Source organism: Leucobacter sp. NPDC077196, from assembly GCF_040687075.1.
GTDB lineage: Bacteria > Actinomycetota > Actinomycetes > Actinomycetales > Microbacteriaceae > Leucobacter.
In genome coordinates, this window is the sequence record NZ_JBFBML010000001.1 from 677,574 (window position 1) to 735,244 (window position 57,671).

The 57,671-nt window shown below is 67.7% G+C and carries 41 protein-coding genes and 1 tRNA gene (2 of these 42 cut by a window edge); 25 read left to right on the top strand and 17 right to left on the bottom strand.

The annotated features are described in order from the left end of the window. A protein-coding gene (locus AB0O71_RS03275; protein WP_363741897.1) for an amino acid ABC transporter ATP-binding protein crosses the window boundary here: on the top strand, positions 1-326 show its end. It extends 442 nt beyond the left edge of the window; the window shows 326 of its 768 coding nt (coding positions 443-768); its start codon lies off the left edge, out of view; the stop codon is at positions 324-326. Positions 327-472: 146 nt separating this feature from the next. Then, positions 473-1,948, top strand: a complete 1,476-nt coding sequence (locus AB0O71_RS03280; protein ID WP_363741900.1) for an MDR family MFS transporter — start codon at positions 473-475, stop codon at positions 1,946-1,948. A 6-nt stretch (positions 1,949-1,954) separates the two neighbouring features. On the opposite strand, the gene AB0O71_RS03285 is transcribed toward AB0O71_RS03280, so the two are convergent. Then, entirely contained in the window at positions 1,955-2,869 is a 915-nt protein-coding gene (locus AB0O71_RS03285; RefSeq protein ID WP_363741903.1) for a LysR family transcriptional regulator, read from the bottom strand. Positions 2,870-2,992: 123 nt separating this feature from the next. On the opposite strand from AB0O71_RS03285, the gene AB0O71_RS03290 reads away from it, so the two are divergent. Beyond that, positions 2,993-4,600 (top strand): aminotransferase class I/II-fold pyridoxal phosphate-dependent enzyme, encoded by a 1,608-nt coding sequence (locus AB0O71_RS03290; protein ID WP_363741906.1) that lies wholly within the window; start codon positions 2,993-2,995, stop codon positions 4,598-4,600. A 75-nt stretch (positions 4,601-4,675) separates the two neighbouring features. Here AB0O71_RS03290 and AB0O71_RS03295 read toward each other — a convergent pair whose 3' ends face one another. After that, positions 4,676-4,903 (bottom strand): hypothetical protein, encoded by a 228-nt coding sequence (locus AB0O71_RS03295; protein WP_363741909.1) that lies wholly within the window; start codon positions 4,901-4,903, stop codon positions 4,676-4,678. Between the two features lie 132 nt (positions 4,904-5,035). Here AB0O71_RS03295 and AB0O71_RS03300 point away from each other — a divergent pair, with 132 nt between their 5' ends. Both AB0O71_RS03300 and AB0O71_RS03305 read left to right on the top strand, forming a co-directional pair. Further along, positions 5,036-6,724: a DUF885 domain-containing protein gene (locus AB0O71_RS03300; protein WP_363741911.1), complete on the top strand. Its 1,689-nt coding sequence runs from the start codon at positions 5,036-5,038 to the stop codon at positions 6,722-6,724. Then, on the top strand, positions 6,721-7,107 hold the full coding sequence (locus AB0O71_RS03305; protein ID WP_363741914.1) for a YchJ family metal-binding protein: 387 nt from the start codon (positions 6,721-6,723) through the stop codon (positions 7,105-7,107). Before AB0O71_RS03300 ends, AB0O71_RS03305 begins: the two co-directional genes overlap by 4 nt. A gap of 15 nt (positions 7,108-7,122) precedes the next feature. Here the strand turns inward: AB0O71_RS03305 and AB0O71_RS03310 are convergent, their stop codons facing one another. Together AB0O71_RS03310 and AB0O71_RS03315 are read right to left on the bottom strand one after the other, a co-directional pair. Next, on the bottom strand, positions 7,123-7,698 hold the full coding sequence (locus tag AB0O71_RS03310; RefSeq protein WP_363741917.1) for a hypothetical protein: 576 nt from the start codon (positions 7,696-7,698) through the stop codon (positions 7,123-7,125). 3 nt (positions 7,699-7,701) lie between these two features. After that, positions 7,702-9,090: an aminopeptidase P family protein gene (locus tag AB0O71_RS03315; protein ID WP_363741919.1), complete on the bottom strand. Its 1,389-nt coding sequence runs from the start codon at positions 9,088-9,090 to the stop codon at positions 7,702-7,704. Between the two features lie 43 nt (positions 9,091-9,133). On the opposite strand from AB0O71_RS03315, the gene AB0O71_RS03320 reads away from it, so the two are divergent. Next, positions 9,134-9,988 (top strand): PHP domain-containing protein, encoded by an 855-nt coding sequence (locus AB0O71_RS03320; protein WP_363741922.1) that lies wholly within the window; start codon positions 9,134-9,136, stop codon positions 9,986-9,988. Positions 9,989-10,014: 26 nt separating this feature from the next. On the opposite strand, the gene AB0O71_RS03325 is transcribed toward AB0O71_RS03320, so the two are convergent. Next, positions 10,015-11,631: a DEAD/DEAH box helicase gene (locus AB0O71_RS03325; RefSeq protein WP_363741924.1), complete on the bottom strand. Its 1,617-nt coding sequence runs from the start codon at positions 11,629-11,631 to the stop codon at positions 10,015-10,017. 141 nt (positions 11,632-11,772) lie between these two features. On the opposite strand from AB0O71_RS03325, the gene AB0O71_RS03330 reads away from it, so the two are divergent. From AB0O71_RS03330 to AB0O71_RS03340, 3 genes are read left to right on the top strand one after another with little or no spacing between them, the layout of a single operon-like run. Beyond that, complete coding sequence (locus tag AB0O71_RS03330) at positions 11,773-12,492, top strand: ferritin-like fold-containing protein (protein WP_363741926.1); 720 nt, start codon at positions 11,773-11,775, stop codon at positions 12,490-12,492. Positions 12,493-12,500: 8 nt separating this feature from the next. Next, positions 12,501-13,649: a methyltransferase domain-containing protein gene (locus tag AB0O71_RS03335; protein ID WP_363741928.1), complete on the top strand. Its 1,149-nt coding sequence runs from the start codon at positions 12,501-12,503 to the stop codon at positions 13,647-13,649. A 57-nt stretch (positions 13,650-13,706) separates the two neighbouring features. Then, positions 13,707-15,101, top strand: coding sequence for a bifunctional phosphopantothenoylcysteine decarboxylase/phosphopantothenate synthase (locus AB0O71_RS03340; protein ID WP_363741931.1), 1,395 nt, complete (start codon positions 13,707-13,709; stop codon positions 15,099-15,101). 117 nt (positions 15,102-15,218) lie between these two features. Here AB0O71_RS03340 and AB0O71_RS03345 read toward each other — a convergent pair whose 3' ends face one another. Beyond that, positions 15,219-15,443, bottom strand: coding sequence for a DUF3107 domain-containing protein (locus AB0O71_RS03345; RefSeq protein ID WP_363741934.1), 225 nt, complete (start codon positions 15,441-15,443; stop codon positions 15,219-15,221). A 171-nt stretch (positions 15,444-15,614) separates the two neighbouring features. Here AB0O71_RS03345 and AB0O71_RS03350 point away from each other — a divergent pair, with 171 nt between their 5' ends. Together AB0O71_RS03350 and AB0O71_RS03355 are read left to right on the top strand one after the other, a co-directional pair. Beyond that, positions 15,615-18,890: a PD-(D/E)XK nuclease family protein gene (locus AB0O71_RS03350; protein WP_363741937.1), complete on the top strand. Its 3,276-nt coding sequence runs from the start codon at positions 15,615-15,617 to the stop codon at positions 18,888-18,890. Next, positions 18,887-22,390, top strand: coding sequence for an ATP-dependent DNA helicase (locus tag AB0O71_RS03355; protein WP_363741940.1), 3,504 nt, complete (start codon positions 18,887-18,889; stop codon positions 22,388-22,390). The genes AB0O71_RS03350 and AB0O71_RS03355 overlap by 4 nt, the downstream gene beginning before the upstream one ends. Here AB0O71_RS03355 and AB0O71_RS03360 read toward each other — a convergent pair. Next, positions 22,380-23,555, bottom strand: a complete 1,176-nt coding sequence (locus tag AB0O71_RS03360) for a phosphotransferase (protein WP_363741943.1) — start codon at positions 23,553-23,555, stop codon at positions 22,380-22,382. The genes AB0O71_RS03355 and AB0O71_RS03360 overlap by 11 nt on opposite strands. A gap of 127 nt (positions 23,556-23,682) precedes the next feature. Between AB0O71_RS03360 and nudC the strand changes: the two genes are divergently transcribed. Together nudC and AB0O71_RS03370 are read left to right on the top strand one after the other, a co-directional pair. Then, entirely contained in the window at positions 23,683-24,723 is a 1,041-nt protein-coding gene (gene nudC, locus AB0O71_RS03365) for an NAD(+) diphosphatase (protein WP_363741946.1), read from the top strand. Next, complete coding sequence (locus tag AB0O71_RS03370) at positions 24,720-26,420, top strand: ATP-dependent helicase (RefSeq protein WP_363741948.1); 1,701 nt, start codon at positions 24,720-24,722, stop codon at positions 26,418-26,420. Before nudC ends, AB0O71_RS03370 begins: the two co-directional genes overlap by 4 nt. Here the strand turns inward: AB0O71_RS03370 and AB0O71_RS03375 are convergent. Both AB0O71_RS03375 and AB0O71_RS03380 read right to left on the bottom strand, forming a co-directional pair. After that, positions 26,376-27,254, bottom strand: a complete 879-nt coding sequence (locus AB0O71_RS03375) for a hypothetical protein (protein ID WP_363741951.1) — start codon at positions 27,252-27,254, stop codon at positions 26,376-26,378. The genes AB0O71_RS03370 and AB0O71_RS03375 overlap by 45 nt on opposite strands. 119 nt (positions 27,255-27,373) lie before the next feature. Then, positions 27,374-28,774 (bottom strand): zinc-dependent metalloprotease, encoded by a 1,401-nt coding sequence (locus tag AB0O71_RS03380; protein ID WP_363741954.1) that lies wholly within the window; start codon positions 28,772-28,774, stop codon positions 27,374-27,376. Between the two features lie 130 nt (positions 28,775-28,904). On the opposite strand from AB0O71_RS03380, the gene AB0O71_RS03385 reads away from it, so the two are divergent. Next, positions 28,905-30,050, top strand: coding sequence for a S16 family serine protease (locus AB0O71_RS03385; RefSeq protein ID WP_363741956.1), 1,146 nt, complete (start codon positions 28,905-28,907; stop codon positions 30,048-30,050). Positions 30,051-30,153: 103 nt separating this feature from the next. Beyond that, positions 30,154-33,189, top strand: a complete 3,036-nt coding sequence (locus AB0O71_RS03390) for a UPF0182 family protein (RefSeq protein WP_363741958.1) — start codon at positions 30,154-30,156, stop codon at positions 33,187-33,189. Between the two features lie 277 nt (positions 33,190-33,466). Here AB0O71_RS03390 and AB0O71_RS03395 read toward each other — a convergent pair. Next, a tRNA-Met gene (locus tag AB0O71_RS03395) sits at positions 33,467-33,540 on the bottom strand. Positions 33,541-33,786: 246 nt separating this feature from the next. Between AB0O71_RS03395 and AB0O71_RS03400 the strand changes: the two genes are divergently transcribed. The 3 genes from AB0O71_RS03400 (at position 33,787) to AB0O71_RS03410 (ending at position 41,480) form a co-directional block, all read left to right on the top strand. Continuing rightward, complete coding sequence (locus tag AB0O71_RS03400) at positions 33,787-37,122, top strand: hypothetical protein (protein WP_363741960.1); 3,336 nt, start codon at positions 33,787-33,789, stop codon at positions 37,120-37,122. Between the two features lie 187 nt (positions 37,123-37,309). Further along, a complete protein-coding gene (locus AB0O71_RS03405) occupies positions 37,310-38,992 on the top strand; it encodes a trypsin-like peptidase domain-containing protein (RefSeq protein ID WP_363741962.1) in 1,683 nt (560 codons plus the stop codon). A gap of 124 nt (positions 38,993-39,116) precedes the next feature. Beyond that, positions 39,117-41,480 (top strand): CDP-glycerol glycerophosphotransferase family protein, encoded by a 2,364-nt coding sequence (locus AB0O71_RS03410; RefSeq protein WP_363741964.1) that lies wholly within the window; start codon positions 39,117-39,119, stop codon positions 41,478-41,480. Here AB0O71_RS03410 and AB0O71_RS03415 read toward each other — a convergent pair. Then, positions 41,477-42,535 (bottom strand): glycosyltransferase family 2 protein, encoded by a 1,059-nt coding sequence (locus tag AB0O71_RS03415; RefSeq protein ID WP_363741966.1) that lies wholly within the window; start codon positions 42,533-42,535, stop codon positions 41,477-41,479. The two genes, AB0O71_RS03410 and AB0O71_RS03415, sit on opposite strands and share 4 nt — an antisense overlap. 76 nt (positions 42,536-42,611) lie before the next feature. Between AB0O71_RS03415 and AB0O71_RS03420 the strand changes: the two genes are divergently transcribed. Continuing rightward, positions 42,612-43,844 carry a hypothetical protein gene (locus AB0O71_RS03420; protein ID WP_363741968.1) on the top strand — a complete coding sequence of 411 codons (1,233 nt, stop codon included), beginning with the start codon at positions 42,612-42,614 and terminating at the stop codon, positions 43,842-43,844. A 39-nt stretch (positions 43,845-43,883) separates the two neighbouring features. Here AB0O71_RS03420 and AB0O71_RS03425 read toward each other — a convergent pair whose 3' ends face one another. Then, complete coding sequence (locus AB0O71_RS03425) at positions 43,884-44,660, bottom strand: ABC transporter ATP-binding protein (RefSeq protein ID WP_363741970.1); 777 nt, start codon at positions 44,658-44,660, stop codon at positions 43,884-43,886. Between the two features lies 1 nt (position 44,661). Further along, a complete protein-coding gene (locus AB0O71_RS03430) occupies positions 44,662-45,450 on the bottom strand; it encodes an ABC transporter permease (protein ID WP_363741973.1) in 789 nt (262 codons plus the stop codon). 75 nt (positions 45,451-45,525) lie between these two features. Between AB0O71_RS03430 and AB0O71_RS03435 the strand changes: the two genes are divergently transcribed. Genes AB0O71_RS03435 through AB0O71_RS03445 form a run of 3 tightly spaced genes read left to right on the top strand, consistent with a single transcriptional unit; the run spans position 45,526 to position 48,511 of the window. Beyond that, the gene (locus AB0O71_RS03435) at positions 45,526-46,644 is read left to right on the top strand and encodes an ABC transporter ATP-binding protein (RefSeq protein WP_363741976.1); all 1,119 of its coding nucleotides are present in this window, start codon (positions 45,526-45,528) and stop codon (positions 46,642-46,644) included. Further along, entirely contained in the window at positions 46,614-48,185 is a 1,572-nt protein-coding gene (locus AB0O71_RS03440) for a hypothetical protein (RefSeq protein WP_363741979.1), read from the top strand. The genes AB0O71_RS03435 and AB0O71_RS03440 overlap by 31 nt, the downstream gene beginning before the upstream one ends. 53 nt (positions 48,186-48,238) lie before the next feature. Next, the gene (locus AB0O71_RS03445) at positions 48,239-48,511 is read left to right on the top strand and encodes a DUF3039 domain-containing protein (protein WP_363741982.1); all 273 of its coding nucleotides are present in this window, start codon (positions 48,239-48,241) and stop codon (positions 48,509-48,511) included. Between the two features lie 54 nt (positions 48,512-48,565). Here the strand turns inward: AB0O71_RS03445 and AB0O71_RS03450 are convergent, their stop codons facing one another. From AB0O71_RS03450 to AB0O71_RS03465, 4 genes are read right to left on the bottom strand one after another with little or no spacing between them, the layout of a single operon-like run. Then, positions 48,566-49,882 (bottom strand): nicotinate phosphoribosyltransferase, encoded by a 1,317-nt coding sequence (locus tag AB0O71_RS03450; protein ID WP_363741985.1) that lies wholly within the window; start codon positions 49,880-49,882, stop codon positions 48,566-48,568. 47 nt (positions 49,883-49,929) lie between these two features. After that, complete coding sequence (locus AB0O71_RS03455; RefSeq protein WP_363741989.1) at positions 49,930-53,376, bottom strand: error-prone DNA polymerase; 3,447 nt, start codon at positions 53,374-53,376, stop codon at positions 49,930-49,932. Positions 53,377-53,435: 59 nt separating this feature from the next. Then, positions 53,436-55,028, bottom strand: coding sequence for a DNA polymerase Y family protein (locus AB0O71_RS03460; RefSeq protein ID WP_363741992.1), 1,593 nt, complete (start codon positions 55,026-55,028; stop codon positions 53,436-53,438). Further along, positions 55,025-55,675 carry a hypothetical protein gene (locus tag AB0O71_RS03465; protein ID WP_363741995.1) on the bottom strand — a complete coding sequence of 217 codons (651 nt, stop codon included), beginning with the start codon at positions 55,673-55,675 and terminating at the stop codon, positions 55,025-55,027. The genes AB0O71_RS03460 and AB0O71_RS03465 overlap by 4 nt, the downstream gene beginning before the upstream one ends. A gap of 109 nt (positions 55,676-55,784) precedes the next feature. On the opposite strand from AB0O71_RS03465, the gene AB0O71_RS03470 reads away from it, so the two are divergent. The 3 genes from AB0O71_RS03470 to AB0O71_RS03480 all read left to right on the top strand — a co-directional run. Beyond that, entirely contained in the window at positions 55,785-56,108 is a 324-nt protein-coding gene (locus tag AB0O71_RS03470; RefSeq protein ID WP_090148195.1) for a DUF2469 domain-containing protein, read from the top strand. Between the two features lie 129 nt (positions 56,109-56,237). Then, positions 56,238-56,654 (top strand): YraN family protein, encoded by a 417-nt coding sequence (locus AB0O71_RS03475; protein ID WP_363741999.1) that lies wholly within the window; start codon positions 56,238-56,240, stop codon positions 56,652-56,654. Next, positions 56,651-57,671, top strand: partial view of a YifB family Mg chelatase-like AAA ATPase gene (locus AB0O71_RS03480; protein WP_363742002.1) — the 5' portion only. It continues 536 nt past the right edge of the window; 1,021 of the gene's 1,557 nt are visible here — the first part of the coding sequence; the start codon lies at positions 56,651-56,653; its stop codon lies beyond the right edge, outside the window. The genes AB0O71_RS03475 and AB0O71_RS03480 overlap by 4 nt, the downstream gene beginning before the upstream one ends.

A 57,671-nucleotide genomic window follows, 5' to 3' on the forward strand; every position in this document is an offset into this window, starting at 1 on the left:
CCGGTGGTCAGCAGCAGCGCGTGGCCATCGTGCGGGCGATTGCGACGAACCCCGAGCTGCTGCTGCTCGACGAGATCACGAGCGCGCTCGATCCCCAGTTGGTGGGCGAAGTGCTCGATCTCGTGAGCGAACTCAAGATGGCCGGCTCGACCATCGTCATGGCGACGCACGAGATGTCGTTTGCACGACGCGTCGCCGACCGGGTCGTGTACCTCAAGGACGGTGTGATCATCGAGTCGGGCACGCCCGAGCAGATCTTCGAGGATCCGCAGCGACCCGAGACGCGCGAGTTCCTCGCACGGCTGAGCGATCCGTTCAGCGCGTGAGCGCCCGGGCTGCGTGATCGGGAAGCGGACTTCTCGAACTTGGGAATGGATGCGGAATCCGCTCGGTTAAACTGGTACGTCTGCCTACGAGGAGCTTCGCGCGCTCCTGGCCCGGGGCAGCTCCGTCTTCCGAGGAGTCTTCACTCTTGACATCCGATACCGCATCCATTCGGCTGCCGAAATCCCCCAACGACACGATCGATCCCGCCGGCATGCGCGTGATCTGGTTGTTGCTCGTCGCTGCGTTCGTCGCCATTCTCAATGAAACGACGATGGCGATCGCCATCCCGCAACTCAATCAGACCCTGGGAATCCCGCCAGAGCTGGGACAGTGGCTGACGAGCGCCTTCATGCTGACGATGGCCGTCGTGATTCCCACGACGGGCTTCCTGCTGCAGCGCTTCACCACACGCCAGGTCTTTCTCGCTGCCATCATCACATTCGTGCTCGGCACTGCAATCTGCCTGGTAGCTCCGGGGTTCCCCGCCCTTCTCGCCGGCCGAGTCGTGCAGGCCGCCGGCACCGGCATCATGATGCCGCTTCTGATGACAACGGTCATGAACGTCGTTCCCGCCCGCTCGCGCGGCCGGATGATGGGGCGCGTCGGTCTCGTCATCAGTCTCGCGCCCGCGCTCGGCCCGACCCTGTCGGGCGTCGTGCTCGACACCCTCGGTTGGAGGTGGCTCTTCGGCATCATCCTGCCGATCGCGGTTGTTGCGCTGCTGCTCGGTGCGAAGTGGATGACGAACCTCGGCGAGACCACGCACGCTCCGATCGACGTGCTCTCCATCGTGCTCTCGGCACTCGCCTTCGGCGGTATCGTGTTCGGTCTGAGCCAGCTCGGCGGTCACGGCGCCTCCGCTGGAGGGGCGATGTCGCCAGCGCTCGTCATCGGGCTGGGCGTGCTCTTCTTAGCGATCTTCGTGTGGCGTCAGCTGATGCTGCAGAAGAAGAACGACGCATTGCTCGATCTGCGCGTGTTCGCCTCCCGCAACTATGTCGTGGCCGTGGTCATCATGGCGATTATCTCGCTCGCGATGTTCGGCACCTTCTCACTGCTGCCGCTGTACCTGCAGAACGTCGCCGGACTCGATCCGACCGCGGCGGGCCTGGTACTGCTCCCCGGGTCGGTGCTCATGGGCGTGCTCGGGCCGGTCATGGGACGCGTCTACGACGCCCGCGGCCCGCGCACCCTGCTCATCCCGGGCACCATCCTGATCGCGGGAGCGATGTTCGTGTATTCGACCGTCGGCACCCACACGCCGATGTGGTTCCTCATGCTCGTGCAGATCGCCATGTCGCTCGGCCTCGCCGGGTCGTTCACGCCGCTGTTCTCCGCATCGCTCGGATCCCTGGATCGTTCGCTGTACTCCCACGGATCCGCTGTGCTGAACACCCTCCAGCAGGTCGGCGGGGCCGCAGGCACCGCTGTGCTGATCTCGATCTACTCGAGCGCGCTGCACGTGGGCGAGGGCGAGGGGCTCTCGGTCGCCGACGCGGGGGCTCCGGGAGCGAACATGGCGTTCTTCACTGCTGCGTGCATTGCGCTCGTTCCGGTCGTGCTGTCGTTCTTCATCACGAAGCCCGTTGAAGACGACGCGCCGGCGCACGTCGGGCACTGATGCGGCTCACCCGAGCGCGCTGATCGAACGGCGTACCGCCTCCGCGAGTTGGCGTACGGCCGCCGATGGGCCGCTCGGGCCGGCCGGCGCGGCGAGCAGCAGCTCGCGCGCGAACCTGGGATCGTCGATCGGCCGCAGCACGACGCCCTCCGGTGGATTGAAACTCACGAGGCTCGGCACGAGCGCCACCGCCATGCCCGCCGCGATGAGTCCGAGCACCACCGAGTAATCGTCAGTGCGGATGGCGACGTTCACCTGCAGGCCCTCTGCCTCGAACACCTCACGCACGAGATCGTCGAGCGTATCGCCCGGAGTGGATCCCATGACCCAGCTGTCGCCCGAGAGGGCGAGCAGACTGCGGCGGTCGAACGAGGACTGCGCCGCGGCGGGGTGTGAGGCGGGGAGTGCGAGCAGCATCGGGTCGGTGAACAGATGAGTCGTGTGCACCTCGGCTCTGAAGGGGAGGCGGTAGCCGCCCGCGGCGTAGACGAGCGCCGCATCGAGGGTGTGCTGGTTGACCCGCGTGATGAGCGGAGCGAGCTCTTCGAGCGTCGCATCGAGCTCGATCCCGAGTTCGGAGACGCGCGACGCGATGCCGGGGAGGAGCCGAGATGCGGCGGTCGGAAAGGTGCCGAAGCGCAGGCGAATCTTGCCGAGCTGCGCCAAGTCGCGAACATCGGTCAGGGCTCGGTCAGCGAGGCTGAGCATTTCGTCGCCGCGTTCGAGCATGAGATGACCGGCCGTGGTGAGCTTGCTTCCCCGGGTGCTGCGCGTCGTGAGGTCGGCGCCGACGAGCCGGTCGAGATTGCGCAGGTGGTAGTCGACCGTGGGCTGACTCCATCCGAGCCGCTTCGCCGCTCGGGCGACCGATCCTTCCGAAGCCACCGCACTGAGCGCTTGGAGCTGGCGGAAGTCGAGCACTGGGTACCTCAGATCTACTGGATCGAATGGGGCACAATGCCCCGATGTGATCCATACACTATATGACTCCCGGGAGCCGATTGCGGGTTTCCGCACGCAGTACTGGGCGGCCATTCTGGAGGAATGCTGGATCACGAATCGCGAGTCGACCCCCGTCAGTCCCCGATGGGAAACGAGTCGCTGAGCGCGATCGTTTCGGGCGGTGCGGCGGCTGAGCTCGGGCCGAGACGGAACGAGTCGGACATCGTCGATGCGCAGCGGAGCGCGCCCTACGCGGAAGCGCTGCGCCGGTTCGCGGATACGCGACCGATGTCGCTGATGGTTCCCGGTCACGGTACCGGCGCGCGGCACGGAGCAGAGCACCTGGCCGAACTCCTGGGCGAGCGAGCCGCAGCGGTCGACATTCCGCTCATGCTTGATGGCATCGATCTGGGCGAGAATTCGCCGCTCACGCAAGCGCAGCAGCTCGCAGCGGAGGCCTGGGGAGCCCGCCGCACCTGGTTTCTCACGAATGGGGCGTCGCAGGCGAATCGCACCGCCGCGATCGCAGTGCGCGGGCTCGGTGACCGAGTGCTCGTGCAGCGCAGCATGCATTCGAGCTTCACCGACGGTGTGCTTCTTTCCGGCCTGACACCCTCCTTCGTGCAACCGGCGATCGACGCCCACCACGGCATTGCGCACGGGTTGACGCCCGCCGCCCTCGCTGCAGCGCTCGATCGGGAGGCGGCTGCCGGGCACCCGGTATCGAGCGTTTACGTCGTATCTCCGAGCTACTTCGGGTCTACGGCCGATGTCGCAGGCCTCGCGGAGGTTGCGCACGCCCATGACGCGGCGCTCATCGTCGATGGCGCCTGGGGTGCCCACTTCGGGTTCCACCCGGGGCTTCCCGACTCGCCGGCTCGACTCGGCGCCGATCTCGTGGTTTCGAGCACCCACAAGCTCGCGGGGTCCCTCACGCAGTCGGCGATGCTGCACCTGGGCAACAGTCCGTTCGCGGACCGGCTCGAATCGCTCGTCGAACGCGCGTACGCGATGACCGCCTCCACATCGATGAGCAGCATCTTGATGGGCTCCCTCGATGAGGCGAGGCGGGCACTCGTGCTCGGTGAAGCCCGCATCGGTGAGGCGCTCGGCGCCGCAGACGCGATACGCGACCGGTTGCGCAGTGACGACCGCTTCGCGATCATCAGCGACGGCTTCGGCGCCTTCCCCGACATCGTGGAGATCGACCGCCTCCGCGTGCCGATCGACGTCTCAGCGCTGGGGCGCAGTGGTCACTGGGTGCGCGGTCGCCTGAGCGAACAGCACGGCATCTACGTCGAGATGTCGACGGCGACGAGCATCGTCGCCGTGATCGGCGCGTTGACGGTGCCCGATGCCGAGCGCGTGATCGCGGCGCTCGACGAGGTGGCGCGTGCGGCGCTCGCTGATCCTGACGCGTCGACAGCGGCTCAGCCGTTCCCAGAGCTTCCCGCCCCCGGGGCCCTGCGCATGCTGCCCAGAGACGCCTACTTCGGCGGCAGCGAGGTGATTCCCGCGGCAGCTGCGGTTGGCCGCGTATCGGCGGATACCCTCGCGGCCTACCCTCCGGGAATTCCGAACCTGCTCCCGGGGGAGGAGATCACGGCTGAGACGGTGGCGTTCCTGCAGGCGGTCGCCGCGTCGCCCACCGGCTATGTGCGGGGCGCCGTCGACGCTGCCGTGTCGGGCATTCGCGTCACGAAATCATGACCGAGACGTGACGCAACGTCAAAGGGCGGCGAATCCATTGAGGATCGCCGCCCTTCGACAGTACCGCGGGAGTTGCTACTGCTTCTTCTCGAAGAGGTCGCCCGCGAGCTTCGAACCGATGAGCACGATGAGCAGCAGCACGATGCCGACCGCTGCGATGCCGGGGATGTTCAGCGGATCGCCGGCGCTCGACAGCGCGGCGTCCGTCGCATCGCCGCCGCCGCTTGCGAAGGCGGGAACAGCGACGAAGACCGAGGCGAGCGCGACAGTCACGGCGGTGGCGATGCGGGTGCGGATCTTCACGGAAACTCCTCAAGCGTGCGGGTGCGCGGATGCGCGGTGAATGGCTCCAGTCTAACCTGTGCGTCGGCCGGGTTCGCGCCCGGCCGACGCGTCGCACGGAAGAAGCCGAGCGTGACGCCGTAGCGTGGAGGCATGACTGAACAGCGCGAGCAGACCGCGATCGACCGCATTGCGGAGACGTGGGTGGACACCCTCGTCGAGCACGACCCGACCGTTGGCACCTACATCGGCCGCACGAGCGCGGGCCTACCCGATCTCTCGCCAGCAGGGCACGAAGCACTCGCGGCAGACCAGCGGCGCACGCTGGCGCACCTCGTCGCGACCGCACCCGTCGACGAGGTCGACGCAGTGACGCGCGCAGACCTCGAGTCCGAACTGCGGTTGTCGTTGGCGCAGCACGATGCCGGTGAGCACCTGCGAGATCTCAACGTCATCGCATCCCCGTCGCAGAACATCCGCGACATCTTCGATCTCATGCCCACCGAGACCGAAGCGGATTGGGCGCTCGTCGCGAGTCGCTTGCGATCGGTGCCTGCAGCAATCGCCGGGTATCGGGAGACGCTCGCGGACGGCGTGCGCCAGGGGCTGGTGCCGGCGATCCGCCAGGTGGAAGAGGTTGCCGCCCAGGCCCGCCGCACCGCGGGCACTCCCGAGGACCTCGGGTTCTTCGGCCGCCTCGCCGGTTCGTCCGGTACGCCGGCGGAGTCGGCGATCGAACTCGCCGCCGCTGCAGCCGGAGCGTCGAGTGCGTACGCGGAGCTCGCCGATTTCTTGCAGCGCGAGGTCGCTCCCCACGCGCCCGCAGCAGACGCGTTCGGCCGAGACCGGTATGCACTTGCCTCAGAAACGTTCCTCGGGTCGAAGATCGATCTCGACGAGACGTACGAGTGGGGCCTCGACGAACTCGCTCGTATGGTCTCGGAGCAGGAGCGCACGGCCGCCGAAGTCGTCGGCGGTTCGCCGCGGCCGGGCATCATCGCCGAGGCGATTGCCCAGCTGGACCAGGACGCGTCGCGCAAGCTTCGCGGCACGGACGCGCTGCAACGCTGGATGCAGGAGACGAGCGACCGCGCCATCGCCGAGCTCGCGGGCACGCAGTTCGAGATTCCCGATGAGATCCGCGCCCTCGAATGCCGGATCGCGCCGACACAGGAGGGCGGCATCTACTACACCGGGCCGAGCGACGATTTCTCGCGGCCCGGGCGCATGTGGTGGTCCGTTCCAGAGGGCGTCACCGAGTTCGACACCTGGCGGGAGTTGACGACGGTGTATCACGAGGGTGTTCCCGGGCACCATCTGCAGATCGGGCAGGCGGTCGTCAACCGCGGATCGCTCAACGAGTGGCGGCGTCAGCTTGCCGGCACCTCGGGCCACGCCGAGGGCTGGGCGCTGTACGCCGAACGTCTCATGGAGCAGCTCGGCTACCTCGATGATCCGGCGGATCGCCTGGGCATGCTCGACGGTCAGCGCATGCGGGCAGCTCGAGTCGTGCTCGACATCGGCGTGCATCTCGGCAAACGACGACCCGATGGCGGCGTGTGGGACGGGGAGTACGCCTTCGACTTTCTCGCAGAGAACGTGAACATGAACGATGGGTTCGTGCGGTTCGAGGTGCTGCGATACCTCGGCTGGGCAGGCCAGGCCCCGTCGTACAAAGTGGGGCAGCGTATCTGGGAGGGTCTCCGCGACGAGGCCGCCGAGCGCGCAGCTGCGGCGGGGCACGCGTTCGATATCCGTTCGTTCCATCGCGAGGCACTCGCGCTCGGCGGTGTGCGCCTCGATACGCTTGAGCGCGCCCTGCGCGGCGGGCTCGGAGGATGAGCAACGGGCTCTGCCCCTGCGGCCGCGGCATCGCTTTCTCAGACTGCTGCGGGCCGCTGCACGCGGGGGAGCCTGCGCCGACCGCTGAACGGCTGATGCGCTCTCGATACAGTGCGTTCGCAGTCGGCGACCCCGGTTACCTGTTGCGAACCTGGGACGCTACGACGCGGCCGATGGGGCTTGAGCTCGACGGCGACCTGACTTGGCAGCGGCTGTTCGTCGAGCGCGCGGAGGCCGGCGGGCCATTCGACGACGAGGGCTTCGTGACGTTCACCGCGATCGCGCGCGGCCCGGAGGGGCGCATCGAGCAGCGGGAGCGCAGTCGGTTTCGACGCGCTGGCCCTGACCGGCGGTGGGTCTACGTCGACGGAAGCGTGTCTTAGACGGCGCGTATGCCGTTATTGAATGTAGACGTCGAGGTGGTTGCCGAAGGTGCCGCGGTCGTAGACCTTGCCCTGGTAGCCGAAGGGCGTCTCGAACACGGTGCCCTTCGGCGCGTCCCCGGCGAGCACGATGTATCCGTCGGTGTCGCTCACGTACCCGGCCTCGTTCACGTGGCGGCCCGGAATCGCGAGACCTGAGCCCGGGAGTACCTTCTGGCTGTAGAAGGTGAAGCGGTATCCGCCCCAGTTGATCACGCCGCTGAAGAGAAACTGCTCCAGGCTGTACAGCGCGGTCCGCGGTGCCTCGCCGGCCTGCTTCGGCTTCGCCTGCCCGTCCCGAGCAGTCTCCGATCCCTCAATCTCGACGCCCGCCATTGACGCTCGGTTCGCCTCCGCGGCCGAGGTGAGCGACTGCCCGCGTGCAGCGTTCAGCGGCGCCGGCCCGCCCGCGTCGGCGAATGCCGATGCCATCGAGAGCGGCGCGAGGGCGGTCGTGCCGAGCAGCAGCGCCGCAGTCGCCGTCGCCCCCGCATAGCGCGTTCGGGATCGCCAGGAGACGCCCGAGCGCGCAGAACCGGCAGCCACGGTCATCCGCTACGCCTGCGAACCGCTCAGGCGCTGCACCCACGCCTCGACCTCGTCCGCCGTGCGGGGGATGCCCGACGAGAGGTTGTCGCTTCCGTCCTCGGTGACGACGATGTCGTCCTCGATGCGCACGCCGATTCCGCGATACTCCTCGGGCACGGTGAGATCGTCTGGCTGGAAGTAGAGCCCGGGTTCGATGGTGAAGACCATTCCGGGTTCGACGATACCGTCCATGTACATGTCGCGCCGAGCCTGTGCGCAGTCGTGCACATCCAGGCCGAGGTGATGACTCGTGCCATGCACCATGTATCGGCGGTAGTAGGCGGTGCCGTCGTCCTCGGGAAGCAGCCCCCACTCACGGGTGCGGCGTTCGATGACCTCCATCGCGGCGGCATGCACGTCGCGGAACCGGATGCCTGGCCGTACGACCGCGTGTGCGGCGTCGGCTGCCTCGAGCACCGCGTCGTACACGCGGCGCTGCACCTCGGTGAACGTGCCGGAGATCGGCACGGTGCGAGTGATATCGGCTGTATAGAGGCTGTCCAGTTCAACACCTGCGTCGAGCAGCAGGAGGTCGCCCTCGCGAACGGCGCCGTCGTTCTGAATCCAGTGGAGTGTGCAGGCGTGGGGGCCCGAGGCCGCGATGGTCTCGTACCCGACGGTGTTGCCGTCGAGCCGGGCTCGCTGATTGAAGACGCCCTCGACGATCCGCTCCCCGCGCGGGTGTGCGCTCGCGCGCGGCAGCGCCGCCAGCACATCGTCGAATCCCTGCGCGGTGGCCTCAACGGCCGATCGCATTTCCGCCAGCTCGTAAGCGTCTTTCACCAGTCGCAGTTCCGAGGCGACGCGCGCCACGTCCGGGTCATCGAGCGCGCGGTCGTCGGCTCCGGCGGTGAACGCATCGAGCGGCGCGGTCGCGACGCCGAGCGCCGCAGCTACCTGCTCCAGCGACGGTCTGGGGCCGATCCAGAATTCGCCGATCTCGGGGTTCGCGAAGAACTCGTCGCTATCGCGGCCGGCCCGTTCGCGGAAGAAGAGGGTGGCATCGTGGCCGCCGTCGCGGGGCTCGAACACGAGTACCGCGCCGGGTTCGCTCGCCGATCCCCAGCCCGTGAGGTGCGCGAACGCGCTGTGTGCTCGGTACTGGTAGAAGGTGTCGTTGGAGCGCTGTTTCATGGCTCCCGCCTCGATGACGACGCGCTCGCCCGGGAAGTGCGACGAGAATACCTGACGTCGCGCCGCGGCGTGGGTGGCAACCGGCCATGCCTGGGGCAGAGTCTCCGGGCGATCCGCCCAGTGCGTGGACAGGTACTCCACGAACGCGTCGCTCTGGGGAGTCGTGCTCCGATTGCTGTTGTCGATTTCCACCTCGTGAGTGGACTGCGCGCTGTCGGTCATGCGTCCATCCTCTCATCCCGAGACCGAGCCGTAAGATGACAGGATGACTGAATCCGCGGTGGCGCAGGCCGGCTTCGACCTGCACACGCACTCGGTGTTCTCCGACGGCACCACCCGGCCCGGCGAGATCGCCCGCGAGGCGGCCGCACTCGGGCTCGCAGGGTTCGCACTGACCGACCACGACACGATCGACGGCTGGGACGAGGCACGCAGCGCCGCAGCCGACGCCGGTATCGATTTTCTGCCTGGCATCGAGATCACGACGAAGCACCGCGGCAAGTCGCGGCATCTGCTCGGGTACGGCATCGCGCCGCTCGCCGGCGAGCTGTTCGAGGCACTCGCTCAGGTGCGCCGTTCGCGGCTGACGCGCGCCCGTGAGATGGTGCGTCTCGTGGCGGCGGATTATGCCATTACCTGGGAATCAGTCTTGGGCGATGAAGACGCGCGCACGGTGGGTCGGCCGCATATCGCCGACGCGCTCGTGGCCGCGGGCTATTTTCCGGATCGGAGCACTGTCTTCACGGAGCTGCTGCACCCGAGATCCCCCTACTACCTCGGCACCGACGCCATCGAGACCGTTGAAGCGATTCGCATGGTGCGCGCTGCGGGGGGAGCGGCCGTGCTGGCCCACCCGGCCGCATTCCGCCAGCGCACCCCAGTCGCGCCCCAGGAGCTCGCGGATCTGACGCGTGCCGGACTGTTCGGGGTCGAGCTGCGTCATCCCGAGCACCGCGATGACTGGATGCCGCCGATCATCGCGGCGACGTCGAAACTCGGTCTCGTGGCGACCGGCTCGAGCGACTACCACGGAGCGGGCAAGCCGAACCTGCTCGGGCAAGAGGTCACGGATGTCGCCACGGTTGCGCGCCTGCGCGACGGGCTCGCGGTGCCCCGCTAACTCCTGCCCGCCGTCCGCGTCTGCCGCTACTCGGCCGAAGCGCTGGCGGGAGTCGGTGCTCCGTCGCCGGCGTCTGCAGCGCCCGAACCCGTATCGCCCGAGCCGGTGCTGCCCGAGTGCGTCGACGCCGTGCCTGTGTCAGCACCGCCCGAGCCTCCACGGCGGCGGCGTCGGCGGCGCTTCGGGGGAGCGGTCTCGCCCGAAGCTGCCAGCGCATCGGCGGGAGTCAGGGGCGCACCCGGCTCGCCGCCGCCTTCTGCGTCGTGCCCGTGCTGCTCGTGGCCGTGCGCTTCGTGACGCCCCTGCCCGAGTGGATTCGCACTGCGCGTGCGGCGTCGCGTGCGCTTGCGGGCGCCGTCGCCGTCGCTGCTCGTGCTCGAACCGCTCGTGCGCTCTGTCGAGCCTGAACGGCCGCGCGAATCAGAGCGCTCGCGCGGGGCGCGATCCTTGACCGGCGTGGCCTTGAGGCGGCCCTTCGTGCCCTCCGCGATCTTGAGATCGGCGAACAGGTGCGGCGACGACGAGTATGTCTCGAGCGGCTCTGGGATGCCGAATTCGAGTGCCTTGTTGATCAGCGCCCACTTGTGCATGTCGTCCCAGTCGACGAAGGTCACGGCGATGCCCGTGCGGCCCGCGCGGCCGGTGCGCCCCACCCGGTGCAGGTACGTCTTCTCGTCGTCTGGCACGGTGTGGTTGATGACGTGGGTGACGTCGTCGACGTCGATACCGCGGGCGGCGACGTCGGTGGCGATCAAGATGTCCTTCTTGCCGGCCTTGAACGTCGCCATCGCGCGCTCGCGCTGCTCCTGGTTCAGGTCGCCGTGCACGGAAACGGCGGAGAAGCCGCGATCGACGAGCTCCTCCTGCAGCTTCGCCGCAGCGCGCTTGGTGCGCATGAAGATCACGGTCTTGCCGCGCCCCTCGGCCTGCAGGATCCGCCCGATCACCTCGTCCTTGTCGAGCGAGTGCGCGCGATAGACGATGTGCTCGATGTTCGCCTGCGCCGCACCCTCGTCGGGATCGGTCGCGCGGATGTGGATCGGGTTCGACATGAAGCGGCGGGCGAGCGTCACGATCGTGCCGGGCATGGTCGCCGAGAAGAGCATCGTGTGGCGCACGGGAGGTGTCAGGGAGAACAGCTTCTCGATGTCGGCGAGGAAGCCGAGGTCGAGCATCTTGTCGGCCTCGTCGAGCACCATCTCGCGGACCTTGCTGAGATCGAGCAGGCGCTGGTTCGCGAGATCGAGGAGCCTGCCGGGGGTGCCGACGACCACCTGGGCCCCGGCCTTGAGCTGCTCGATCTGACCTTCGTACGCCTTGCCGCCGTAGATCGGCACCACGGTTGCCGCACGGTTTTTCGCGGCGAGCTCGAGGTCTTCGTACACCTGAACTGCGAGCTCGCGGGTCGGCACGACGACGAGAGCCTGCACGCCGTCGACCGGGTCAGCGCCGACGCGCTGCAGCAGGGGCAGCCCGAAACCGAACGTCTTTCCGGTACCGGTCTTCGCCTGGCCGATGATGTCCTGACCCGAGAGCGCGAGGGGGATCGTCTGCTCCTGGATCGGGAAGGCCTCGATGATGCCCTGATCCGTCAGAGAATCGACCATGTCCTGGTCGACGCCGAGTTCGAGGAATGTCGTCATGCTGCGTCCTATTCGATGGGTGCGGTGCTGCGCGCGCGTATCGATAAGCGCAGCGGCCGGTGCTCCGATGGCTCCGGCGGTGAGGTACGTTCCGCGCCAGTCTATTCCAAGGCGGTCGCTGCACGACGGTAAGCTGACAGGGTGTTCGAGTGGATCAAGGGACTGCGCCGCAAGAGCGCGCCAGCGCGCAAAATGCGCTCGCGCGGCGATGCAGCCGAGGCTGAGCGGGTCGAGCTCGCCGAATTCGCTCCTGGAATCATGCCGTTTCTCGGACTGACCGCGTACCTGCAGCTGGAGCTCTACGAGGCCGCGACGCGCGCGGTGTCGGGGGCGCCGACGCTCGAGGCCAAAGACGTGCTGGCCCGTGTCGCCGGGCAGACGCTCGCCAAGCACCAGCAGCTCACCGGCGAGATCCGTTCGCGCGGTCACGAGCCGCACGTGGTCATGGAACCGTTCTCGCCGGTCATCGATTCGTACGTCGAGCGCATCGACACCGGCGACTGGCACCAGCACGTGCTCTCCCTCTATCTGGTCGGCGGTCTCTTCGACGATTTCTTCGCCAGCCTCGCGGGCGGCCTGAAAGACGGGTACCGCGGTGACGCCGTCGCGATCCTGCGCAACGACACGGGTCGGCCGGAGCTCAAGACGCTGCTGCAAGACGCGCTGGCGGCGGATGAACTGCTCTCGAGCTGGCTCGCCGTGTGGGGCAGGCGTCTCGTGGGCGACACCCTGCTTGTGTCCCGCGCCGTGCTGTCGCTGAGCGAGCACCGCGAGTTCGACGCCAGCGAAGTCGAGCCGGTGTTCACCGAGCTCATCGCCGACCACATCCGTCGCATGGACGGTCTGGGGCTGACGGCCTGAAGACGCCGATGGTCACTCTTCCGCACTGCGCGTACTTCGAAGCGGGGCGCTGCCGGTCGTGCGTGCTCATCGAGACTCCGTGCCCGACGCAGCTCAGCGATAAGGAGCGTCGGTGCCGCGAGCTGCTGCCGCAGGTGCCAGAATCGCTGTGGCTGCCGAGCGTGCAGGGCGGCACCGCCGACTTTCGGAATAAGGCGAAGCTCGTGGTCGGCGGTCGCGCCGGCGCTGTGACGTTGGGGATTCTGGGGCGTGATGGCGCGGGGATCGACCTGCGTGACTGCCTGATACAGGAGCCCGCGATTCGCCACGCGATCCCGCACCTCGCGGCGTTCATCGAAGCGACCGGGCTCGAACCATACGACGTACCGCGGCGACGCGGCGAGCTGAAGTTCGTGCACGTCACGCTCGCGCCCTCGGGCGACCTGATGCTGCGCTTCGTGACCCGCACGGAGCAGGCGCTGCACGTGCTGCGGAAAGCGCTGCCCCGCCTGCTCGAACGGGTGCCGAGCGCGGTTGTCGTATCCGTGAACCTGCTGCCGGAGCACAAAGCCGTGCTCGAAGGGGAGCGGGAGGAGCTGCTGCTCGGCTCATCGCTCGAGATGGGACTCGGCGATGTCTCGCTGCACCTGCGGCCGCAGAGCTTCTTCCAGACGAACACAGCCGTGGCGCGAGCGCTCTACGCGCAGGCCGCTGCCTGGGTCGCCGCCGAACGACCCGACACGATCTGGGATCTGTACTGCGGCGTCGGCGGGTTCGCCCTGCATTGCGCCGCAGCGGTGCACGGCGCCCCGCGCGTGCTCGGCGTCGAGATCAGCGCTTCAGCCGTCGAGTCGGCCCGCCGCAGTGCGACCGAAGCCGGGATCGCGGCAGAGTTCATCGCCGCCGATGCGACCGCTTTCGCGCTCGGATCACCCGCGGCCGAGACGCCGCACACGGTCATCGTGAACCCCCCGCGCCGCGGCATCGGCGCCGAGCTCTCGGCCTGGCTCGAACGGGCGCCCGCGCAGCGCATCATCTATTCGAGCTGCAACCCCGAGAGTCTCGCGGCCGACCTCGCCGCGATGCCGTCGTGGGGCGTGCGCGGTGCGCGGGTGTTCGACATGTTCCCCCACACGCGCCACCTCGAAGTCATGGTGCTGCTCGAACGCACGGTCTGATCCGGGCCCGCCGGTCGGGAACGCGCGTATTGTCGCGGGTGATGGGAAGATGTCCCCATGAACATCGTGCTCGGAGTCACCGGCGGCATCGCCGCGTACAAGGTCGTGCAGGTCGCCCGCTCCCTGGTCGAGGACGGGCACGATGTGCACGTCGTGCCGACTGAGGAGGCGCTGCGCTTCGTCGGCAAGCCGACCTGGGAGGCCATCAGTCGCAACCCGGTCACCACGTCCGTGCACGACGATGTGCCCGAGGTGCGGCACGTGGCCCTCGGGCAGCGCGCCGATCTCGTCGTCGTTGCGCCCGCCACTGCGCACACCCTCGCCCGCATGAGCGCCGGCCTCGCCGACGATCTCCTCGGCACGACGCTCCTCGCCACCCGTGCGCCCGTGCTCGTCGCGCCCGCGATGCACACGGAGATGTGGCAGCACCCCGCGACCCAAGACAATGTCGCGATCCTGCGCTCGCGAGGCGTGCATTTCATCGGGCCCGAAACGGGTCGGCTCACGGGGGCCGATACCGGGCCGGGACGCCTGTGCGAGCCGGAGACGATCGCGGCTCGAGTGCGGGCGCTGCTCGAGGGCGACACTGCAGAGGAGGCTCTGGATCGCGTCGATGCCGATGCCGATGCCGATGTCGATGTCGATGCCGATGCCGAACCGGCGATCGAGCGGGACGTGCCGTTGGAGACAACTGCTGCTGCAGCGCTCGACTCGACGCGCGTTGAGTCCGCCCGCGCCGATTCTGGCGCAGGTGAGCGCGCGCCCGACCTCGTCGGATTGCGCATCCTCGTCACCGCGGGCGGAACACGCGAACCGATCGACCCGGTGCGCTACCTCGGCAATCGGTCGAGCGGGCGCCAAGGCGTGGCGATCGCCGCTGCTGCAGCGGATCGCGGCGCGAAGGTCGTGCTGTTCGCGGCGAACGTCGATACGGCGGTGCTCGCGGACGTGCAGGATCGCCCGGCCGTGCGCGTGGTACCGGTCGGCACGGCGGCCGAACTCGAGCGCGCTGCGCGCGCGGCGGCCGCGGGTGCCGAGGTCGTGATTATGGCCGCTGCCGTTGCCGACTACCGTGTGGCCGACGTGGCCGAGCGGAAGATTCGCAAGGAAGATGCGCCCGGTCAATCGCCGGTGCTGGAACTGGTGGAGAACCCGGACATCCTCGTCGGGCTCGTGCAGCAGCGTCGCCCCGGCCAAATGATCGTCGGATTTGCTGCCGAGACGGTCGAGAGCGAGGCCGAACTGCTCGAGCGAGGGCGGCGCAAGCTCGCACGCAAGGGTGCGGATCTGCTCGCGGTGAACGCGGTGAGCTGGTCCGAGGGGTTCGAGGCGGGCGAGAACACCCTGCACGTGCTCGCGACGGATGACCGGCCGGTCGCGACGGCGAGCGGCACCAAGCGCGCGGTCGCCGACGCGCTGCTCGACGTGATCCGGGACGCGCTGAATTCATAGAACGCGCTCGCGCGGGCGCTGGCTGAACGACTCGGCCCGTGAAATGACTCGGCCCCGTGAAACGACTCGGCCCCGTGATCCGACGAGATCACGGGGCCGAGTTCGAGAAGCGGCCGGTCAGCTGATGAAGCCGACCTTGCGGCCGCCTTCGCCGCCGAGCTCGATGTAGGTGATCGCCTCGGTATTCACGAGGTACTGATGACCCTTCACATCGGAGAGCGTGACGAGGGCGGCTTCGTTCGCGACGGCCTCCTCGATGGCGCGACGCACGTCTGTCGCGCTCGATTCGGTGTCGAACGCGAGCTCGCGGGGCGAATGCTTGATACCGATGCGGATTTCCACGGGGCCTCCTGAAGTCAGTGGCGCAGCGCCACGGGTCGAAACGCTGTCGAGTCTACGGCGGCCGGTCGTTCTGACGCCGGTGGGAGGGGCCGCGTTCGCCAGCAGCGCACGCCGCTCGGCGGATGCGTGATCGCGCCCGTGAGTGTCTGCGGCCCTCAGTAGGCTGACGGCATGACCTCATTCGACCCGTCGCAGGAGCAGGCCCTCGCGCTCGACGTCGACGCGCACGCGCGCGTGCTCGGCGCGCCGGGGAGCGGGAAGACCCGAGTGCTCGTCGAGACGTATCGCCGCGCATTCGCACTCCCGGGGTGGGGCGAGCAAGACGTGATCGTGCTCGCCCCCAATCGTCTCGCAGCCGCTGATCTGCGCGCCCGCATCGAGCGCGCAGTGGGTCGGGCCATCGGGGGCACGCCCGTGCGCACGGCGGCATCGCTGGGCTTCGCGGTGCTCTCGAGAGAGCATGCGCGTGCAGGCATCGACGCCCCGCGGCTCCTCACCGGTACTGTGCAAGATGAGGTCATCGCCGACGTCACCGCCGAGCAGGGCGCTGCTGCACTTGCGGGCGCGGCCGGTATCGCCCCCGACGTGCTGGCGACACCGGCGTTCCGAGCAGAGCTCCGCGATCTCTGGCGGGTGCTCGACGATTTCGATCGATCGCCTGAGGCGCTCTCCGCGGAGATCGAGTCTGCTCGTGCGGCGTCGGCCGCACTCGCCTTCGCCGAGGGGCCGGGGGAGGAGCTGGTCGAACGATGGAGCATGGCATTGGCGCTGATCGGCGTCGCTGCGCGGCGGGCTGCGGCGGATCGACCGGGAGAACTGAGTTCGAGTGCGATCCTGCGCGCCGCCAGCGCGGCCGTTCGTCAGCACGGTGTCCGCTCCGACGCCGGGCCCGGCGACGGAGTCGCGGTGCCGAGACTGATTCTGGTCGATGATGCTCAGGAGCTGGGCGAGGGAGCACTCGCGCTGCTCGCCGCATGCGCTTCCGTCGGCAGTCGTATCAGGGTGTTCGGCGACCCCGACATCGCCACCGGCGCTTTCCACGGGGAGCGCACGAGCATACTTTCCGGCGTCGTGCGCGAGCTCGGGCGGCGGCAACCGACGACCGTAGCTTCGAACGCGCAGCGGTTCGCCGGCGCGAATGAATCGCTCGTCACCTTGGCGTTCGTGCACCGGCACGGGGCGGAGGTGCGCGAGCTCGTGCAGGGACTGACTCGCCGCATCGGAGCCTCGGGAGCCGGAATGCAGCGGGAGGCAGCCGTCGCTCCCGAGGCTCACTCGTCGGCAGGTGCGACTGCGCAATTCGCGCGCGTCGGGTCGTCGGCCGAGCAGCTGGGCGTCATCGCGCATCGCTTCCGCGCGCGGCGGCTGGGCCTCGACGGCCGAGAAGCCATGGCGTGGGATCGGATGGCCGTGATCTGCCGCAGTCGTGGAGAGGCGATCCGCGTCGCCCGCGCGCTCGCGGTCCATCAGGTTCCGACGGGCGTCGCTGCGGGGGGCATCGTGCTCCGCGAGCACCGAATCGTGCGAGAGCTCATCCGAATGCTCCAGCACGCGCTCGGCATCGCCGCGCTCTCCGCACAGGAGCTCCTGCAGCTCGTCGGCGGAGTCGTCGGAGGGCTTGATCCGGTCGCAGTACGGCGCCTGCGGGGGGCGCTCGTGCTGCACGAGCGGCGAGCCTCGGCTGCCGCAGAGCGCGATCCCGTGAGCATCGACGACATCGTGCGCGAGGCCGTCGCCTTTCCCGGAGCCACTCCGCTCATCGACAGCGCTGGCGGCCGTGCACTGCGCAGGGTCGGGCTGATCCTGGATGCGGCCGCGCGAGTGCACGCAGCCGGCGGTACTCCGCGAGAGATGCTCTGGGCGATTTGGGATGGCGCGCGGCTCGCCGCGAGCTGGCAGGAGGAGGCACTGTCAGGCAGAGGCGCCCGTGCCGACGAAGCGAGCCGATCGCTCGACGCGGTCATGGCGCTGTTCTTCACTCTGCAACGTCACGAGGAGCAAGATCGCGCGCAGGCGATCGAGGAGCTGCTGGAAGGGCTGCTCGAGAGCGCGGTGCCCGAAGACTCGCTGGCGCGGCGCAGTCAACGCACGACCGTCACGGTGACCACACCGCAGGGCGCCATCGGCCGCGAGTTCGACGTGGTCGCCGTGATCGGTGTGCAAGACGGCGCCTGGCCCAACTTGCGCTCCCGCGGTTCGCTGGTCGGTACGACGGCGCTCGAGCGCTGGCTGCGCGGTGGCGCGCCAGAGCCTCCCTCGCGACGCGACACGATGCACGACGAGCTCCGCCTGTTCGCGCACAGTTGCGCGCGAGCCCGGCAAGAAGTGCTCGTCGTGGCGGTGTCCGACGAGCACCAGCACCCGAGCGCGTTCTTCGGGCTCGGCCGGGACTACGGGGTCGACTCGCTTCCGAGCGCGAGACTGACCCTGCGTGGTCAGGTCGCTGCGATGCGTCGTCGCGTGGTGCGCGACCCGGAAGACGCGGAGGCGGTGAACGCACTCGTCGCACTCTCGAAGGCGCAGGTACCCGGGGCCGATCCCGGCGACTGGTACGGCGTCATGCCGCCGAGCACCGAGGCGCCGCTCACGGACCTCGAGGCTGACCCCGACGCGCGCGTCAGAGTGAGCCCCTCTCAGCTCGAACAGGCGGAGAACTGCCCGCTCGACTGGGTCGTCTCGACCCTCGGGGGAGGACCGGGCAGCGTACAAGCGAGTCTCGGCACACTGCTGCACCACGCGTTCGAGACCGCGACCGAGCCCGACTCCGAGCAACTGCTGGCGATCGTGGACGAGGAATGGGGCAAGCTGCCGTTCGCCGCGGAGTGGGAGGCCGAACGTACGCGCAGGCTCGCGCGGGCGATGACCGCTGGTCTGGCTGATTACCTCCGAGAATTCGAGGTGTCGGATCGATCGCTGCTCGGGAAGGAAGCACTGTTCACCGCGACGATCGACCGCGCCGAGTTGCGGGGCCAGGCCGATCGTCTCGAGGCGCGCTCCAATCGCGATGGCGAACCGGAGATCACCGTGCTCGACCTGAAGACCGGCCGAACCCCGCCGAGCAAAGTCGCGGCGGAAGCACACGCCCAGCTCCAGGCCTATCAGATCGGTGTGATGATCGGGGCCTTCGAAAGTGTTGCGCCCGTTACTGCGGAGGGGGCCCCAGACGTGCATCCGCCTGAACTTGCCACGGAGGCTGCCTGGCGGGTGAGCGGCGGTGCGCGTCTGCTCTACGTGCATCCCGACGCGGTGAAGGGCTCGGGGTTCATCGAGCGAGTGCAGCAGCCGCTTTCTGCCGAGGCGCGCGAGGCGTTCATGGAACGCGTTGCGCAGGCAGCCCGTGTCATGGCGGCTGGGGCCTTCACCGCCAGGGTGGAACACCACTGCTCCGATCCGCACCAGCATGGGAACTGCCGACTGCACGTCATTCCGTCAGTGAGTCGTGCATGAGTCGCGCGAAAGCCGTGCCCGGGGCGCCGGAGGCAGTGTTCTCAGCCGCGCGCATCGCGGAGATTCTCGCCGTGCCGCGCGCCGCGCCGTTGGCACCGACGGACGAGCAGCGTGCGGTGATTGAGCACCCGCTCGGGGCTACGACGCTCGTCGTCGCCGGAGCGGGAAGCGGGAAGACGGAGACCATGGCGAATCGGGTGGTGTGGCTCGTCGCCAACGGATTCGCCGCGCCCGACGAGGTGCTGGGGCTCACGTTCACTCGGAAGGCGGCCGGGGAGCTGCGCGAACGGATCTCCGGTCGGCTCCTCGCGTTCGCCGAGCGGCTGGAGGACGCTGCCGAGCGCGGTGCGCTGGCACCTGAAGAGCGCGTGCGATCGGCGGCTCTGGCCGAGCTGCTCGCTGACGGCCTCGAGATTCCCGAGGTGAGCACGTACAATGCGTTCGCTGCGGGGGTGCTGCAAGAGTTCGGCATCGCCGCTGGCGTCGTTCCCGGTGCTGCGGTGATCGACACCGCGACCGCGTGGCGGGTCGCCCGTGATGTGCTCCTGACGAGCAACGATCCGGGGCTCGTCGACAGCGAGTTGCGGGTTCCCGATCTGATTCGCCACATCCTCGGCCTCGACCACGCCGTCTCCGACCACCTGACGTCGCTCGATCGCGTGGATCGCATCATCGAGGAGTTCTCGCGGGTACAGCATCTGCCCTACAACGAGAAGGAGCTCGGCCGAGCACCGAGCGGCAAGCAGTACGCGCCCGTGCGCGACGCGGTCGCGAGTCTCGCCGAAACACCGCTGATCACCCGACTCGCTCGCGCCTATGCGGCGGAGAAGCAGCGACGAGGAGTGATCGAGTTTCCCGACCAGCTCGCGTTGGCGACCGCGGCCCTCGACGCATCGGTCGAGGCGCAGCGAGTGCTCCGTCGCCGTCACCGTGTCGTGCTCCTCGACGAAGTGCAAGACACCTCGGTCGGCCAGACGCGGTTCTTGTCACGCATCTTCGCGGGCGGCTCGGTCATGGCAGTGGGAGATCCTCACCAGTCGATCTACGGATGGCGCGGAGCTTCGGCCGAAGGTCTGCAATCGTTCCACGCCGACTTCGCCGGCCGGCGTGGCGACGCTCCGGCTGTTTCGGAGTCGCATGGGACCCCAGGCGCACCGAGCCCTGCGCCCGCTGAACGGCGCACGCCGCCAGCGACGCTCACCCTGTCGACGAGCTGGCGCAATCCGAGCGATGTCCTCAGGGCTGCGAACGCGATCGCAGCGCCGCTCGCGGCTGATTCGGCGATCGAGGTTCCGCGGCTCTCAGCGCGGCCGGGGGCGCCGGCCGGAAGCGTCGAATGGTGCTTCCCCGAGACCGTGCACGAGGAGCGGCTCGCCGTCGCAGAATGGGTGCGCGCAGCTCGCGAGCAGCACCTGACCGAACACGGTGTGCTGCCGACCGCTGCGGTCGTCTTCCGCACCCGCAGTCAGATGGCCTCCTTCGCGGCTGCGCTCGCCGATGCCGGCGTACCTGCGCGCATCATCGGACTCGGGGGATTACTCACCACCCCGGAGGTGACCGATATCGTCAGCGCCCTCCGCTGCCTCTGGTACGCCGATGCCGGCGGCGACCTGATCCGCTTGCTCGCAGGGCCGCGATTCCGCGTCGGGGTCGCCGACATCGCGGGGTTGCGCGACGCCGCGCGCTGGTTCGGGGAGCGCGATATCGCCCAGCGGCCGCTCTCGCCCGAGGATCGCGCGCCCGATCGCGTGCTTCCCGACCCCGACCGGCAGTACACGCTGATCGACGCGCTCGACCAGATCGCTGGAATGCGCGACATCGAGCATCGAGCCCTCGCGAGCATCTCGGCGGTCGGCCGCGATCGGCTCCGGGAAGCCGGCCGCATGCTCGCGGCGCTGCGTCAAGGAGTCGGCGGCAGTATTCCCGAACTCATCGGTGCGACCGTACAGGCGCTGCGCATCGACATCGAACTCGACGCCAATGATGCGCGAGCGCTCGCAGGCACGTCAGCCGCGCACGCGAACCTCGACGCGTTCACGGACCTGGTCGAGGGGTATCTTGCCGTGGATGCGGAAGGAACGCTGCCCTCGCTGCTGGAGTGGATCGAGCGCGCGACCGAGGCCGACGAAGCCGCGGAGCACGTGCCCGAGCCCGCTCCGGGAACGGTGCAGCTGATCACCGCGCACGGTTCGAAAGGCCTCGAATGGGACCTCGTCGTCGTGCCGCGGCTCGTCACGGGTGAGTTTCCCGGCCAGGCTCGTGCTGGAGCCGGCTGGTTGCGCACGGGCCAGTTGCCCGACGAACTCCGCGGCGACGCAGCCTCCCGCCCCCATCTCAACTGGCGCATCGCGGCGACGCAGCACGAACTGCGCGACCGCATCGCCGAGTACCGTGCAGCACTCCAAGCGCGACACCAAGAAGAAGAACGTCGACTGGCGTACGTTGCCGTCACGCGGTCAGCCGGCCGGGTGCTGCTGAGCGGCTCGTTCTGGGGTGGCCAGACCCGGCCGCGTCAGCCGTCGACGTACCTCGTGGAGCTCGAGGAAGCCGGGGTCATCAGCGGCCTGCCCGAGTCGAGCGCATTCGAGGCCGATCCGTCGAAGCGGGACGAGCTCACACTCGAATGGCCGCTCGATCCCCTGGGCGAGCGGGCGGGCGCGGTGTTGCGGGCTGCTGACATCGTTCGTGACGCGATCGCAGCAGCGAGTTCTGGTGACGCCCCATCGAACGACCAAGCAGGCGAGCAACTCGACGAGGCCGTGCGATTGCTGCTCGCGGAACGCAGCGCGAGTTCGCGCGCGGTCGGCGATCCGAGTGCTTCTCGCGGACCCGGGGCTGACGCCGAGCTGCCGGAGCGACTCACCGCGTCGACGTTTCACGAGTTCATCGAAGATCCGGTAGCGGCCGAACGCTCACGACTGCGGCCGATACCGCAGCGGCCCTATCGCCGTACGCGCGTCGGCAATCGGTTCCACGAGTGGGTGGAGCGGCGCGCAACGACGGCACGGGGCACGGAACTGCCGCTCGCGGGATTCAACAGCGCCGATGGATCGTTCGACCCGGAGTATGTGAACGAAATCGGGCACGATGATCTTACGACCGAAGCCGCCGAATTGGCGCCGCTGATCGAACGCTTCGAGCAATCGAGATGGGCCGAACTGCAGCCGATCGCGGTCGAGCAGGAGGTGACGCTTCCGTTTGCCGGACGCACCCTCGTCTGCAAGCTCGATGCCGTGTATCGACTCGATGACGACCGCTTCGAGATCGTCGACTGGAAATCGGGGCGCGCGCCGAAGAACGATGCGGAACGCGAATCACGGTTCTTCCAGCTCGATCTCTATCGACACGCGTATGCGCAGTGGGCCGGCATCGCTCCGGATCGCATCGACGTATCGCTCTTCTACGTCGCCGAGGGGGTGGAGCTGACGGGCGGCACTCCGCGAAGCCTCCACGACCTCGAGGAGGTCTGGAAGGCGGCGGCGGCGAAACTCAGCGCGTGAGATCCCGAGGCAGATCGTCGTCCGAGAGCGGGGCGGTGACCTGGTCGGCGGTGTCGTCGGCAGCCGGGCTGGGGTCGCCATCGGCATCCTCCGTCAGCGGCTCGATGAAGTCGGTGTCGACGCCGAACATGCGATCCTCGTCGAGAGCTTCGAACGCAGCGGTGTCCGACTGCGCGTCTTCGACCTGCGGCGTCTGGTCGAGCAGCGCAATGACTTCCTCGGAGCTCAGCGGGGCAGCAGCAACGGCGGCGGTGAAGGCCGCTCCCAGCGCTCCGCCCGTGCCGACCATGCGGTCGAGCATCGTGACCGCATCATCGATGACGGCTTGATCGTGGGTCTCGGTGCCGTGGAGCAGCCACCGTGCGACCTCGAGCTCGTGATAGAGCGCGGCACGCGCGCGAAGATGCGAGAGCGATTCGCTGTTGCGCGCTCGGGCGTACCGCGCGATCACACCATCGAGCACCTCGGGGCCTCCGGCCAGGAGCCAGGCGAGATCGGTCGCGGGATCGCCGACGGAGCATTCCGACCAGCCGAGTACCGCGGTGACCGCGCCGTCGCCCACCCTGATGAGCTCGGCATCGAGCGAACCGTGCACCATGGTGGGGGAGAAATCCCAGAGATCCGAAGTCTCGAGCACGTGCGTCCATCGGCGACGCACGGTCTCGGGGAGCAGCCGGGTGGCATCCGCGCGATCGACGAGCCGGGTCGCCAGGACGCGGAGATCCTGCGCCGAGCGAACCGGAAGGCCGCCGTGCTGCGCGACCGTCAACGGGAGCTCATGGATCGCAGCGATGGCCTCGGCGATTGGCTGCAGCAGGTGCGAATCATCGGTCAGCTCGTCGGCCTCGAACCGCGCGCCGTCGAGAAAACTCGTGACCACCGCACGAGTTTCGCCGGCGCGGGTCATGCCGAGTGTCGTTGGTGCGGCGAAGGGCAGGCGGCTCCGCGGGCCCTCCGTGAGCGCCGCCAGCCCGAGCAGCTCGGCGGATTGCTGCACCTCGGCCTGGTGCGTGCGCGGCACGCGGACGAGCAGCTCATCGTCCTCCGTTGCGACGATCGCCGAGACGAACGAGTCGTCGCTCTCGTGTTCGCGGACTCCGAACACCACCAGGCCTGGCACCGCAGAAGTCGAGAGCGCGGCTAAGGTGAAAGGGATGCTGGCCATGTACTCAGGGTATGCACGCGCGTCGACTCGGTCGATGCGCCACGCGCACCGAGCTGCAGCCCGCCGGCAACTCCAAGCAGCGCCGCGCCCGGGCGCACGCCTCGGTCGCCAGTGAACAGGGGAATACATGACCGCGAACCCGTCCAGGCCGCCACTCGCGAGCGGGGCGCTCGATCGCGATGCGCCGACCCGCTTGAGCCCAGACCTGCTGCTCGACGCGTGGCACGATCCTGCCGCGAAACTGCTCCGCGTGCGCGGCATCGAGATTCCCGTGATCGCAGCGGGTGACGATGTTCGTCTTGCATGGGTCCCCACGTCAGGCGCGCCGCGTGCGGCCATCGCGGCTTCGGACGACGCGAGCGGGCCCCAGGACGAGTCGGAGTCCGATATCGCGGAATCCGCGGTGACGGATGTCTACCTCGGTCGCATCGACGGGGCGCCGATCTTCGCGCGGATCGTGCCCGCGGCAACCGCGGCGGCACTGTCCGACGCGGAGACCGGAATCGATGGCGGATCACTTAACGCCGACCCGCAGGGCGAGCGCTGGACCCACCCGTTCGTGGTGGGGGCGAACCTCTCGGAAGCCGAGCGAGAAGCGGTAGGGGTCGCCTCCGCGCTGCTGCGATGGCACGAGGCCGCCGCCTATTCGTCGCGCGACGGCGAACGCACGCTGGCGATTCAGGGCGGCTGGGCGCGTGTCGATGCGCATGGCGGAGAGCACTTTCCACGCACGGATCCTGCAGTCATCGTGCTGATCGAACACGGTGACCGCGTGCTGCTCGGATCGAACGCGCTCTGGGAGCCCGGCCGCTTCTCACTGCTCGCCGGGTTCGTCGAGGCGGGCGAATCGCTCGAGCAGGCGGTGCAGCGGGAGGTCTTCGAGGAATCCGGCGTGCGACTGGGGGAGATCACCTACGTGACGTCGCAGCCGTGGCCGTTTCCGCGTTCGCTGATGCTCGGCTTTCGGGCGCGATTGGCGCAGGATGCCGATCCCGAGACCCTCGTTCCCGACGTGACCGAGATCTCCGAGCTCCGGTGGTTCACGCGCGGCGAACTGCGCGAGCCCGACGAGAGCCTGACGCTGCCGATGCCGCTGTCGATCGCGCGGTGGATGATCGACCGGTGGGTCGCCGAGGGCGACGCCGACCCCGCCCCGTCCGCAGCATGACCACGGGCGCCGACACGATCCTCGAAGCCCTCGACCCCGAGCAGCGCCAGATCGCGGAGAGCCTTCGCGGCCCGGTAGCCGTGCTCGCGGGGGCGGGAACGGGAAAGACGCGCGCGATCACCCACCGCATCGCGTACGGTGTGCGCACGGGCGCGTATGATCCCGAACGCGTGCTCGCGGTCACCTTCACCCGGAAGGCCGCTGGAGAGCTCCAGGGGCGTCTGCGCGCGCTCGGCGCCGAGGGCGTGCGGGCGCAGACGTTTCACGGGGCGGCGCTCGCACAGCTGAACCACTTCTGGCCGCAGCTGGTGGGCGGCGCTGCGCCGAAGATGCTTCCGGGCAAGGTCGCAGCGCTCTCGCAGGCTGTCGAGTCGCTCGGGTTCCGATTGGGCGGGGAGGCGCTTCGCGACGCGGCGGCCGAGATCGAGTGGCGGAAGACGCGCATGCTGAGCATCGACTCGTACGCGGAGCAGGTCGGGGAGCGGCCCGTTCCGCAGGGACTGACGCCGGAGCGCCTGGTCGACCTCCATCGCGCGTACACGGCGCTGCTCGAGGAGCGCAGGCAGATCGACTTCGAAGACGTGCTCGTGCTCATGACCGGCATGCTCGAAACCGAACCCCGGGCAGCGCTGCAGGTGCGCGAGCGCTATCGATTCTTCACCGTCGACGAATACCAGGACGTGTCGCCGCTGCAGCACTCGCTGCTGCGCATGTGGCTGGGGGATCGCGATGATCTCTGCGTGGTCGGCGATGCGAGCCAGACCATCTACTCCTTCGCCGGGGCATCGAGCTCGTACCTGCTGCGTTTCGGGGCCGAGTATCCGCGCGCACGCGAGATCAGGCTCGAGCGCAACTACCGCTCCGCTGAACCCGTGGTGCGCATCTCGAACCGGCTGATGCGGGATCGGCCGGGAGCACTCACACTTCGAGCGACGCGCGAGGATGCGAGCGGATCGGCGGCCGCTGCGCCGACATTCGAGTGGTTCGCAACCGACCACGATGAAGCAGCTGCCGTCGCCGATTCGATTGCGGCTGCGGTGCGTGCTGGCACTCCCGCTTCCGAGATCGCCGTGCTCTACCGCACCAACGCGCAGTCGGCCCGCTTCGAGGAGGCGCTGCGCCAGCGCGGCTTGAGCGCGCGCGTCCACGGCGCTCAGCGGTTCTTCGAGCGCGCCGATGTGCGCCAAGCGGTGATGCTCATTCGCGGCGAGGCCAAGGTCGCCGACACGCGCCCGCTGTTTCAAATTGTGAGCGACGTGCTGCGAGCGGGCGGCTGGTCGGCAAAGGCGCCTGAGGGAGCTGCGCAGCGGGAGAAATGGGAAGCGCTCGGCGCGCTCCTCGGGCTCGTCGATGAAATGCCTCCGGGAACAGGAATTCGCGAGTTCAGCGAGGAGCTGCTCGCTCGACAGCGTATGCAGCACGAGCCGACCCTGGAAGCGGTGACGCTCAGCGCGATTCACGCGGCGAAGGGACTCGAATGGTCCATGGTGCACGTCGTCGGGCTGAGTGAGGGCTTGCTGCCGATCATGCACGCGACCGATGAGGCGTCGATCGACGAGGAGCGTCGGCTCTGCTACGTGGCATTCACCCGCGCCAAAGACACTCTTCGACTTTCGGGAGTAGCGGGTGGTGGCCGTGCTGCGCGACAGCCGTCACGGTTCATCAGCGAGGCAGGGATGGTCGCGGCCGGCAGATAGCCCGTCGTCGTCGCTGCGTGCACCGCAGGCGCACTCGGGGTGCGGCTCGACCGATTCGATCCGCGGTTGCGCGATGAAACGCGCACTCGAGACCGGAAGCACGATGCGGGTGTGATTCGCGTCGGTATCGCCCCGGCTCCAGGCGTGCACCAACTCGGCGGCGTACGCAGCGGCGAGAACAGCGGACTCCGGCCGCTCACTGGCGACCGGCGCTCCGGCGAGCTGCGCGGCGAGAGCTGCCGTCGCAGGGTCTCGCTCGATGCGTTCAAGAGACACGCAGGTGTGACAGGGCCGACCGTTCGCCGGCACGATGGGGCCGACGTGCACCGCGCGGTCGGTGAATCTGACGAGCAGGTGCGGCACTTCGTCCATCAGCCAGCGCTGCGCGCGCTCGAGCGGCTCCCAGTACCGCTCCACGAAGATGACGAGATCGATGTCCGTCCGCTTTGGGGGCGTGGTTGCGGGCGGAAACCAGCAGGCACCCGCTGCGCGGAGCACCTCCGGAAACGCCGGTACGGAGCGGCCGGCGTCGCACATCAGGGCCGTAGGCATCGTGCGCTCGGCAGACAGCTTCGCGGTGCGACGCACGAGCAGCGCCGGTTCGAGCTGCGCGACCGTCGCGCGCGCCTCACCGACGGTCGCACCCGCTCGTCGCGCTTCGTGGGTCAGCTGTTCGGCGTCGATTCCGCGCCGAAGCGCGCCGACGAACCGCTGCATGCCCGCTGTGGGATTCGTAACCCGGGCGATCGGGTGCTCGAACCCCACGCGCAACGTTTCTGGGTTCTCCCAGCAGACGGGAAAATCGGGATCGATGCTCGTGAGTGACGGTTCCATAAGAGCAGTGTGCGTGCTCGGAGCTCTACAGGATCAACAATCCACAGACATCGGCCCTCAGAACCCCCATGCGGATCTGCTCCCGTTCTGTGAGCGAAGCAGATTCCCGCACTGGCGGATCAGTCGCGGGAATCCTGGCCGTTACCCTCGTGCGGCGGCAGTTCACCGTCGAGCAGCTGCGCGAGCGCTGTATCGAACTCGTCGGCTTCGGTGTCCGTCGCCGTGCCGGCCAATCCGAGTCGCTCGAGGAGGCGGGCGGGATGATCCAGTTCATCGGAGGAGGGGAGCAGGTCGGGATGTGCCCAGAGTCCGTCTCGGGTCGCGAGGTCGCTTCGTTCGCCGACGAGACGCCACAGGGACGCGGCTTCGCGCAGACGACGCGGGCGGAGCTCCAGCCCGGCGAGGGCCGCAAACGCGTGCTCCGCCGGGCCACCGGTGGCCCGGCGCCGGCGCACCATCTCGGCAACGGCCTCCGCGCCGGGAATCCGCTGTGCAGCATCGGCCGTCACGACGTCGACCCAGCCCTCGATCAGCGCGAGCATCGTCTCCAGTCGCGCATGCGCGGCCTCCTGCGCGTCCGTCTTGGGGGGGATCAACGCTCCATTCGAGATGATCTCCTGAATCTGCTCGGGGTGCTGCGGATCCAGGTCGCGAGCAAGCTCCTCGATGCGTCCCGTGTCGATGCTGATGCCTCTCGCGTAGTCGCCGATCGCCGTGAGGAGATGCAAGCGCAGCCACTTGGAATGGCGGAAGAGCCTGGCGTGTGCGAGTTCGCGGATGGCGAGGTAGAGGGTGACCGTTTCGGGATCCTGATCGAGGCCTTCTGCGAACGCTGCGACTCCGGCTGGGAGCAGAGCACCGCCTTCTCGACCAGGGCCGGCCAGGAGCGGGATTCCGATGTCGCCGGCCGACACCACCTCTCCCGAGAGACGGCCGACGATGGTGCCGAGCTGCACGGCGAAGAGCGCACCGCCGACGCTTCTGAGCATCGGAGTCGCCCCCTGCAGCGCAGTGCCGAGCTCCTCGGGCATCTGGCTCTCGAGGGCGCTCATCAAGGCGCGGGTGATCGACTCGGCGACCGGCTCGGCAAGGCCCACCCAGGTATCGATCGATTGCTGCACCCACTCGATGCGCGACAGCGTCTTCGGCGCGTCGGGGGTGGGGCCGAGCTCGGTGGCTTCGTCGAGCCAGAGCGCGGCGACCGGGAACGCGCGGAGAGCGGCGGCCGGATCGGCCGAACCGGTATCGCCGCTCGCGACCTCGATCGCAGTCTTTCGCGCGACCGACCAATCGATCTCGGCGGAGGGGTTCTGCATGGCGCCCTGGAGGGTGCCGAACAACGCCTGCAATGCCTGCGGGTCGACGTTGATGCCTGCCGCCTTCGCGAACTGCTCGGGGTCGAACCCGTTCACCGGCGCGCCCCCGCTTCCCGACAGCATGTCGCGCAGAATGCGCTGCAGCTCTTCGAAATCGCCACCGGAATCGGGGCGCTCAGCGCCGTCGTGGTCGTTCGCGCTCATTGCCGCTCCTTCGTCGTTGCTTCACGAATAACGCTACGGCACCGTGCTCAGACGCGCCTGCTAGATTGACCGACGCTCGGCGATTCCCATTGCGCCGACTGCGAACAGGCGCGGGTGCACGAGGAGCGAATTGGGTCAGCACAACGGCAGTACACGATCGCTCGCCGAGCGTCGGTCGAGCGAGGATCGTGGGCGGAGCCGGCGGGTGTGGGTCATCGGCGCGATTGCGATCCCCGTGCTGCTCGCGGGAGCGATTCCATCGCCCTACGTCATCGAGCGACCGGGACCGGTGGTCGACACTCTCGGCGACGTGACCATCGATGACGCGGTCGAACCCGTCGTCTCGTTCCCCGACGCGCAGACGTACCCGACGAGCGGCACGCTCAACCTGCTCACGGTGCAGGTCCTGGGGAGCCCCGATCAACGACGCAGCTGGCTGTCTCTCATGCCAGCGGTATTCGATCCGTCTCAGCGCATCGCGCCGCTCACCGACTTCTTCAGAGAGGGAGAGACCTCCGACGACCGCGACGCGCAGAACACGGCGCTCATGGCGAGCTCGCAGACCACCGCGGCGGCGGCGGCCTTTCGAGAGGTCGGCGCAGACGTCGGCGTCGTGCTCAGCGTCGCCCAGGTCGCAGACGACAGCGCCGCCGACGGCGTGCTCGAGCCGGGAGATCGTCTCGTCGAGCTCGACGGCGATTCCATCACGAGTTTCGCCATGCTGCGTGAACGGACCATCGCTTCGGGCGCGGGTGCACCGCTGCGGCTCGGGATCGAACGCGGCGGCGCGTCGCTCGACGTTGAACTCGCTCCGACGATCCCGGAGGGAGGCGAGGAGCCGCTGATCGGCGCCACCATCGCCACTGACTTCGAGCTGCCGAGCGAGGTCGACATCAACCTTGAAGACATCGGCGGGCCGAGCGCCGGCATGGTCTTCTCGCTCGCCATGTACGATCGCCTGACTCCGGGGGGGATGCTCGACGGAATCACGGTCAGCGGCACGGGAACGATGGCCGACACCGGCGAGGTCGGGCCCATTGGAGGGCTCGAGCAGAAAATGTGGGCGGCCTCCCGCGCCGAGAGCGACCTGTTCCTGATGCCCCTCGGCAATTGCGCCGAAGTGCCCGCTCGCGTGCCCGACGGCTTGCGGGTCGCGCCGGTAGCATCTCTCGCAGAGGCGATCGACGCCGTCGAAGCCGCCGCTGCGGGCGAAGCGACTGTCGGAATGGAACGCTGCGGCGCAGAGGTCTCGGCTCGGACTCAATCGACGACGTAGCCGATACCGCCCCCGGGTTTTGTCAGCACGGCCCGGTAGGGTGAAGTGACCCACCCCGCCCAGCACCATCGAGTGCGCACTGGACAGGAAAGTGAACGAAGACGTGACCGACCCGAACCCCCCGGCTCAGGCCACCCGACAGCGCCGGCTCTCGCCGCTAGCGATCACCATCGTGCTGGTGGTGATCCTGATTCTCGGCTTCCTCGCGGTCGCCGCGGTGCTGGCGGAGGTGATGTGGTACCGCCAAACCGGCTATCTGCCGGTGCTCACCACCCAGTGGCTCGCCGCTGGCGCGATGTTCCTGATCGGATTCGTGGGCATGGCCGTGCCCGTCTTCTTCGCGATCGATATCGCGTATCGCAAGCGCCCGGTGTATGCGCGCCTGACGGCGCAGCTCGACCGTTACCAAGAACTGTTCGAGCCGCTCCGCCGACTCGTCAAGTGGGGGCTGCCCGCGGTTATCGGGCTCTTCGGTGGCTTCAGCACCGCTGCTCAGTGGCAGAACGTGCTGCTGTGGTTCAACGGCGAGAACACCGGTGAGACCGACGCGCAGTTCGGTCTCGATATCTCCTTCTTCCTCTTCGACCTTCCCATGCTTCAGGGCATTGTGGCGTTCGCATCCGCCGCAACGCTGCTCGCGCTCATCGCGGGTGTCGCGACGAGCTACCTCTATGGCGGCATCGCGTTCTCAGGACGCGATGTGCGGGTTTCGAAGTCGACGCGTATTCAGGCCGCTGTGCTGGCCACCCTGTACCTCGTGCTGCAGGCCGCGAGCCTGTGGCTGGATCAGTACCGCACGCTGACGGGGTCGAGTGGCATCCGCACCGGCGCCATGTTCTCCGATGTCAACGCGGTGATCCCCGGTAAGCAGATTCTCGCGGGAATCGCGATCATCGTTGCGATCCTGTTCATCGTCACGGCCTTCACCGGGAAGTGGCGCCTGCCCGTCATCGGAACAGCGCTCCTCATCGCGTCGAGTCTCGTGCTGGGCGTCGGCTACCCCTGGGCGATTCAGCAGTTCCAGGTTCAGCCCGACGAGAAGAGCCTCGAGTCCGAGTACATCGATCGCAACATTGCAGCGACTCGTGCCGCGTACGGCATCGAAGACGTCGAGAAGGATCGATACGACGCGGTCACCGATGCAGAACCCGGCGCGCTGCGCAACGATGCAGCGACGACTGCGAACATCCGCATCATCGACCCCGAGATCGTGTCTCCCACGTTCGCGCAGCTCGAGCAGATCCGTCAGTACTATCAGTTCCCGAACTCGCTGAACGTGGATCGATACGAGATCGACGGACAGGTCGAAGACACGGTGTCGGCGGTGCGCGACATCAACATCGAGGAGCAGACCGGCTGGTACAACCGCACCCTCGTCTACACGCACGGGTACGGCCTCGTCGCGGCGTTCGGCAACCAGCGTTCGCCCGGTGGCGAGCCGGTCTTCCTGGAAAACGGAATCCCGACGAGCGGCAAGCTCGGCGAATTCGAACCGCGCATCTACTTCGGCATGGATTCGCCCGAGTACTCCATCGTCGGCGGCGAACGCTCGAAGGCGATCGAGCTCGACTTCCCGGCCGATGCTGAGAGCAACGCGGAGGCGTCTGCGGAGGATGCCGAAGACGCCCAGCCGGCGGAGCCGGATGCTGAAGAGACCGCGACCGATGAGGAAGCGGCGACGGAGCAGAGCGTCGAAGCCGAGGAAGCCGCTGAGGACGGCGGGCGTCAGAACATGACGACGTTCTCCGGTGACGGCGGTCCGGTGCTCGACAACATCTTCACCAAGCTCATCTACGCGCTGAAGTTCCAGGACATGGAGGTGCTCCTCTCGGGTGCCGTCGTCGACGGCTCGCAGATCCTGTACGACCGCAACCCGGTCGACCGCGTGCAGAAGGTCGCGCCGTACCTGACGATCGACAAGGCGCCGTACGCTTCGGTGGTCGACGGGCGCGTCGTGTGGATCGTCGATGGATACACGACCTCAAACGACTACCCGTACTCCGAGACCTCGGATATGAATGCACTCACGGTCGACGCCGACGCCGCAGAACGTGACCCGCTGGGCAAGCCGATCAACTACATCCGCAATTCGGTGAAGGCGACGGTCGATGCGTACGACGGTTCGGTGTCACTCTATGCGTGGGACACAGAGGATCCGCTCCTGAAGTCGTGGAGCAAGATCTTCCCCGACACGTTGAAGGACGTCTCTGAGATGAGCGGCGACCTGTTGAGCCACGTCCGCTACCCGAGCGACATGTTCAAGGTGCAGCGCTCGATGCTCGGCGAGTACCACGTGACCAACGCCGATGCGTTCTACTCGGCCGAAGACAAGTGGCGCACGCCCGATGACCCGGTATCGACCGCGACCGCCGGAGCCGCAAAGCTCGCGCAGCCACCGTACTACCTGACGCTCGCTGCTGGAGCCGACGCCGATCCGAACTACTCGATCTATTCCACGTACATCCCCGACCAGTCGGGTGAGGGATCGCGAGACATTCTGACGGGGTACCTCGCTGCGAACTCGAACGCGGGTTCGGAGGACGGCACCGTCTCCGATGATTACGGATCGTTGAAGCTGCTCACGCTGCCGAAGGGCGATCCGATCCCGGGTCCGGGCCAGGTGCAGAACAGCTTCACGACCGACTCGAACGTCTCGAACCTGTTGAACATTCTGCGACAGGGTGAGAGCCAGGTCATCAGCGGAAACCTGCTGACGCTGCCCGTCGGTGGAGGGTTGCTCTACGTGCAGCCCGTGTACGTGCAGGCGAAGTCAGGTACGAGCTTCCCGATTCTGCAGAAGGTGCTGGTGGCCTTCGGTGACCAGATCGCGTTCGAGGATACGCTCGACGAAGCGCTCGATGCGCTCTTCGGAGGAAATTCGGGTGCCGAAGCCGGCGACACCGGCACGACCCCGACGACGGAGGATCCCGACGGCGACGATCCGGACGCGGGCGACTCCGACACGGGAGATTCCGGTGCCGCCTCGGGTGCGACCGGCAGCCTTCAGGAGACGCTGCAGGAGATGCAGGACGCACTGCAGGATCGCGACACTGCGATGCAAGAGGGCGATTGGGCCGCGTACGGTGAAGCCGACGAACGCCTGCAGCAGGCGATCGAGGAGGCGCTGGCGGCGGAGTGATGCTCGCGAGAGAAGATCGCGCCGTGTGATTGAGTGCAGCGGGCCGGGACGACGAGAGTCGTTCCGGCCCGCTGTGCGTCTGCGCGCGATGACCAACGCCCGTCCCACGACCGGGCGATGAATCTTCTGCCAGTGGACGATATCGCCGCTCACAGCGTGGGCGCGGGGTCGTTGCGCGAGCCGAATCGGCCGACGATATGGGTGCACGACTGATGAAAGGCGCACGCCAAAAAGGCCCTTGATCGGGAATGAATTCCTGATCAAGGGCCTTTCTTCGTTGCGGGGGCGGGATTTGAACCCACGACCTCCGGGTTATGAGCCCGGCGAGCTACCGAACTGCTCCACCCCGCGGCACAAGACAATACTCTAGCACGTCGCTCCGACGGCGCAAAATCGCGGCGACCGTGGGGCTGTGGAGAACGCATGCGGAGCCCGAGTTCCTCGCGGCAGGATCGCTGCACGCAGTCCCGTAACCGCGCCGGGGCTGGCTGGATGCGTTCGCGGTCTCGAGAGGAGATGGGTATGTCGTTATTGAACTGGCCGAGGGGAGGGCGCTCGCTGAAGCGCTCGCCCAGTTGCGGTCGGGTGCCACGGTCATTGCGAACAAGGTTCGCTGCCGCGCTCGGCGCCATCGTCGTCGGTGCGCTTGCGGCGAGCGGAGCACTCGTGATCGCGCCGACGGCGGCGCACGCCCTCGCCCGGGGGGAACAAGTGTCGTTCGATGATGGCCTGACGATTTCGAACTTCGTCCTGCCGAATGGCAAGCGTGCCTACTGCATCGAGGTCAGTCGAAACGAGCCCTCCGGGTACGTCACCTCGCTCGGACGATTGCCGTACCTGCCGGGAGTCGGTGGCATGTTCCCGTCGTGGGCTGACGAGCACGGAATGCGGCAGATGAACTACCTCATCGATCGACACGGGCAGAGCGGAGATGCGTGGACGGCGGCCGCAGTGCAGCTCACGATCTGGCGCATGCGAGAGAATTTTCGAGCAGGGAATTGGGCGCTCGATGGCAAAATCGGGATCCTGGAGAGTTCAGCTCGCGGGCGTGATCTCATTGCGGAATCGGATCGGTTGTATGCCGACGCGAAGTCCAACGCGAAACCGCCGACTGCCCCGAAGTCGGTCACAGGCGATCTGCAGGTGACCCCCGACCCCGGTGGGACGCTCGGGCGTTATCGCGTGGCGTATCCCCAAGGCACGACGGCGCTGAGCGTGGACGGCGGCGTCTTCGTTCGAAACGATGCAGCATCGCTCGACGTGCCGAGTACCGAGGCATCCGCGCGGTATGTCCAAGCGCACCCCGGCGTCCGACAAATCACCGTGACGGGGTCGTGGGAGTCCCGAGGCGCACCGGGTTGGGATGCTGTGCTCGATGTGCATGACACGTCAACTTCTACCGGCGCAAGCGGGCAGCGCATCGCGGTTACGACCGGCAGCTCTCGTCATGCCGAGATCGGCGGTCGCTTCTCCGGCGTCGTCGTGGATGTCCCTGGTCCACCGTCGCCTCCGACCGCGGGTTCGCAAGCGCAGCCCGACGCGAGCGTCGGGGGCACGATGGCCGATCGGCTCATCGTGACCGAGACCCCCGACACGACCCTCACGATGTGGCCAGAGGCGGTAGCTGATTTCACTGCCTACCTGGAGCCCGCAGCCGGTGCCCCGAAGTTCGACGAGCACTGGGAGCCCGTGCTCGGGGACCCCTACGAGGCGCACGCCGAGGACCCGGTCACGGGAAAGCCGCTCTGGACCGAGTGGTGGGTGAACGCGGCTGGCGAGCCGTTGCTCGATACCAACGGGAACCGCATTCCGGTAGTCGACGAGCAGGGGGCGCCGACGACGGGAATCGCAGCGGACGGTACCCGGTATCCGGTGGCCGAGCTCGCGGAGGGCGGCGCGCCGGTGCTCGACGAATCCGGCGCGCCCCGGACACTACGCGAGCGCGAACCCGTGATGGAGGAGCGGCGCGATCCGCTGACGTGGACCGAGGCAGAGCTTTCGGAGCTCACTGCAGAGGAGCTGTGCGTCGCGCAGCCAGTATTTCGAGCAGGGGGCATCGCGGTGCCGAAACCAGGGGAGTACCGATCTCCTGAAACGCAGGTTCGTTCAGGCGGCACGATTCACTGGGTGGAACGCATCGTGTCGCGCGGCAAGACGGTGCACGAGGGCGCGTGCGGGCTCACGAATGAAACGACCAGGATCGATCAACCCGCCGTCGTGACACAGGCCCTGCCCGAGGCGGTGCTCGGTGAGGAGTTGTACGACGTCGCGACCGTGTCGGGCAAGCTCGCGGAAGGGGCGGCGTACTCAATGCGGTTCGAGGCCTATCGTGCTCACGACATCGATCGAGAGGCCGATCCGTCAGCTGCGACGGCGATCGACCCGACCTGCACCGCAGAGAACATCGTCTTTCGCTCAGAGTCCGTGCCGGTGCTCGGATTGGGAGAGGTCCGGTCGCCCGGCTTCGTTGCCCGACCCGAGCACGGCACGTCGATCTGGTGGGTCGAGACGCTGTACCTCGAGACGCCCGATGGGCCGCGCGCGTTGCATCGGGGCGAATGCGGCTTGGCTCATGAGACGACGACGGTGGGGAGGCCTGTCGTCGAGACGCTTGCGACGGTGACTGCGCCGGTTGGCGCAGAGATATCGGACACTGCGGTGATCTCCGGCGCGCTCGCGGAGAACGCGGGCGCGCGGTGGGAGTTGACCTTCTCCGGATTTCGAGCAGAGACCGCAGCTGAATCGAAGTCCGCGGCCGCCAAGGTGCAAAAGTCCGATTCTGAGTCTGGGTCTGGGGCGAATGCACCGGTGTGCTCAGACGCGAACCACCTGTTCGACACCTCTGCGGTGCCGGTTTCGGGGCCGGGGGAAGTGCTCTCTCCGAAGGTGATTGCCGAAGCCGATTGGGCGGGTGCGGTGTGGTGGGTCGAGACGCTGTGGCTCGTGCAAGGCGATTCGCGAGTGGCGATGCACACGGGCGAGTGCGGGCTCGCGACGGAGACAACGCAGGTCACCAGCCCCGAGGTGACCACGAACGCCGTTGCCTTCGCGTCGATGGGAGATCGCATCTCGGATGAGGCAACGATTACCGGTGCGCTCGCCGACCGCCCCGGAGTGGAGCATCGGGTCGTATTCCGCGGATACCGCGGAGACGCGGCTGCCACGGGCACGGACGCAGCCAGCTGCACGGACGAGAACCTGCTGTTCACGCTGGATCCGGTCCCGGTATCAGCCGAGGGGACGGTTCGCTCGCCTGATGTCACGGCGCTTCCCGAATACGGTGGCACCATCTGGTGGGTGGAGACGCTTTCGCAGTGGGAGCGCGGCGCAGAGCGCGTGCTGCACCGCGGAGCATGCGGCGTTCCCGGCGAAACGACCACGGTGCAGTCGCCGACCGTGCGCACGGAGTCGGCCGGGTCTGTGGAAGTCGGGCAGCCGATGTTCGACACGGCCTTCGTTCGGGGCCCGATCGCGCAGCGAGACGACGTCGAGTTCCGAGTGCGGTTCAGTGCGTACGGCCGCGACGCGGAGGGGAACCTCGTGTGTTCCCCGGAGACCGAACTCTCAGAGCTGAGCGACCCGGAGGGCGTGAGTGTCGAGGGGCCGGGGAACTACCGGTCGAAGGAGGTGATCACGCGAGCCGAGCATCTGGGACTGGGGGGATACGTCGAGACACTCGTCATGATCGAGGGCGGTCAGGAGCACGTTGTGGCGACCGGCGAGTGCGGCGCACCCGACGAGAGCTTCGAGATCCGCCCCGTTGGCGCCCCGGCTCTCGCAGAAACCGGGAACGACGCTCCCACAGCGTGGTTCATCGGCGGGGCAGCGCTCCTCGTCTCCGGCAGTGCCGCGCTGGTGTGGGCGCTGCGGCGACGTCGCAGCTCAGCGGCGGTCTTCCGCGAATGCCGTGACATGGCTTCCGCGGGCGACTGAACTCACACGGGGTCCGGTCGGCGTTCGGTCCTTTCGGTGCACTCTGCACCGAAAGGACCGAACGCGCCGATGTTTGCATGCCGCCTCGCGCGTTCGCGAGGACGACCGTTCGCAGATGCTCTGCAGGTCGTCCAAGCGAAAATCATAGGATTGGCCGCCAAGCTGGTCGTACAGGAAGGGAGCCCCCATGAGCACCACACCCGAGTACGACCGAGACGGTCGCCTCATCACCCCCGCGTCAGCGACTACGGGCGCTGGTGAGTCGCCGTCCACGGCAGCCGAGTCTTCGCATCCGACCGTGCAATTGCCCGATGCGATGCAGACGCCGACGACGCCCGAGTCGACGCGCGCATCGACACCGCACGCTGCTCCGTTCGCGCAGCCGCATGCGCCGACACAGCAGTATCCGCACCACGCGCCCGCACCTGCGGAGTCCGTATCGCACCAAGCCCCGCACGGCGCGCAGCCCACCGGCGGGGCGCACGTTCCAGCGGCGTATCAGGACGACCATCACGGCACTGCATTCGGCTTCGGAGCAGCTCCTGCAGGATCGCATGCCTCGGGTGGCGCCGGGGGAAGCGTGCCCGGCAGTGGCGATGCGCCCCATCACTCGACCGATTCCGACCAGCCGGGCGCAGCGAAGCATCGCTCCGGCATGCTCCTCGCTGGACTGGCAGTCGGAGCGCTCCTCGGAGGCGTCGTGGGTGGCGGCGTTGCCGCGGTCGTCTCGGCGAATGCACCGCAGGCGGCGACGACTGCGGCCTCGGGAAGCAGCGCGATCACACTGAATAACGCGGAGAACGCCACGGCGATCTCGGGCGTGGCAGCGGTGGCAACGCCGAGCGTCGTCACGCTTGAGGTGGCCGGCGGGAGTTCGAGCGGTTCGGGCTCTGGCGTGATCTACTCCGAAGACGGCTACATCATTACGAACGCGCACGTCGTGACGCTCGACGGGGCGGCGACGAGTGATGCCTCCATCCGTGTCAAGTTGAGCGACGGGCGCATCTTCGACGGCAGCCTCGTCGGAGTCGATCCCTATGCAGACCTCGCAGTCGTCAAGGTCGATGCCGCGAATCTTCCTGCCATCGCCGTGGCCGACTCCGACAAGATCGATGTCGGAGACCTCACCGTGGCGATCGGAGCGCCGTTGAATCTGGCGAACACGGTCACGAGCGGCGTGGTGAGCGCACTCAACCGGGGCATCTCCGTCGGAAGCCCGTTGATCGAGGACCAGCCATCGCCGGATGACGGCAGCGGCGATGACGGCTCGGGCGGTGGGGGCCTCCCTTGGGACTTCCGCTTCGGGCTGCCCGATGAAGAGGGCCAGCAGCCGCAGGAGCAGCAGCCCGGTTCGACGGGGAGCGTGACGCTCCCCGTCATTCAGACGGACGCCTCGATCAATCCGGGCAACTCGGGAGGAGCGTTGCTGAATGGAAAGGGCGAACTCATCGGCGTCAATGTCGCGATCGCATCGACGTCAACGACGGGCAGCACCGCCGGCAGCGTCGGACTCGGCTTCGCGATTCCGGCGAACCTCGCTTCTCGTGTCGCTGACGCGATCATCGCGGGCGAGCAGCCGTCGCACGGCCTCCTCGGAGCGTCGGTCGCCGATTCGTCGCAGGATACCGACGCTGACGCGAACTACGCGGGCGGATTGCTGGTCGAGGTTGCTGCCGACGGCGCAGCCGAGCAGGCCGGTCTGAAGGCCGGCGACGTGATCACGGCAGTCGACGGCGTCGCAGCGGTCGACGGCACGTCGGTGTCTGCGCTGATCCGCGAGCACGCGGGCGACAGCACGGTGAGCATCGAGTACATGCGAAACGGCAAGGCGGGCGAGACCGAGGCAACGCTCGGCACCCTCGAGTGGTAGCGGGCAGCGGACGGGCTTCGGCATAGCAGCGAGTGCCGCGGGGGTTTCGCACCGAAATCCCCGCGGCACTCGTGCATGCGGAGGACGCCGATCTGGGGCCTGCCAATGCCTTACAGTTATATCGATGAGTACCGCCGGATTCGACTTCGCGAGCGGCAACCTCTCGAAGCTCCTCGCTCTCCCGAAGTATGCGCTGTCGTGGATGCTGTCGTGGTTCGTGCCGCGTGTCGCCTCACGCTGGGTATTCGGGAGCGGTGCAGGCGTCGGCGAAGGAGCGCTCGCCGTTGCGCGTCGGCTCCGCGCGGAGCAGCCGAACGTCGAGATCGCGTGGTTGGTGGCGAACGCCGACGAAGCTGATCGAGCGCAGGCCGAGGGCTTCACAGCGGTGATGAGACGTGGGCGCGCGGGATTCTGGACGACTCTTCGCGCCGGTCACATCGTTGTGACGCACGGATTGGGTGACGCGAATCGCTTCGGCGTCACCGGCGGCTTCGTCGTGCAGCTCTGGCACGGCGCACCTCTCAAGTGTCTGCACCTGGACTCGCCGGTGACCACGGCGGTGACCGGTCCTCCGATGATTCGCGCGCTGCTGCGGCGCATGTATCGAGCCGGATCGCGGCAGGTGGACCTCTACGTCGCTGGTTCTCCGCTCGCCGCCGATCGTCTTCGCTCGGCCTTTCGCGTCGCTCCCGGCAAAGTGCGAGTGCTGGGCGATCCGCGCGACGATGCGCTCGTCAATCTGCATCTCGGTGCGGAGGCAGGAGCCGAAGCCGGCGTGGAAGTGCGCGCGCTGCTCGAACGGACTGGGGCCCGCATCGCCGAGAACGATGCGCTCGTACTCTATGCGCCGACATGGCGCGACGGCGAAGCTGATCCCGCGGTTCCGACGGAGGAGGAAGCCGCCGCCATCCGCGAGGCATTCGCCCGTGCCGGTGCGCACCTCGTCATTCGATCGCACCCGCTCGGCAGCGGAGCGTATGAAGCGCTGATCGGCGATCGCGTGCACACGCTGGGCGCCGAGACGGTTCGCGACATCACGCCGATGCTCGGAGCGTTCGACGCGGTGATCACCGATTATTCGTCGCTCGCGATCGACTTCGCCCTCCTCGGCCGCCCCATTCTCTGGTTTGCACCTGACCTCGAGCACTACGGACGCACGCGGGGATTGTACGAACCACTCGAAGTGACCGCGGCCGGCCGCGTCGCCCATGATTGGGCGGGAGTGCTGCAGCTCTGGGAGTCGTTCTCAGTGCCGAACGAACGTCGAGCACTGGTTCGTGAGGCTCAGGCGCTCGCCCAACGCTTTCACACGTATCGGGATGGCAGATCCGCCGAGCGGGTGCTCGCGGAGATCCGGCGCTTGCGCACCCCCGCTGCTGATCTCATCGACGCCGATGGCATCTTCTTCGAGAGTTACTACGGTCGTCAGATCAGTTGCAATCCGCTTGCACTCGACCGCGAGATCGAACGACGGTTTCCCGAACGCACCCGGTACTGGAGCGTGACGAGCGAACGTCAGGTCGTGCCGAGCGGCGCGGTCCCCCTGCTCGTCGGAGGTCACGAGTGGTTCGCTGCGCGTCGAACCGTGCGTCTGCTGATCGTGAACGACTGGCTGCGCTACGGTTTCCGCCGCCGCCGCGGGCAGACCGTGCTGCAGACCTGGCACGGGACGATGCTGAAGCACCTCGCTCTCGGAAGACCCAGCGTAGGCCTGCGCACGCGATTCGCGGTACGACGGGAGAGCGCACGCTGGAGTCTCCTGCTCTCGCAGAACCCCCACGCGACTGCCCAGTTCCGCTCGAGCTACGCGTTCACAGGTGAGATTCTGGAGACCGGATACCCACGTGACGACCGTCTCGCTGCGGCGGTAGCGGGGGACGGGGTGAACCCGGTCGCCGCTCGCCTCGCCCGGTCGGAGCTCGCCGTGCCTCAGGGGAAGCGCGTGCTCGTGTACGCGCCGACGTGGAGGGATCGCGGCGTCACGCTCGTCGATGATCTCGATGTGCACCGACTTGCTGACGAACTCGGCGACGAGTGGGTGGTCGTCGCGCGCGGGCACACCCGCACCCACGCTTTCGGCAGCTACGCGGGTACGAGTGCGCGCGTGATCGACGCATCCCAACACCCCGACGTGTCCACCGTCATCTTGGCGGCCGACGTGCTCGTCACCGACTACTCGTCGATCATGTTCGACGCAGCCGTCTCGCGCACCCCCATGCTGTTCTTCGTGCCGGATCTTGCCGCCTACCGCGACCGCGAGCGCGGGTTCACCTTCGATTTCGAGCGCGATGCGCCCGGGCCGTTGCTCGAAGCGAGGCACGAGGTCGTCGCGCACGCCCACGCGCTCGCCGAGCACGGCCCGGATGCGGGATGGGTGCGAGACTTCGAGCACGCGGCTGCAGCCTGGCGGGAACGCTTCGTGCCGCACGACGATGGACATGCCGCGACTCGCGTCATCGACACGCTCGTCGATCGCGGCGCACTCTAAACGCGCGAGCGATCCACGACACGGCCGCGTCCGAAGAACCGGCCACCGCCGAAGACGATGCCGCGCAGGAACCCCGCGCCCCAGCTGACGTGCATCGTCACAAGCGTTGCAGCAGTGAGCAGCCGATCTCGGGCGCCGCGCTGATCCGGTATGCGTGCGGTGGCAACGCCGATCCCGAGAAGGTAGGCGGTCATCGGCGTTAGCAGCGCCGGCCAGGCCGATGCCCAGGGAAGCACGCCGGTGCTCAACAGGATGAGGGCGCACGTGCTCGCCGCGAGTCCCAGCACCAGCACACCCGGAACGAAGAAGCGCCACGGGTTCGCTCGACCGTACTTGCGCACGAGCACGGCGCGCCAGGTGCCCGTCGCGAAGAACTGACGAGCCAGATCGGCGAAGCTCGCACGCGGCCAATACGTGACTCCGAGTGCGGGGGAGAACCAGACCAGCCCGCCGGCCCTGCGGATCCGGAGGTTCAGTTCCCAGTCCTCGCCGCGCAGGATTTCGCGATCGTATCCGCCGGCTGCATCGACCGCTTCGCGCCGGAAGATGCCCAGATACGCGGATTCCGCCTCGCCGGGTGCCCCATCTCCGTGATATGCGCCGCCGCCGAGCCCGTACGGGCTGTTGTATCCGCGGGCGATCGCACGCTGCACGTTGCCGGCGCCGGCGGCGCGCATCACGCCACCGACATTCGCAGCACCCTCGACCGCGAGGGTCTCGACGCCGCGGCGGGTGTAGTCGGGAGTGAGCTCCGAGTGCGCGTCGACGCGAATGATGACGGGATGGCGGCTCATCGCGATGGCGCGGTTCAACCCGGCGGGAATATCGCGTTCGGGATTCTCGACCAATCGAACGCGAGAATCCTCTGCAGCGAGTTGCGCCGCGATCCTATTGCTCCCATCGGTCGACGGGCCCAGCGCGAGCACGATCTCTTTCTCGCCCTCGTAATCCTGCAAGAGGATCGTGCGGACGGCTCGTTCCAGAAACGTCTCCTCGTTGAGCACGGGCATGACGTAGCTCACAGCCGGAAGCTCGGGCAGGGCGGGGAGATGCACGGGTCGATCCTCCCATATTCCAACCGCCTCATCGCGGCTCAGGCGCTTCTGCGATGCATCGGGTTAGGCTTGCAGGATGCAGTTGGCGAAAGATGTGAAGCGTGCGCTTCGACTCGGAAAGCGCGTGCTCAAGGGGCGTCAGGCGTACTTTCAGCTGCGGCAGCTGGTCGAGGAGCGGGGGAGGCTCCCCGAGCAGGAGTTCAGGATCGGCGTGTACTTCGCCGATAGCGACGTGAACATCTACCAGATGCGGCAGTGGTACGCCCCCCTCCAGCAGCTCTCGCAGGAGTGGCCGGTGCTCGTGCTCGCGCGCAACGCTTCCGGTGCGCGGCAGCTGATGCGGGAGAGCGGTCTCGCCGTCGAGTTCGTGCAGCGCGTCACGGAGATCGAGCGAGTGATCGAATCGCAGCGTCTCGACGTGATCCTGTACGTCAACCAGAACACCCGCAACTTCCAAATGATGCGGTACGGACAGCGGTGGCATGTTTTCGTCAATCACGGCGAGAGCGACAAGATGTACATGACCAGCAATCAGTACCAGGCCTACGATTTTGCATTCGTCGCCGGCGACGCCGCACGCGAGCGGCTGTCACGGGCACTCTGGAACTACGACGTCGCTTCGCGCACGATGGCGATCGGCCGCCCGCAGGCCGACCATCTCGCGGGGGCGCCCCCGTTCACGCCGGATGAGCGGACCGTCGTGTTCTACGCCCCGACCTGGGAGGGTGACCGGCCAGCTGCGAGCTACGGGTCGGTGGCATCGCACGGCGAGACGCTGGTGCGCGCCCTCATTGCGACCGGGCGCCATCGCGTCGTGTACCGCCCCCATCCGAGGAGCGGGGTGGTCGACGGCGAATTCGGTGCGGCGAACGATCGCATCATCGCCATGATCGAGGCGGCAAATCGCGCTGACGCGACCGCTCAGCACGTCTACGACACCAGCCCGCGCATCGGGTGGCAGCTCAGCCTGCCGGATGTCGCGATCTGCGATATCTCGGCGATGGTCTACGACCGGCTCGCGACGGGCCGCCCGCTCATGGTGACACGTCCGACCGCGGCCGAGGCGGCCGTCGACGAAACCGGATACCTCAGCGTGTGCGAATGGCTCACGGCTGAGGAGACCCCCGACATCGCGGCGGTGCTCGATCGTGTGATCGGCGACCGAGCTGCGCGCGAACGGCTCGGCACGTGGTCGGAGCACTATTTCGGCGATACGGCCCCCGGTGCGCCCACGCGACGATTCCACGCCGCAATCAGCGATCTGCTCGCCCGCGCCGACGCCGAACGCGCCAAGCGCGGGCACAACTGACGTTCATTCCGCGGGAGGCCCGTCCGGCGCCGCGAGCCCCTACACCGGATGGTCGGCGTTGTACCGATCGAGCACGTCCTCGATCGCGCTGTCGAGCACCAGACGACCGCGATCGAGGTAGAGCCCGCGCGAGCAGAAGCGCCTGAGGTCTCGCTCGTTGTGCGAGACGAGGAACAGCGTCTTGCCCTCTGCAAGGATCTGCTCGATGCGCGCGTAGCACTTCGCGCGGAAGGCCTTGTCTCCGACGGCGAGTACTTCGTCGACGAGGAGCACCGGCTCGTCGAGCTGGGAGATGACGGAGAAGGCGACGCGTACCTTCATTCCGCTCGAGAGATGCTTGAACGGCGTATCGATGACGTCTTCGGCGCCGGCGAACTCGATGATGGAGTCGAAGCGATCGGCAATGGTGCGCTTGCTCAGTCCGTGGAGCCCGGCGGTGAGCCACACGTTATCGCGCACGGTCAGGTCGCCCACGAAGCCGCCCGTGATCTCGATGAGCGGAGCGACGCCGCCACTCACGTCGACGCGGCCCTCATCGGGGAACAGCACTCCGGCCACCAGCTTGAGCAACGTCGACTTCCCCTGCCCATTGCGCCCGACGACGCCGATGGCCTCGCCCGTGTGTACATCGAAGGAGACGTTGCGCAGGGCCCAGAAGTCTCCCGGTCGGCCCCGCCGCGCGCGGCCGGAGAACAGATCCTTGAAACTGCGGCGCGATCCTCGATTGCGGCGGAAGCGCACGCCGAGATCGGTGACGGAGATGATCCGCTCTGCGGTCGACGAGGCCTCGGTGCTTCCCAGATGCGATGCGGTCACGTTACAACTCCTTCAATACGCCACCGATGGTGCGGCGGAATACGAGTATGCCGATTCCCAGGATGACCAGTGTCATCGCGGTCGACGCCGCGATGAGCGGCCAGTCGAGCTGATCCGGGAAGAACCCAGCGCGGAACAGCGCGAATACGCCCGAGAGCGGATTGAACCAGGCGAGGGGCCGCGCGAATTCCGGAAGGTCGGCAGCGCCGTAGATGATGGGCGAGGCGTAGAACAGTACGCGAAGAATCAGCTTCGTCGCGCGTTCCAGGTCGCGGAAGAAGACGACGAGCGGCGCGACGATCAGGCCGACGCCCAGCGTGAGGGCGGCGAGCAGCAGTACGGCGACGGGCATCAGCAGAATGCCCCAACCAACGGGAGCCTGGCTCAGTATCGCGAAGGCGATGAGCACCGGCAGGCTCAGCAGAAACTCGATTCCCTTGGAGCACACGATTCTGCCGACCCAGATCCAGTGCGGGAGCGCGACGGATCTGACGAGTTTCACATCGCGCAGGAACGCTCGCGTCGAGTCGGAGATCGCACCGTTGACCCAGACCCACGGCAGCAGGGCGGTGAGGAGGAAGACGATGTATGGCTGCTCGCCAACGGTCCGCTGGAACACTTGGGTGAAGACGAACCAGTAGATCAAGCTCATCAAGAGCGGGTCGAGGATCGACCAGAGGTACCCGAGAAGGGAGGTCGCGTAGCGCACCTTGAGATCGCGCCGTGTCAGCAGCCAGAGCGACGACCATGCGCTGACGCGTCGGGTTCGAAAACGAGGTGAAGGGGTCACATTGCTATTCTGCCGTCTTCCGGCGGTCGGCGAGGCCACACGGACGCACACCGAACCTTTGCTAAATTAGTACGCGTGCCGCCCGTGACCCCGTCTGCCCTGCCCGAGCCCGAACCCCAGAGGGGGTCGACGCCGAGTGACGAGACGGTGATCGGCGAAACACCGACGGGAACCGGTGGTGCGTCGCGGCTGCGTCCCAGCCGCACCGCAGGGGGGCCGTCGGCTCCGTCGGCGCCCGCTGCGCCCGTCGAGCAGGACGAGCCGACGCCCCAGACGCGATCGTCTGCTGACGCCCAGCACCCCGACGCTGCACCCCAGGTGCAATCGGTTCCCGAGACGTCGGCGCGCGCGCCGCGTACCGGCCGCATCGAGGTGCCGGTGCCCTCGGTCGTCCGTGCTCGCGAGCGCGGCCGCATCGCTGAGCAGAACCCCGTGGTCTTGCGGACGGAGATGCTGACCAAGACCTACGGATCGCTGATCGCGGCCGGAGACGTGTCGATCGATGTGCACGCTGGATCGTTCACCGGCTTCGTGGGTCCGAACGGCGCCGGAAAAACGACCACGCTCTCGATGATCAGCGGTCTGCTCCGGCCCACCTCCGGGCGGGTCACCGTCAGCGGAGTCGACGTCTGGACCGATGGTCCGGCTGCGAAGCGGCTGATCGGCACACTGCCGGATCGCCTGCGTCTGTTCGACCGGCTGTCTGGCGCGCAGCTGCTGTACTACAGCGGCGTGCTGCACGGCGTGCCGGAGGCCGCAGTCGCGACGCGTTCTGCCGAACTCGCCGAAGCGTTCGGACTCGAATCCGCGCTGGGGCGACTCGTGTCCGATTACTCGGCCGGTATGCAGAAGAAGATCGCCCTGGCCTGCTCCATGATCCATGCCCCTGAGGTGCTGGTGCTCGACGAGCCGTTCGAGGCCATCGACCCGGTGTCAGCGGCGAACGTGACGGAGATTCTCGAGAAGTACGTCTCCGGCGGCGGCAGCGTGGTGATGTCGAGCCACAGTCTCGATCTCATCCAGCGCGTGTGCGACCACGTCTCGATCATTGTCGACGGTAGTGTCATCGCGCAGGGCACAGTAGATGCCGTACGCGATGGTCTCAGCCTCGAGGAACGATTCGTGCAGCTGACGGGTGCGAGCGACGCGAGGAAGGGGCTCGAGTGGCTTTCCGGCTCTTCCGACTCCGAGTAGCTCTGCTCGGCGGCGGATTCCGCGGCTCGTTCGGAAAAGCTCTGCGCACTACGCTGCTCTACGCGCTTCTGGCTGCTGCTGCCGCGCTGCTCGCATTCGCACCGACGGTACTCGTCCGTGACGCGCGCGAACGCTCGGTCGTCGATCTGATCATCGGTGCGGCGATCCTGCTCGGAGTGTTCGCGGTTCCGTTCTTCGAGAACCGTCGCATGCTCGAGCCCAGGCAGCTGGTGCAGTACCCGGCCGCACCTGGGGCAATCGCGGCGAGCCTGCTGCTGTCGACCGTCGTCACCTGGCCGTTCGCGCTGCTGGTCATCTGGCTCGGTGCGCTCGTGGCGGTCCGCCCCGAGTGGCACGAGCCTGGATGGGCCGCTCCTGTGGCGTTCGTGCTGGCTGCGCTCTTCGCAGTGACGAGCGCCCGTGTCACTTCCCTCATCTCCCGCTTGCTCGCGGGTGAACGTTTCGCGGGCGCTCTGCGCACCGCAGGAGTCGTGCTCATCGTCGCGCTTCTGCCGCTCGCGGTGTTCGCCGGCGCCACGGTGTTCGCGCCCGGTGGTTTCGACGCCGCAGAGCAGGTCGCTGATCGGCTCGCCTGGACCCCGTTCGGTGCGCCCTTCGCTGCAGTCGAGGCGGCTGCGGCAGGAGACGTCGACGCCGCGGGTACGTTCTTGGCGATTGTTGCCGGTGCGATCGTCGTGCTTCTCGTGATCTGGTTTCCACTCGTCGCCGTCTCGAATCGGCGCATCGAACGTCCGCTCTCGCCCGGCGTGGCGCGCAGCGGCCTCGGTTGGTTCGAGCGATTCCCGGCACGACCCGCGCAGGTGATCGCTGCACGCCAGCTCACGTACTGGGCGCGCGATCCTCGGTACCGTGTGGCGCTGTTCGCCATTCCGCTCGCACCGCTCTTCATGCTGCTGGCGTTCTGGGTGGCCGGAGCGCCGCTCGCGTCGCTCGCGATCGTGCCGCTCCCGGTCATGCTCCTCCTCCTCGGCTGGTCGCAGCACAACGACATCGCGATGGACTCGACCGCGATCTGGGAGCATGTCGCGAGCGGCACTCGTGGCCGCTCCGATCGAGCCGGGCGCCTCGCACCGGTGCTCATGATCGGCCTGCCGCTTGCTGTGATCGGATCGAGCGTCACCGTCACGATTGTCGGAGATTGGCGGATCCTCCCCGCAATCGTCGGGATGAACATCGGCGTGCTGCTCGTCGCATGCGCTGTGTCGTGCGTCTTCTCTGTGCTGACGCCCTATCCGGCAACGCGCCCCGGTGACAGCCCGTTCGTGCAGCCGCAGGGATCAGGATCCGGATCGGGACTCGCGCAGACCATCGCGATGATTCTCGCCCTGGCACTCGCCGTGCCGCCGGTCTGGTTCGCCGTCAGCGCCATTCTCGATGTCGAGTTCACCGCGAACATGTGGGCGCTCGGCTTCGGAATCGGTTACGGTCTCGTGGTGCTGACGCTCGGCGTCGTGATCGGTGGATGGCTCTTCGATCGCAGTGGGCCCGAGCTGATTGCGGTGACGCAGGTGTTCGACTGAGTTCGCCGGTTGCGGAGGAATTCGCGGAAGAATTCGCGGAGTAGACTGAATTCATGGGCATCTTCACGCGCAACGATTCCGACACCGCTGGGGGCACCGACGTCCTCGACCGCGAACTCGAACAACTGCTCGAGGATTCGCAGATCGAGGACGGAGACCACGAACGGTTCTCGCACTACGTCCCGAAGGAGAAGATCATGGAGTCCGCGGTCACGGGCAAGCCCGTACGCGCGCTCTGCGGCAAGAAGTGGACGCCGTCGCGTGATCCCGAGAAGTTTCCGGTGTGCCCCGATTGCAAGAAGGTCTACGAGCAGATGCGCAAGTAGCCCGGGCGCGGTCGAGCGTCGCTGGGGGAGCGAGTTCGAGAGATCAGTGATCGATTAGCGGTACTCGGTGGGAATCGCGGGATCGCCGCGCGTCAGGCTCATGGCGACCGGTGGCAGCTCTGCGACACTGACGCGGTGACGCTCGCGAGCGGCGATGATGCCGTCATGCCCGGTGTGCCCGGGCTGGATCGTGCCATCGACGACGAGCGGTTGCAGCACGGTTCGACCATCCGCATCCGCACCTTCGCTCGTGCCTCCAGGTCCGTCGCCGAGCAGTACGAGCTCTGCAGTGGCGACGCCGGTGGCGGTGAGTGCGCGACGAACGCTCTTGCGCCCGCCGACCGAGGCTTTCTCCGCCGACTTCTTCGCCACTGACACCCACGCTCCGGATGCATCCTCGTGTGCGACGAGTTTGTAGACCATGCCCATGGTCGGCGTTCCGGAGCCCACGACCACCGAGGTGCCGACACCGAAGCTGTCGACCGGGGCGGCTGCGAGGGTGGCAACGGTGTGCTCGTCGAGGTCGTTCGTCACGGTGATGCGCGTGCGGGTGGCGCCGAGGTCGTCGAGCAAGTGCCGTACGCGCCGCACGACGACGGGGAGGTCGCCCGAGTCGATGCGCACGGCTCCGAGATCGGTGCCGGCGACCTCGATAGCCGTGCGCACCCCCTGGTCGATGTCGTAGGTGTCGACGAGGAGGGTCGTTCCGGTGCCGAGCGCCGCGACCTGCGCTGCGAATGCGGCCCGCTCGGTCTCGTGCAGTAGCGTGAAACTGTGTGCCGCCGTGCCCATCGTGGGGATGCCGTAGCTGCGACCGGCCTCGAGGTTGGATGTTGCTGAGAAGCCGGCGATGTAGGCGGCGCGCGCGGCGGCGACGGCGCTGTACTCACCCGTGCGTCGTGAGCCCATCTCGGCGAGGGGCTTTCCCGCTGCCGCGTGCACCATGCGCGAGGCAGCGGTCGCCACGGCGGAGTCGGAGTTCAAGATGCTCAGTGCGAGTGTTTCGAGGAGGACGCCCTCGGCAAAGCTCGACTCGACGGTGAGCAACGGTGAGCCGGGGAAGAAGACTTCGCCTTCGGGATAGCCCCAGATATTGCCGCTGAACCGGAAATCGGCGAGCCAATCGAGCGTCGGCGCGCTCACGACCTGGTGCTCGCGCAAGAAGGTGAGTTCGGCATCCGTGAAACGGAAGCGCTCGATGGCCTCGAGGAGGCGGCCGGTACCCACGACGACGCCGTAGCGACGAGCCCCGGAGAGCCTTCGTGCGAACAGTTCGAATACGCTGCGTCGGTGTGCGGTACCCGCTTGCAGCGCCGCATCGACCATGGTCAGCTCGTAGTGATCGGTGAGCAGCGCCGTCGAGGTATGCACGCAGTCAGCTTAGTCGGTCGGCCATCGGCGGCGCGGGCGGGCGTCGATCAGCGGAAATCGCGGGAGTTCACACCGATCGGGGCGGCGAGCGGCTCGAACGTCTGCGCGATCACGTTGACCACGCCCTCGGGCGACCGTTCGAGCACGCCGCGGATGATGAGCGCGGGTGACGCCCGGGCGACGAGTCGGTTGCGCGCCCAGACCTGCGCCCAGGTGACGATGTTGACCGTGCCCGACTCGTCTTCGAGCGTCAGGAACGTGATTCCGCTTGCGGTGCCGGGCCGCTGCCGGTGCGTGACAAGACCCGCCACTTCCACAACCGATCCCTGTGGCGTGTGCCGCGTGCGATCGGAGCGGATGATGCCGCGCACGTCGAGCCCGTCGCGCAGGAGTGCGAGCGGGTGCGTCCCGGTGGCGACGCCGGTCGTCCAGAGGTCGAGTGCAGTCTGTTCAGCGGTGCTGAGGACGGGAAGCAGCGGCGGCTGCACGTGCACCGCGATGCCGGGAAGGAACCGTTCGCGGTTGTCGGAGGCGGGGGCGGCCGCCCAGAGCGCCTCGCGGCGGTCGAGCCCGAGGCTTTCACAGGCGCCGGCGGCCGCGAGCGCCTCCAGGCGCGTGCGATCGAGATCGGCTCGTCGAGCGAGGTCGGCGAGGTCGCGAAACGGGGCTTCAGTGCGAGCGCGGGCAATGCGTTCCGCGGTGTCGCGTTCGATACCGCGGACTTCGGTGAGGCCGAGCCGCACTGCGAACGCGCCGTCTCTGCGGTGCAGGGCGCTCGTGTCGGGGGAGTCGCGCACGAACGGGCCGGGGTCCGGGTGGTGAGATGCCAGGCAATCTTCGGAGCCGGTCGGGGGTCGGCGATCCTGCGCAGCGTCGCTTGCGGATGCGAACGGCTCTGACGGCTCGAGCGGCTCGAGCGTCGAGAGCGTCTCCGAACGCTGCACATCGGGCGGGCGAACTTCGACACCGTGTCTGCGCGCATCCTCGGTGAGGGATCGCGCGTTGTAGAACCCCATGGGCTGCGCGCGCAGCAGCCCGGCGAGGAATGCGCCCGGGTAGTGCAGCTTGCACCAGGAGCTGACGTAGACGATCAGTGCGAAGCTGATCGAGTGGCTTTCGGCGAATCCGAATCCGGCGAACGCCTCGATCTGCTCGTACATGCGCGTCGCCTCGTCGCCCGTGATGCCGTTTGCGGCCATGCCCTCGAAGAGCTTGGCCTTGAGGCTGTCGATGCGCTCCTGGCCGCGCTTCGACCCCATCGAACGGCGGAGGAGATCCGCGTCTTCGCCGCTGCACCCGCCGACGGTCATCGCCATCTGCATGAGCTGCTCCTGGAAGAGCGGTACGCCGAGCGTGCGTTCGAGCACCGGCACGAGCTTCGGGTGCGGGTAGACGACGTCCTCCTGGCCGTTCTTGCGCCGGAGATACGGATGCACCGCGCCGCCCTGAATCGGGCCGGGTCTGATGAGTGCGATCTCGATGACGAGGTCGTAGAACCTGCGTGGGAGTAACCGGGGAAGCGTGTTCAGCTGGGCGCGGCTCTCGACTTGGAAGACGCCGATGGCGTCGGCCCGGCAGAGCATGTCGTACACCCCGGCCTCCTCCTTCGGCACCGTGTCGAAGGTCCACTGCTCGCCGGTCGACTGCGCGATGATGTCGAAGGTGTGCCGCAGCGCGCTGAGGATGCCGAGTCCGAGCATGTCGAACTTCACGAGACCCATGGTTTCGCACCCTTCTTTGTCCCACTGCAGCACGGTGCGGTGCTCCATGCGCGCGTGCTCAATGGGGCACACCTCGCCGACCGGACGTTCCGTGAGCACCATGCCTCCGGAGTGAATGCCGAGATGCCGCGGCGCCTTCTGAAATGCCTGGGCGAGGCGTTGCACGGAGACCGGAATCGGGCTCTCCGGATCCTCCTCGATGGTGCGATGACGCTCGAGACCGCGCGTCCACGCGCGTTGCTGGCCCGCACTGTATCCGAGCGCCTTCGCGGCGTCGCGGATCGCCGCCTTCGGCTGGTACGTGATCACGTTCGCGACCTGCGCAGCATTGCGTCGGCCGTAACGCTCGTAGACGTACTGGATGATCTCCTCGCGTCGTTCGGAATCGAAATCCACGTCGATATCGGGCTCCTCGTCGCGCAGGCTCGAGAGGAAGCGCTCGAACGGGAGCCCGTAGAAGATCGAATCGACCGACGTGATGCCGAGCACGAAGCAGACGGCGGAGTTCGCCGCCGATCCGCGCCCCTGGCACAGAATTTCTCTGCTGCGTGCTTCGCGAACGAGGTCGTGCACGATCAGGAAGTAACCCGGAAAATCCTTCTGCTCGATGACTTCGAGCTCGCGTTCGATGCGAGATCGATGGCTCTCGGGCAGTGCGGTGCCGTAACGCCGCTCGGCGCCCTCCCAGACGAGGGATCGCAGCCAGCTCATCTGCGTGTGGCCGTCTGGCACGTCGAGCCTCGGGAGTCGCGGCCGGGCCGCGCGCAGCGGGAACGCCAGTTCTGCGGCGAGCGGTACCGTGCGCGCGATGGCATCGGGGTAACTGGCGAAGCGTCGCAGCATTGCAGCGCCGCTGCGCAGGTGAGCGGCGCCGGAGGCCGGGAGGTGCGGATCGAGTTCTGCGAGGCTGCGCCGTGCCCGCACCGCCGCCATCGATTCGGCGAGCGGCGCATCGGCTGCGGTCGCGTAGTGCACGTTTCCGGTCACCAGTGTGGGAAGGCCGAGTGCGGCTGCGAGTTCGGCGAGCCGGTCGTTGCGTGGATCGTCGCCCGGGTGCCCGTGATGGCTGAGTTCGACGTGCACATTGTCGCGCCCGAAGAGCGCGGTGAGTCGGTCGAGCTCGATGAGCGCTTGCGCATCTCCCGCGGCGCGGGTGGGAGCCCCTTCGAGGGCGCGGCGCACGGAGCCCTTGCGGCAGCCGGTCAGGATCGCCCACTCTTGCCCGCCCGCAGCGGCGAGGGCTTCAAGATCGTAGACCGGCCGACCCTTTTCGCCACCTCCGAGTTGCGCCTCGGTGATGGCAGCTGCGAGCCGGTGATAGCCGCTCGCACCGCGGGCGAGTACGAGCAGGTGCGTGCCCATGGGATCCGCGGCTCCCAGTTGAGGCGCATCGAGGCCGAGTGAGAGTTCGGCGCCGTACACCGTGAGCGGGGTCGTGTCGGGGGACTGTCGAGCACGAGCGTCGGCGGCGTCGGCGAAGGCTGCGGCGCCGTAGAAACCATCATGGTCGGTGAGGGCAATGCCCGAGAGTCGCAGGCGGGCGGCCTCGTCGATGAGCTGCTCGGGGGAGGACGCCCCGTCGAGAAAGCTGAAGTGCGAGTGGGCGTGGAGCTCGGCATAGGGCACGACCGAGTCGGTGCTCGGCGCAGCACGGGCGGTCGGCTCGGCGGGGGCCGCTCCCGCATCCTCGTCGCTGCCGACCGAGTCGGGGGCGCGACCGGAGAGTCGTCGTTCGAACTCGTTCCATGAGAGCGAAGAATTACTCCAACGCATGAGACCTCCAAACACAGATGGATCGGGCAGGGTTTCGGGATGTTTGAGTCATCGGCGAATCAGTCGTAGCGACCCTCTGCCGCCCACACCCCAGTGCTGAAGATCAGTAACCAGGCGTCCCCATCGGCGAGCTGCACCTGCACGCGGAAGCGAGCGGGAGCCCCCTCCCACCACCGTTCCCGCACTGCCCAAGGCGGCGACCATGCCGCTACGGGCGCGTCGAACTCGGTCGCGGCCACACGCAAGCGCGCGGGATCTGCGGACAGGAGGTCGTCTGCATCGATGTTCACGGGGGCGCCGGAAGTGTCGAGAAGTGCTGCCGGAATCACCTCGGGGAATACGCTGCTGGGCGCCGGGCCGGTCAGCGCTCCTGGCCACGGACCCGAAGCGGAGGCGCGCGCGTGTGCGCGTTCGACGCGCGTGGTGCTCCAAGGAACAAATCGCTGGCGATCCGAGAGGAGGCGCCCGCCCGCGAGCGCGACTGTTCCGACACCTGTATGGCCGAGGCGGCTCTGCGCCCGACTGAGATGGTGATGCACGCGCTCGTCGGGCTCCGTGCTCCACAGGCCGGGTTCGTGAGCTGCGACATGATCGGTCTGTACCGGAGTGATGCGCACTCTCGTGACGCCCGCACCGCCGCGCTCGGTCTGCTGTGCCGTTGCAGCAGCCTGCCAACGGATACGACCCACGGTGTCGGCCGCCGTGAAATGCCGCGGATGGGCCCATTCGCGCTCGTGCTGTGCGCCGACATCGTCGGTGAGTTCGACGCGCAAGGCGGTGCACACCAGGCGGTCTTCCGTCAGACCGCCGATGAACCGTTCCGCCAATGCGCTGCACGCGAAGGCCAGGTGGTCGGCCGCGTCGATCGGTGTATCGAATGACAGTTCCACCGAGAGCTCGCGAACCGGTTGTCGTGGGCGCACCTCGGCGCCGTGACCGGCTCCGGAGGCAGATGCGCGACGGTGCGCAGCCAGACCCTGGGGTCCAAAACGCTGGCGAACTGCATCCTCCGGGAGCGCGGCAAACGCGCCGAGCGTGCGTATGCCGAGCCCCTGCAGGGTTTCCGCAAGCCTCGCATCCATGGCTCGAGCAACCGGGAGCGGGGAGAGGAAAGCGGGAGAAGCGCCGGGCTCGACGATGCGGAGCCCTTCTGCTGGAGCGGATATGCCCGGGTCGGTCGATGCTGAGCGCGCCACCTGCTCGGCCGTGAACCGACCGTCCGCGATCCCGACTCGGGTGTCGGGAAGACCCAACTCGTCAGCGAGCCGCAGTACCGCTGCTCCGGCGGGGACTTCTCCGCCGTAGTAGCGCGATGGCCCTCGGGCGCGCATGGCGCAGAGCCCGGGACGCACCACCTCGACGCCGGGCACGAGCTGTTCGAGTGCTGCTGCAATGGGGGCGAACCGTCGTTCGTCGGTCTCGGGGTGGTGCGGGTACACGGCGAGTTCGGGGCAGCGCGTCTGTGCTTCACGTTCCCTGAGCCCGGTGCGGACGCCCTCCCGGCGCGCAGCTGCTGAACAGGCGATGACCACGCGATTGGCGATGAGCGCGAGCGGGGCGTCGGGAGAGAGCCCGTCGGCTCCGTCGTCGCGCAGGAGTGCGTGCACGGGCCAATCGGGAACCCAGAAGACGAGAGTGCGCTCTGCGGTCATCGCGGACCCAGGCGTCTGACCGGTGCGGTGCCTGGGGCGACGACGGCGCCGTGCTCGAACTGCACGGTGTGCCGCCTCGCACCGAGGCGATCCTGCGATTGAACCACCAACTCGCGGTTCGCGAGCACCCCGTGACCGCGACCCAGGCCACTCCACCGCGACGCAGTGACACGCCACGTGGATTCGGGTCGCGGCCATTCACCGGCGACGACCAATGCGGCGTCGTGCTCGCGCAGACGTGCTGAGATGCGCTCCGCCTCGCCGGGGCTCGGTCGAGTGGTCGGGGTCAACAGCACGACCGTGAGCACTTCGGCGAGTGCTCCGGTGAGTCCCATCGCATCTTCGCCGGGGTTCGGAATCACGACGCATCGGTCGAGTGCGATGCCGAGCGCCGCAGCGGCTTCGGCGCCGAACGACGGATCGCCGATCACCCCGCACCAAGCCCCCGATGCCGATGCCTCTGCGAGCATTGCGAGCGCCAACTGCCGTGACCCCTGTACGGCATAGCTCGCTCCCATCCGCAGTGATCCGCCGGGCAGTAGCGGCCGCAAGCCCTCCAATGTGGGGAGTACGCGAGCGTCGAGCCGCAGCGGCTGCATCTCGGAGATGCGCTGCTGCAGCGAGCGGACGGTCGCGGGGGAGTTCATGCAGGTATATTCGAACATATGTTCGAATAAGTCAATCTCGGATTCGCTGGCGCGTCGCGCTGGCCGGACCGCTCGAATCCCGCTGCGCAGACGGCGTAGGATGGAGGGGATGAACGAGGACGAGCTAGACGATTACGAGCGCGAAGCCGAACTGTCGCTGTTTCGCGAGTACCGCGACATCGCGAGCCAGTTTCGCTACGTCGTCGAGACCGAACGACGTTTCTACCTTGCGAACGATGTTGATCTGAAGCGTCAGGACGCGGGAAGCGATTTCTACTTCGAGCTCTCCATGACCGATGTCTGGGTGTGGGACGTGTACCGCGCTGATCGCTTCGTGAAGTCGGTGCGGGTGCTCACGTTCAAAGACGTCAATGTCGAGGAGCTCTCTGCCCGCGAGTTCTCCCTGCCGCAAGAGCTCGCGCTCGACGAGTAGCTTCGTCAGGAGCGTTTTCCGCTCACACAGTGCGCAGTGCAGCGCGCACCACCGACTTCTCCACATTGCGAGTAAAGCCGCTCCGCAGCCCCTCCTTTCAGCCCATGCTGGGACGCCAGGAGGTGCATCATGGAGCGCACAACGCTACACACTGGCGGCACGGCAAAAGACGTCGACGACGGGGAGGCGCATTCCCGCAACCAGACGCTCGGGGCGCGCGGCGAAACGATCGCGGGCGCGTACCTCGAAGGGCTCGGGTGCCGCGTTCTCGACCGGAACTGGCGAAATCGATATGGAGAGCTCGACCTCGTTGTCTCTGACCACGGCGTCGTCGTCGCGGTAGAGGTCAAGACTCGCAGCGGGGCCGGGTACGGCAGTCCGCTCGAAGCCATCACCGCACGCAAGACGGCGCGGTTGCGTCGCCTGCTGCTGGACTGGGCGCGAGCGCATCCGCATTCGGGATCGGGCCTTCGCGTCGACGCGATCGGCATCGTTCTCCGTTCTGGAGCGTCTCCGCGCATCGACCATGTTCGGGGAATCTCGTGAGCGGGGTCGTATGTCGGGCAGCGTCCATTGCGCTCACGGGGCTCCACGGCACCACGGTGATGGTCGAATCCGCCATTTCGCAGCAGCTGCCGGGAATCGCGATCATCGGCCTTCCCGACACATCGCTGACCGAAGCGAAGCTGCGTGTGCGCACGGCGACCGCCCAGGCAGGGATGCCGCTTTCCGATCGTTTCATCACGGTGAATCTGGCACCCGCATCGCTCCCCAAGCACGGCTCGGGATTCGATCTGGCGATCGCGCTCGCCGCGCTCGCCGCATCCAGGCACCTCCCTGCGACCGGCCTTGCCGACGTCGTGCACCTGGGAGAGTTGGCGCTCGACGGAGCGCTGCGCCGACCGGCCGGCCTGCTCTCCTCGGTGGCGGCGGCACGGGCGCTGGGATTCGCGCGGGTCATGGTGCCCGAAGCGTGCTCGGCAGAGGCGGCTCTCGTGCCAGGCATCGAGGTCATCGCGGTACCCGACCTCGCGGGTGCTGTCGCCTGGTATCGCGGCGATCGAGATCGTGGGCGCATGATTCATGCATCAGCTCCGGCAGCTGCGCCGGGTGAAGCCGGCTTCCCGGGCTCGGCAGTCGATATGGACGAGGTGGTGGGGCAGCCGGAAGCGGTTGAGGCCATGGTGGTCGCGGCCGCAGGCAGACATCACGTGTCACTGCTCGGACCGCCTGGGGCGGGAAAAACGCTGCTCGCGACGCGTCTGCCGACGCTGCTTCCCGAACTCGACGACGACGCGGCGCTTGAAGCCAGCAGCATTGCCTCGCTCGGAGGATCGCCGTTGCTCCGGCTCGTGCGTCGGCCCCCGTTCGAGAGTCCGCACCATACGGCGTCGGCGGCATCCATCATCGGGGGTGGCCAGGGAATCGAAGTGCGCCCGGGCGCCATCACGCGCGCGTGCCATGGCGTCCTATTTCTCGACGAGGCGCCCGAGTTTCCGCGAACGGTGCTCGATGCGTTGCGGCAGCCGCTCGAGACCGGGAAAATTGAGATCCACCGCTCCC

Excerpts from the sequence above, each read along its gene's own strand:
- AB0O71_RS03290 (WP_363741906.1), top strand. The coding sequence starts at position 2,993 with ATGCTGGATCACGAATCGCGAGTCGACCCCCGTCAGTCCCCGATGGGA.
- AB0O71_RS03300 (WP_363741911.1), top strand. The coding sequence starts at position 5,036 with ATGACTGAACAGCGCGAGCAGACCGCGATCGACCGCATTGCGGAGACG.
- AB0O71_RS03305 (WP_363741914.1), top strand. The coding sequence starts at position 6,721 with ATGAGCAACGGGCTCTGCCCCTGCGGCCGCGGCATCGCTTTCTCAGAC.
- AB0O71_RS03310 (WP_363741917.1), bottom strand. The coding sequence starts at position 7,698 with ATGACCGTGGCTGCCGGTTCTGCGCGCTCGGGCGTCTCCTGGCGATCC.
- AB0O71_RS03315 (WP_363741919.1), bottom strand. The coding sequence starts at position 9,090 with ATGACCGACAGCGCGCAGTCCACTCACGAGGTGGAAATCGACAACAGC.
- AB0O71_RS03320 (WP_363741922.1), top strand. The coding sequence starts at position 9,134 with ATGACTGAATCCGCGGTGGCGCAGGCCGGCTTCGACCTGCACACGCAC.
- AB0O71_RS03325 (WP_363741924.1), bottom strand. The coding sequence starts at position 11,631 with ATGACGACATTCCTCGAACTCGGCGTCGACCAGGACATGGTCGATTCT.
- AB0O71_RS03335 (WP_363741928.1), top strand. The coding sequence starts at position 12,501 with ATGGTCACTCTTCCGCACTGCGCGTACTTCGAAGCGGGGCGCTGCCGG.
- AB0O71_RS03340 (WP_363741931.1), top strand. The coding sequence starts at position 13,707 with ATGAACATCGTGCTCGGAGTCACCGGCGGCATCGCCGCGTACAAGGTC.
- AB0O71_RS03350 (WP_363741937.1), top strand. The coding sequence starts at position 15,615 with ATGACCTCATTCGACCCGTCGCAGGAGCAGGCCCTCGCGCTCGACGTC.
- AB0O71_RS03355 (WP_363741940.1), top strand. The coding sequence starts at position 18,887 with ATGAGTCGCGCGAAAGCCGTGCCCGGGGCGCCGGAGGCAGTGTTCTCA.
- AB0O71_RS03360 (WP_363741943.1), bottom strand. The coding sequence starts at position 23,555 with ATGGCCAGCATCCCTTTCACCTTAGCCGCGCTCTCGACTTCTGCGGTG.
- nudC (WP_363741946.1), top strand. The coding sequence starts at position 23,683 with ATGACCGCGAACCCGTCCAGGCCGCCACTCGCGAGCGGGGCGCTCGAT.
- AB0O71_RS03370 (WP_363741948.1), top strand. The coding sequence starts at position 24,720 with ATGACCACGGGCGCCGACACGATCCTCGAAGCCCTCGACCCCGAGCAG.
- AB0O71_RS03375 (WP_363741951.1), bottom strand. The coding sequence starts at position 27,254 with ATGGAACCGTCACTCACGAGCATCGATCCCGATTTTCCCGTCTGCTGG.
- AB0O71_RS03380 (WP_363741954.1), bottom strand. The coding sequence starts at position 28,774 with ATGAGCGCGAACGACCACGACGGCGCTGAGCGCCCCGATTCCGGTGGC.
- AB0O71_RS03405 (WP_363741962.1), top strand. The coding sequence starts at position 37,310 with ATGAGCACCACACCCGAGTACGACCGAGACGGTCGCCTCATCACCCCC.
- AB0O71_RS03410 (WP_363741964.1), top strand. The coding sequence starts at position 39,117 with ATGAGTACCGCCGGATTCGACTTCGCGAGCGGCAACCTCTCGAAGCTC.
- AB0O71_RS03420 (WP_363741968.1), top strand. The coding sequence starts at position 42,612 with ATGCAGTTGGCGAAAGATGTGAAGCGTGCGCTTCGACTCGGAAAGCGC.
- AB0O71_RS03445 (WP_363741982.1), top strand. The coding sequence starts at position 48,239 with ATGGGCATCTTCACGCGCAACGATTCCGACACCGCTGGGGGCACCGAC.
- AB0O71_RS03455 (WP_363741989.1), bottom strand. The coding sequence starts at position 53,376 with ATGCGTTGGAGTAATTCTTCGCTCTCATGGAACGAGTTCGAACGACGA.
- AB0O71_RS03460 (WP_363741992.1), bottom strand. The coding sequence starts at position 55,028 with ATGACCGCAGAGCGCACTCTCGTCTTCTGGGTTCCCGATTGGCCCGTG.
- AB0O71_RS03465 (WP_363741995.1), bottom strand. The coding sequence starts at position 55,675 with ATGAACTCCCCCGCGACCGTCCGCTCGCTGCAGCAGCGCATCTCCGAG.
- AB0O71_RS03470 (WP_090148195.1), top strand. The coding sequence starts at position 55,785 with ATGAACGAGGACGAGCTAGACGATTACGAGCGCGAAGCCGAACTGTCG.
- AB0O71_RS03475 (WP_363741999.1), top strand. The coding sequence starts at position 56,238 with ATGGAGCGCACAACGCTACACACTGGCGGCACGGCAAAAGACGTCGAC.